Genomic DNA, 50,272 nt, shown 5'->3' with positions numbered 1-50,272 from the left:
CGCAGACGAGTCAGAACCCCGCGACACACCAAGGCAATCACCGATACGCCCGCTGCGCGGGCTACTCGATCAGCATGTGGTCGCCCGCCGCGCGGGCTACTCGATCAGCATGGGCATGCCCGTTCCGCGGACTGCCCGATCAGCATGGCGATCCCCGCTCCGCGGGCTGGGCGATCAGCGGGGGCGGCCGTTGCAGCGGGATCGCCGGCGGGTCGATACTGGGGCCCTCCTCGACAGGAAGGCGCCGTCATGTCCACGAGTCTCAGCCCCTACATCGGCTTCCGCGACAACGCTCGCGAGGCGATGGAGTTCTACCACTCGGTCTTCGGCGGGGAGCTGCAGTCCAGCACCTTCGCGGACTTCCACGCGAGCGAGGATCCGGCCGAGCAGGACCTGATCATGCACTCGCAGCTGGTCACGCCGAACGGGCTGATCCTGATGGCGTCCGACACTCCGGGCTCGATGACGTTCGAGGAGGGCGCGCGCATCACGGTCGCGCTCTTCGGCGACGACGACGCCGAGCTCGGCGGCTACTGGGACGGGCTCGCCGCCGGCGGCTCGGTCCAGGAGCCGCTGACCACGTCACCCTGGGGCGACCGCTTCGGGATGCTGACCGACCGCTTCGGCGTGCACTGGATGGTCAACATCTCGGGCGCGTCCGCCTGAGCGTCCCGATCGCCGCCCGCGCGGGCGCAGAATGGAGGGACCGCCCGGTGTCCGGAGCGGTCCCCTCCCTCTGACGAAGGCGGCACTATGACGATCACGCTCGGGTACAAGGCATCGGCGGAGCAGTTCGGGGCGCGCGAGCTCGTGGAGCTGGCCGTCGGCGCCGAGCGGCACGGCTTCGAGAGCGCGGTGGTCTCCGACCACTTCCAGCCCTGGCGCCACACCGGCGGCCACGCGCCGTTCTCGCTCGCCTGGCTCGCGGCGGCCGGCGAGCGCACCTCGACCATCCGGCTCGGCACCTCGGTGATGACGCCGCACTACCGCTACAACCCCGCCGTCATCGCGCAGGCGTTCGGCACGCTCGGCGTGCTCTACCCGGACCGCATCATGCTCGGCGTGGGCACCGGCGAAGCACTGAACGAGGTCGCGACCGGCTACCAGGGCGCCGGCGAGCAGACCTGGCCCGACTTCAAGGAGCGCTTCGCCCGGCTGCGCGAGGCCGTGCGCCTCATGCGCGCCCTCTGGGCCGGCGACCGCGTCTCCTTCGACGGCGAGTACTACTCGACCCACGAGGCGTCCATCTACGACAAGCCCGAGAACGGCGTCCCGGTCTACATCGCCGCGGGCGGGCCCGTCGTCGCGAAGTACGCCGGCCGCGCGGGCGACGGCTTCATCTGCACCTCGGGCAAGGGCATGGAGCTCTACACCGAGAAGCTGCTCCCCGCGGTCGAGGAGGGCATCGCCGCGGGCGGGCGCGACTCCGCGGTGCTCGACCGGATGATCGAGATCAAGCTCTCCTACGACCCCGACCCGGCTCTCGCGCTCGAGAACACGCGCTTCTGGGCGCCGCTCTCGCTCACTCCCGAGCAGAAGCACTCGCTGACCGACCCGGTCGACATGGAGCGCGCCGCCGACGAGCTGCCGATCGAGCAGGTCGCCAAGCGCTGGATCGTCGGCTCGGACCCGGACGAGACGGTCGCCCAGATCAAGCCCTACGTCGATGCGGGCTTCAACCACCTCGTGTTCCACGCGCCGGGCGACGACCAGCAGCGCTTCTTCGACGCGTTCGAGCGTGACCTCGCGCCGCGCCTGCGCGCCCTCTGATTCCGTCGCGGCGGGCCGGCGTCGTGCCGCCGGCCGTCCGACCCTCCCGTGCCCCGACCCGTCGGCGCCCGCCGACCGACCCCTCCGGAAGAGCCGCCTCCGCATGACCGTGCCCACCCTCCTCGCCCGCCTCGCCGAGGGCGAGCCGATCACGCGCGCGAGCGCCGAGGTGCTCCTCGAGGCGCGCGGGGACGACCTCGACGCGGTGCTGCTGGCCGCCGGGCGGCTGCGCGACGAGGGGCTCGCCCGCCGCGGCCGGCCGGGAGTGATCACGTACTCCCGCAAGGTCTTCGTGCCGCTGACCAAGCTCTGCCGCGACCGCTGCCACTACTGCGTGTTCGTCGAGACGCCCGGCGGCCTCGCCCTCAAGCGCGAGTCGACCTTCATGGAGCCGGAGGAGATCCTCGAGGTCGCCCGCGCCGGCGCCGCTCTCGGCTGCAAGGAGGCGCTGTTCACCCTCGGAGACCGCCCGGAGGACCGCTGGCCCGTCGCCCGCGCCTGGCTCGCCGAGCACGGCTACGCCTCGACGCTCGAGTACGTGCGCGCGATGGCGGTGCTGGTGATGACCGAGACCGGCATGGTGACGCACCTCAACCCCGGAGTGATGTCCTGGGCCGAGCTGCAGCGCCTGCGCCCGGTCGCGCCCTCGATGGGGATGATGCTCGAGACGACCGCCGAGCGGCTGTGGTCCGAGAAGGGCGGCGTGCACTACGGCTCGCCCGACAAGGACCCCGCTCTGCGGCTGCGCGTGCTCGACGACGCCGGGCGCAGCCGGATCCCGTTCACCACGGGCGTGCTTCTGGGCATCGGCGAGAACACGGCGGAGCGGGCGGACGCGCTGTTCGCGATCCGCGACTCGCACGCGCTCTGGGGCCACGTGCAGGAGTGCATCGTGCAGAACTTCCGCGCCAAGCCGCGGACCGCGATGCAGAACGAGGTCGACCTCGAGCTGCAGGAGTACGTCGCGAACGTCGCCGTCGCGCGCCTCGTCCTCGGCGCCGACATGACGATCCAGGTGCCGCCGAACCTCACCGACGAGCAGGAGCTCGGGCTGCTCCTCCGCGCCGGGATCGACGACTGGGGCGGGGTCAGTCCGCTGACCGCGGACCACGTGAATCCCGAGCGGCCCTGGCCGAACATCGACGACCTCGCGCGGCTGACCGCCGACTCCGGCTACCTGCTGCACGAGCGCCTCACCGCGCATCCGCGGTACCTGAGCGACGCGGAGACCTGGATCGACCCGCGGGTCGCGCCGTACGTGCTCGCGCTCGCCGACCGGGAGTCGTGGCTGGCCGACGAGGCCGCGCCGATCGTCCCCCGCCCGTACGAGGAGGAGCTCCCGCCCGCCCCGCGCCCGGCCGCGCCGACCCTCGCCGCCGTGCTGGGGCGTGCCGCCGCCGATCCGGCCGGTCTCGACGACGCCGACTACCGGGCCCTGCTCGCCGCCGACGGCGACGACCTCGACGCGCTGGCCGCCCTCGCCGACGACGTCCGCCGCGCCGCCGTGGGCGACACCGTCACCGTGGTCGCCAACCGCAACATCGACACCGCGCTCTGGGGCGCCGGCGGGCTCAGCGTCGAGACCCTGGAGCAGCTCGCCGACGAGGCCGTCGCGCTCGGCGCCACCGAGCTGTGCCTCCAGGGACCGCTCGCGGCGCCGGGCGAGGACCACCTGCTGATCGTGCGGACCCTGCACGCCCGGCACCCCTCGCTGCACCTGCACGCGTTCCGGCCGGGCGAGATCCTCGACGCCGCGACGAGCACCGGTCGGACCCCCGCCGAGATGCTGGCCGCGCTGCGCGAGGCGGGCGTCGACTCCGTGCCGGGAACCGCGGCGCGGATCCTCGACGACCGGGTGCGCGCGATCCTGAGCGAGGGCGCGGACCCGAGCGTCGCCGAATGGCGGGAGTCGGTGACGACCGCGCACCGCGGCGGCCTGAAGTCGACCGCGACCATGGTCTACGGGCACGTCGAGACGCCGCAGCAGCAGATCGACCACCTCCGCGCGCTGGCCGCGATCCAGGACGAGACGGGCGGCTTCACCGAGTTCATCGCGATGCCGTTCGTGCCGGCCGAGGCGCCGGCCGCGGTCGTCGCGCAGACCCGTGGCGGGCCGACCCGGCGCGAGACGCGCGCGGTGCATGCGGTGGCACGGCTGCTCCTGCACGGGCGGATCGAGCACGTGCAGACGGCCTGGACGAAGCTCGGGCTCCAGCTGTCGCAGGAGCTGCTGCGCGGCGGCGCGGACGACCTCGGCGGGCTGCTGCTCGACGGCGCGATGAGCCCGGAGGCGGGCGCCGAGGCGCACCGCTCCCTCGACATCGCGACCGTGGCGCGTCTCACCGGCGAGATCGGCCGGCCCTGGCGTCAGCGCACCACCGACTACGGACAGGTCGCCCCCGAGCGCGCGATGACGGTGCCGGCGCCCGGCAGCGCCCGGACACGACGACTGCGGCTGCCGGTGCGCGAGGCCGGCCGCGTCTCGTGACGCGGTCGTCGGCGTACCTCGAGCGGCAGGCGGCGCTGATCCGGGAGTCGACCCTCACGGTGGGTGACGACACGGTCCGCCTCCACTCCGGTGGTGAGCCGGCGACGGACGTCGTCCTGCTCGTGACCGGGCCGGGGCGCGGTGCCCAGGCCGACGGGGCGCTGCTGCTGCCGATGCTCGCTCGCCGGCACCGGGTGGCGGCGCTCGAGCTCGCCGACCTGCGGGATCCGCTGCGCGACGCGCCTCGCGCCGTGTCCGCCGCGCTCGACCGGCTCGGCGCCGAGCGGGCGGTCGTCGTCGGGGTCTCCCTCGGCGCCTGGGCCGCGATCACCGCCGCCGAGGCGGACCCGCGCGTGGTCGCCCTGGTGCTGGCCGCCGGCTGGCTGCGGCCCACCGAGCGCCTCCTCGCGGTCGCCCGGCTGTGGGAGTCGCTGGCCGGCCTCCCCGACGCCCGCGCGGACCTGGCGCGCGTGATCGGCGTCCGCACACTCTCCGACCTCGGACCCGGGCGCGCGACTCCGCTGGCCGCCGACGCCGCGACCGCCGCGCTCCTCGCCGCGGCCGCCCGCGCCGACGCGACCGAGGCCGCGGCCCGTCTGCGCGTCCCCGCGCTCGTCGTCGGCTGCACCGCCGACGCCGTCGTCGGTGTCGAGGGGTCGGAGGCGCTGCTCGGGGCGATCGACGACGCCCGCTACGCCGTGATCGACGCGGGCCACTGCGTGCTGGCCGAGCGGCCGGCCGAGCTGCTCGCACTCGTCGAGCGCTTCGTCGCCGACCCGCACCGGGACCCGGCCGGGTCGACACTCCCCCGGACGATCGTCTGATGGCGACCTCGGTCGACGTCGTCGTGGTCGGCGCGGGCTTCGCGGGCATCGGAGCGGCGGCGCGCCTCGCCCGCCGCGGCGGCGTCTCCTTCGCGGTGCTCGAGCGGGCCGAGCGCGTCGGCGGCACCTGGCGCGACAACCGCTATCCGAACGTCTCCTGCGACATCCCCTCGCACCTCTACTCGTACTCGTTCGCGCCCGAGACGGACTGGTCGGCGTTCTACGCGCCGGGCGCCGAGATCCAGGCCTACCTCGAGCGGGTCGTCGAGCGCGAGCGGCTCGCGCCGCAGCTGCACCTCGGGACCGACGTGCTCGAGATGACCTTCGACGAGGACACCGAGCGCTGGCAGGTGCGCACCTCGCGGGGGGACTTCGACGCCGCCGTCCTCGTGGTCTGCGCCGGGCGACTGTCGGAGCCGCGCCTGCCCGACGTGCCCGGACTGGAGGGCTTCACGGGGCCGGTCTTCCACTCCGCCCGCTGGCGCGACGACGTCGACCTGGACGGGGCGCGCGTCGGGATCGTCGGCTCCGGCGCCTCCGCCGTGCAGATCGTGCCGCACCTCGCGGAGCGCGCGGCCGAGGTCGTGCTGTTCCAGCGCTCGGCGCCGTACGTCGTGCCGCGTCGGAACCGCGCCTACCCGCCGGAGGAGCGCCGCACGCTCGCTCGCGTGCCGGGCGCCGTCGAGCGGCTGCGCTCCGAGCTGTTCTGGCGCGCGGAGCTCGGCTTCGCCGGCCGTGTCGGCGTGCCCGAGGCGATCGGCCGGCTACGGGCGGAGGCGCTCGGCCACCTCGCCGCGCAGGTCGCCGACCCGGAGCTGCGCGCTGTCCTCACGCCGGACTACGAGATCGGCTGCAAGCGGGTGCTGCTCTCGGACGACTACTACCCCGCGCTCGCGCAGCCGCACGTGCGCGTCGTTCCGAGCCCGCTGCGCCGGATCGAAGGCTCGGCGGCGATCGGGGGCGACGGTGTCGGCCACGAGGTCGACGCGCTGGTCTTCGCGACCGGCTTCCACGCGACCCGCCCGCCGTTCGCCCGCCGGATCCGCGGCCGCGGCGGCGAGCTGCTGGCCGACCGCTGGGGCGACGGGATGTCGGCGTACGAGTCGACCGCCGTGCACGGCTTCCCGAACCTCTTCGTGATCAACGGCCCGAACGCGAGCCTCGGCCACAACTCCGCGGTGCACATGATCGAGTCGCAGATCGACTACGTCCTCGCCGCGCTCGAGCACCGCGAGACCGCCGGCGTCGAGCTGCTGGAGGTGACCCCGGAGGCCGAGGCCGCCGCGCTCGCACGCCTCGACGCGCTCAGCGCCGACACCGTCTGGACGAACGGCGGCTGCGAGAGCTGGTACGTCGACTCCGCCTCCCGCCGCCTCACCCTGCTCTGGCCCGACTTCGCCTTCGCCTTCCGCGAGGAGCTCGGCCGCTTCGACCCGTCGGCCTACGCGCACTGACCACGCTGACACGAGGTAGATGCGGTAGATGCGGTGCGGACATCATGCTGATCGAGCAGCCCGCGCAGCGCGCGCATCGAGATCCACCAGCGCCAGACGCCGAGCCTGCAGACCCGCCCTGCTGACAACGTCGGGTCTCGATACGCCCCTGCGGGGCTACTCGACCAGCATGTACTCCGCCGAGACATGATCGACGGCACCGCATTCATGCTGATCGAGTAGCCCGCGAAGCGGGCGTATCGAGATCCACCAGCGTCAGCAGCCGAGCCTGCAGACCCGCCCTGCTGACAACGGCGGGTCTCGATACGCCCCTGCGGGGCTGCTCGACCGGCATACAGCAGCGGCGAGCCACTGGACGCGCGGCGGTGTCCGGCGGAGCTGCAGGGCCCGGTCCGGGTCCACTCGCGCGCCTCCTCACTTCCGACTGGACGCGAGCGGGGCCCTGCTCCGGGTGCGAGGCCCGCTGCGGGTCGGTTCGTGGAATCTTGCCGATCGAGCAGCCCGCGAAGCGGGCGCATCGAGATCCACCAGCGGCGACCGACGACGCGGGATCATGGACGCATCCGATCCCCGCTCGACAGGACCCCCGCCATGCCGTCCGACGCCGCTCCGCCGCCCCCGCCCGCGCTCGATCACGAGGTCGCGGCCGCCCTGCTGCGCGAGCGCTACGGGCTGCACGGCGCGCTGCGGGAGCTGGGCAGCAATCAGGACCGCAACGTCCTCGTGGACACCGGCGACGAGCGGCTGCTGCTCAAGATCGCGAATCCCGCGACGCCGAGAGGGCGGATCGAGGCGCAGACGGCGGCGGTCGCGCGCCTCGCCGAGCACCTCGAGGGCGTCCGGCTCCCGCGCGTGCGCCCCGACCGCGAGGGCCGCACCCTGCACGAGATCGACCTCGGCGGCACGACCGCCGTCGCCCGGGTCCTCGACTTCGTCCCCGGCCGCACGCTCTCCGGCTCCGGCTACCTCTCCCCCGCCGTCGTCCGGGCGATGGGCGACCTCGCCGCCCGGGTCGACGTCGCGCTCGCCGAGCAGCCGCTCGACGGCCTCGAGGAGACCGACCAGTGGGACCTGCGACGGGCGGGCGAGGTCGTCGACGCGCTGATCGGCCGAGTGCCCCGGCGCTCGGCGCGGGCGATTCGGGCGGCCGTCGACGCGGCGCTGGCGGTCCTCGATCCGCTCGCCGCCGCGCTCCCGGTGCAGCTCGTGCACGGCGACCTCACCGACGACAACGTCGTGGTCGACGCGGGCGTCCTCCCCGACGGCGTCATCGACTTCGGCGATCTCGGCGCGGGCTGGGCGGTCGGCGAGCTCGCGATCACGCTGTCCTCGCTCCTGCACCACGCGGACGCCGACGCGGCCACCGTGCTCCGTGCCGCCACCGCGTACGACGCCGTGCGCCCGCTCGCCGAGGCCGAGGTCGAGGCGCTCTGGCCGCTCGTGGTGCTCCGGGCGGCGGTGCTCGTCGTCAGCGCCCACGACGTCCTGGCCGGCGACCCCGCCAACGACTACGCCCGCGAGAACCTCGAGCACGAGCGGCTGATCCTCGACCGGGCGACCGCCGCGCCGCTGCCGGTGCTGCAGGCGCTGGTCCGGCGGGCCCTCGGCCGGCCGAGCGCACCGGTCGCGCTCGCCCCCGCGGTCCCCGTGCTCGGCGGCCTCGACGCCGTCGTCGTCGACCTCTCGCCCGAGAGCCCCGCGCTCGACGCCGGCCGCTGGCTGGACGACGACGCCGAGCCCGCCCTCGCCCGCGCCGCGCTCGCCGGCGGCGCCGGGGCCGCGGTGCTGCGCTACGGCGAGCGCCGTCTGACCCGCGGCCGCCCGCACACCGCGCAGGAGCCCGAGACGATCGCACTGGTCACCGAGGTCCACCTCGCCGCGGAGACGCCCCTGGTCGCGCCGTTCGACGCGGAGGTGGGCGGCGGCGTCCCCGGCGGAGTCACCCTCCTCGCCGACGGAGCTCGACTGCGGCTCGACGGGGTCGACGACGCTCCCGCGCCCGGCACCCGGGTGGGAGCGGGCGATCCGGTCGGAACGGCCCGCGGACTCCTGCGCGCCCAGGCCGCACCGCGCGCGCTCGACGCGGTCGACCTCCCGCCCTTCGCGAACGCGCGCTGGGCCGACGCCTGGCTCGACGTGCTCCTCGACCCGACCCCGCTGCTCCTGGGACGCACCCTGCCTGCCCCGCAGCCGGACCCCGAGGTGCTCGAGCGGCGGCTCGCGCACCTGGCCGAGGCGCAGGAGCACTACTTCGAGTCGCCGCCCACGATGCTGCGCGGCTGGCGCGAGCACCTCGTCGACGACTCCGGTCGCGTGCACCTCGACGTGCTGAACAACGTCACCTCGATCGGCCACGCCCACCCGCTGCTCGTCGAGCGGGTCGCGCGGCAGTGGCGGCTGCTCAACACCAACTCGCGCTTCTCCTACCCCGCGATCGGCGAGTTCTGCGAGCGGCTGGCGGCCCTGCTGCCGGACGGGCTCGACACCGTGCTGCTCGTCAACAGCGGCACGGAGGCGGCCGATCTCGCGCTGCGGATCGCCCGCGCCTGGTCGGGCCGCGACGACGTGCTGGCGGTGCGGGAGGCATACCACGGCTGGTCGGGCCTGTCCGATGCGGTCTCCACCTCCGTCGCCGACAACCCCGACGCGCTCGCGACCCGGCCGCACTGGGTGCACACTCTCGACGCGCCCAACAGCTACCGCGGCACGCACCGCGGGGCCGAGGCGCACCGCTACGCCCCGGAGGCGGTCGCCCGGATCGAGGAGCTGGCCGCGGCCGGCACTCCCCCGGGCGGCTTCATCGCCGAGACCTTCTACGGCAACGCCGGCGGCATCCCGCTGCCCGACGGCTACCTCGCCGCGGTCTACCCGGCCGTCCGCGCCCACGGCGGGCTCTGCATCGCCGACGAGGTGCAGGTCGGCTACGGCCGCCTCGGCGACTGGTTCTGGGGCTTCGAGCAGCAGGGCGTGGTGCCCGACGTCGTCGCCGTCGCGAAGGCGATGGGCAACGGCCACCCCCTGGGCGCGGTCGTGACGACCCGCGAGATCGCCGACCGCTACCGCTCGCAGGGCTCGTTCTTCTCCTCGGCGGGCGGCAGCCCGGTCAGCTCCGTCGTGGGGACGACGGTGCTGGACGTGCTCGCGGACGAGCGGCTGCAGGAGAACGCGCGGACCACCGGCGCGCACCTCCGCCGCCGGCTCGAGGAGCTCGCCGAGCGCCACCCGCTGATCGGCGCCGTGCACGGCAGCGGGCTGTACCTCGGCCTCGAGCTGGTCCGCGACCGGGAGACTCTCGAGCCGGCGACCGCGGAGACGCGCGCGATCTGCGAGCGCCTCCGCGAGCGCGGCGTGATCGTGCAGCCCACCTCCGACCGGCAGTGCGTGCTGAAGATCAAGCCGCCGCTCTGCTTCACCGTCGAGAGCGCCGACTTCTTCGCCGACCAGCTCGACGAGGTGCTGACGACGGGCTGGTGAGCGGGCCGGCGGGCGGGCGCCGCCTCACGCCCTCGCCCCGCCCGCCAGCACCCGCCGCACGATCACGCGCTCGCAGAGCGTCCACGTCGTCGTGACCGTCAGGTAGAGCGTCGCCGCGAGCGGCACGAACGCCGCGAACACCACCGTCAGGAACGGCATCCAGCTGAGCACCCCCGTCAGCTGCGCGACGGCCGCGGGCGTCCCCTCCGGCACCGGGGTGAGCGCCGCCTGGCGCAGCGCGACCCGACGCGCCAGCCACGAGACGAGCGCGATCACCCCGAGGAGCACCGCGAACACGCCGAGCTGCGCGGGCTCGCCGCCGCCGAGCGCCGTGACGAACGACCGGCCGAGCGGCACGTCCAGCAGTCGCGCGTCGAGCAGTGCGTTGCCGTGCCCCGCGATGTCCGGGTGCACGAACAGCCCGTAGAGCAGCGAGACGACGGGCGCCTGCAGCAGCACCGGGAGGCAGCCCGCGAGCGGCGAGGCCTTCTCGTCGGCGTAGAGCTTCATGGTGGCGCGCTGCAGCGCCTCCGGGTTCTTCGCGTGCTTGCGCTGCAGCTCGCGCAGCAGCGGGGCGAGGCGGCGGCGGGTGATCTCGGCCCGCCCCTGCGAGATGCCGACCGGGATCAGCAGCACGCGGACGAGGAGGGTCACCAGCACGATCGCGGCGGCGGCCGAGGCGCCGCCCGCGAGGGGCTCGAGGGCCGAGGCGAGGCCGGTGACGAGGTGGGAGGCGGCGTCGAGCGCCGCCGCGATGGGCGGGAAGTCGTAGAAGTTCAAGAGAGTCCTGTCGTCGGGAGGTGAGCGCGATCGCGAACGGTCGCGCCTCCCGAGGCAGAGCTCCGGGCTACGCGACCAGTCCCGGCAGGCCCGGCGCCCGCGAGCGCACGCGACCCGCGGTGCGCGGATGCTGCGGCGAGGGCTGCGCGGCGAGGCCGAGCCGGTGCTCCCGGGCACGCCGGCCGATCGACAGCACGGGCCGGCGAGCGCCGACGGCAAGGTAGCGCGCCCCGAGGACCAGGGCGGCGACCGCGGTCGTGGTGACGACCAGCACGACGGCGGCGTCGGGACTCGACACGAGCGCGAGCAGCAGGAACGTCCCGCTCAGCAGAGCGAGGAGCTGCTCGAGGTGCGCGCGCACGGGAGTCCTTCCGACTCGACCAGGCTAGCGGCAGGTGCGCCGCGGCGGGTGGGGTGTCAGGCTGTCGAACGGCGGAGGGAGCCGACGATGGCAGCTCGAGGAGACAGCACGAACGGGCGGGTGCTGCGGTTCCTCGCCGCCGCCGGCCGGATCCTGCTCGCCGGCGTCACCGCCGGGATCGCGACGCTCAGCCCGGGCGGCGAGACGCACCGTCCGGACCTGCCGCCCCCGCGCCGCGACGAGTACCGGCCCTGACGCCGGCGCCCGCGACGAGCACCGGCCGCGAGCGGGCAGGGTAGGCCCCCCGCTCCGCCGCGGCCAGCCGTCGCCGGGCCGCGCCCGAGCCGACGATAATCGGGGGATGCGTGAAGACGACGATGTCGATCTGGTGATCGACGCGTGGGCCGACGCCCTGCCCGATCTCGACTTCGCCCCGCTCGACGTCCTCTCCCGCCTGCGCCGGCTCAGCCCGCGGGTGCAGGAGGTCCGGCGCCTCTCCTTCGCGGCCGGCGAGCTCGCCCCGTGGGAGTTCGAGCTGCTCTCGCTGCTGCGCCAGAACCCGGCCGGCACGATGACCCCGTCCGTCCTCTCCACCCGCCTGGGCATCTCGAGCGGCAACCTCGCCAGCCGCGTCGACCGGCTCGGCGCGCGCGGGCTCGTCGTCCGCGAGCAGAACGCCGCCGACTCGCGCAGCAAGATCGTCTCGCTCACCCCACGCGGCACCAAGCGCGTCGACGACGCGATGCGGCACCTCGTCGCGGCCGAGGGCGAGGTCCTCGCCGACCTCGACTCCCGGCAGATCGGCGTCCTGATCGAATGCCTGCGGACCATCAGCGCGACCCTCGACCGCCTGGACTGACCGCCCGCTCCCCGTGCGCCGGTCGCGCTGCACCGGCGATACTCGACGGGATGCGGATTCTGGTGGTCGACGACGAGGCGGTCTTCGCCGACGGCGTCCGCCGCGGTCTCGAGGCCGAGGGCTTCTCGGTCGACGTCGCGCACGACGGCGTGGACGGACTGTGGCGCGCCCGCGAGACGGTCTACGACGCGATCGTCCTCGACCTGATGATGCCCGGGCTCAGCGGCTCCGCCCTCTGCCGCACCCTCCGCGAAGAGGGCGACTGGACCCCGGTCCTGATGCTGACCGCGAAGGACGGCGACCGCGACCAGATCGAGGGCCTCGACGCCGGCGCCGACGACTACGTGGTGAAGCCGCTGGAGTACACCGTGCTCGTCGCGCGGCTGCGGGCACTGGTGCGGCGCGGGCGGCCGGAGCGGCCGGTGGTCCACCGCGTCGGCGATCTGCTGATCGACCCGGCGCTGCGCGAGGTGCACCGGGGAGACGTCGCGATCCGGCTGACCTCGCGCGAGTTCGCCGTGGTCGACTTCCTCGCCCGCCACCGCGACCGGGTGGTCGCCAAGCGCGAGATCCTCGAGGGCGTCTGGGACGACGCGTTCGACGGCGACCTGAACATCGTCGAGGTCTACGTGGCGCGGCTGCGCGCCAAGCTCGACCGCCCGTTCGGCACGCAGTCGATCACCACGCTCCGCGGCGCCGGCTACCGGCTCGTCGAGGGCTGAGGACCGATGGCTCCCCGCCCGCCCTGGAGCATCCGCGTGCGGCTGACCGCCCTGGTCTCCGCCGTGATCCTCGCCGTGCTGGTCGCCGGCTCCGTCGCCTTCACCGCCCTGCTGGAGCAGTCCCTCGTCGACGCCGAGGCGTTCACCGCGAACCAGCAGGCCCGCCAGATCGCGACCGACACCGAGAGCGCCGGACGGCTGCCGCCGTTCAACACCGACGAGGTCGTCATCCAGCTGCAGCGGGAGGGATCCGTCGTCGCGGTCGCGGACGACGACTTCGTCTACGCCGTGCCGCTGCCGGTCTCCGACGAGCCGCAGATCACCTCGATCGACGGCACCCGATTCGTCGTCGGCTCCGAGAGCCTCCAGCTCGGCGGCGACCCGGGCGAGACCGTCGTCGTCGCGCGTACCCTCGCCGGGGCCGACGACGCCGCGGGCTCGGCCGTCCGGCTGCTCGCGGTCGCCGTCCCGCTCGTCACGGCGGTGGTCGGAGCGCTGGTCTGGTTCGTCGTCGGCCGCTCGCTCCGGCCGGTCGAGCGGATCCGCGCCGACGTCGAGGCGATCGAGGCCGCCGATCTCCAGCGCCGCGTCCAAGAGCCGCCCGGCCGCGACGAGCTCGCCCGCCTGGCCCGCACGATGAACGGCCTGCTCGACCGCCTCGAGCGCTCGCAGGCCGCCCAGCGCCGCTTCGTCTCGAACGCCTCGCACGAGCTGCGCTCCCCGGTCGCGGCCGTCCGGCAGCACGCCCAGGTCGCCCTGCGGCATCCGGAGGCGGTCCCGCTCGCCGACCTCGCCCGGGTCGTCGAGGACGAGGGCGAGCGGATGCAGCACCTCGTCGCGAGCCTCCTGCTGCTGGCCCGAGTGGACGAGCGCGACGAGGGAGCGGAGCAGGACGTCGACCTCGACGACCTCGTGCTCGCCGAGGCCGCGCGGCTCCGCGCGCTGGGCGTCGACGTGCGCACCGAGGACGTCGGACCGGCCCAGGTGCACGGGCACGAGCCGCTGCTGCACAGCGCCGTGCGCAACGCCGCCGAGAACGCCCGGCGGCACGCGGCGGGCGTCGTCGCCTTCACCGTGCGCGAGGAGGACGGCACCGCGGTGCTGCGCGTCGACGACGACGGCCCGGGCGTGCCGGCCGAGGACCGCGAGCGGGTCTTCCTCCGCTTCGAGCGCCGCGACGACGCCCGCGCCCGCGACACCGGCGGCTCAGGCCTCGGCCTCGCGATCGTCGCCGAGGCGGCGCGGGCGGGCGGCGGCACGGCGCGCCTGCTCGACTCCCCGCTCGGCGGCGCGCGGCTCGAGATCCGCCTGCCGGCTCCCGGCCGAACGCAGGACCCCGAGCCTGTTCAGGCTGGCGAAAGGTCCCGCCGGTCACCCTGAAGCAGTGGAAATGCCGACCTACCTCCTCGTCCTCTGGCGCTGCAAGCTCCTTGTCGTCGCGAGCGCCGTCCTCGCGGTGATCGTCGCGACCGCCGTGCACTTCACCGTCACCGACGAGGGGCTCACCCTCCGCGGCGACCGCGAGCACAGCGCCGCCGTGACCGTGCTGCTCGGCGGCGGCCCGAAGAACCCCTACGCGGCGCAGATCCCCGGGGTCGAGCGCATCCCGGGCGTCGAGGACGACCAGTTCAGCGACCTCAGCAACACCGCCGTGATCTACGCCTACCTCGCCAGCGGCGAGGAGGTGCGCGCCGCTGTCGCCGAGCAGGCCGGTCCGCTCGAGGAGGGCGACGGCGTCGGCGCCGTCCGCCGCACCACCCAGCCGCGCGGCGACGAGTCGAACGGCGGCCGCTTCACCCTGCCCTTCCTCTCGGTGATCGGCACCTCGTTCGATCCCGCTCGCGCCGTCGAGCTCTCCCGCACCGCTACCACGGCCCTCCTCGACCGGATCGCACGGGAGCAGGACGCCCAGGGCGTCCCGGAGTCGATCCGCGTCACCCTCACCGTCACCGACGAGGGCGACGCCGTCCCGGGCGCGCTCGGCACGGTCGCGATCCCGATCGCCGGGACCGGACTCGCCGTCTTCCTCCTGGCGCTCCTGGGGATCGTGCTCGGTCACCGGTTCCGCGTGCAGCGCGGTCTCACCGCCCCGCTCCCCCGTCGCGGCGAGCCGGACGAGGACTCCTCCCTCGACGCCGAGCTCGAGTCCGCCCTGGCCGCCGAGAGGCAGGACACGGTGTCCCGTCGGTGACTACCTCTGCGCACCTGGGAGGTCAACCCCGTTCGGGAAGGACACCCGCGGACCTAGCGTGAGGACGCACGGTCGAGGCGGAAGCCTTCCGAGCACGATGCACGCGAAAGAGCACCAATGACCCAGATCCCCATTCTTCAGCCCGCACGATGGAGTCGCAACGGAGTCCGGATCGTCGTCGTTCCCGGGGCGGAGCTGCCCCGCTTCCGACTCGAGATCGAACCCGGACGAGCCGTCCTGACCGGGGCCTTCACCGGCCCCTTCGCCACCGTCGAGGAGGCCGAGCGCGCCGCCGAGGCCATCACCTCGGCCGCCGACCGCAAGCTGTCCGCCTGACGCCTCAGCCGGCGAGCTCGTCCAGCCCGCAGGTCGGCAGGGCGATCCAGCCCTCGGCCTGCGCGGCCTCCCGGAGCGCGTCCGGCACCGGCACCGTCCGCCCGAGGGCGTGCGCCCGGGCGTTCAGCGCCGCGATCACCGCGTCGAAGGCGTCGTCGGAGCGCGCCATCAGCGCCGCCGCGTCCGCCGGCAGCACCAGCCACGGCGCCGCCCGGCGCAGCGCCTCGACGGCGAGCGCCACCGCCTCGGGCCGCGTCTTGTAGCCGGTGGTGTCGACTCCCCAGAGCCGGAGCGCCGCCGCGGGATACGCCTCGACGAGCCTGCCGCCCCCGGAGCGGTCGACGTCCTCCCCTGTCGCCGCGAAGGCGTCCAGCAGCTCGGCGCAGCGCATCGCCGTCATGCCGAGCCGATCGGTCGACACGCTCAGCGGCCAGCGGCCCGTCACCTCGCGCGCGGCGCGGTCGGTCTCCCGGTAGGCGAGCCGTCGCCGCCAGTCCCGCCCGGCGAGCGTCCGCGGCGAGACCTCCCGGCGGGTGTGCGCCGAGACGAACGCGGCGAACTCCAGCGGCCAGCCGAAGGCGCAGTCGATCCCGATCGTCGTCGCCTCCCGGGACGCGGCGACGACGTCGTCGTCGGAGGCGCCGAGCACCAGCGAGCGGACGACCGCCCGGCCGCCGCCCCACTCCAGCGCGGCCACCGCCGTCCGCACGGGCTCCGCGGCGAGGTCGACTCCGATCGTGAGCATCGGATCAGGCTACCCGCCGGGCGCGCCCCGGCCCCGCGCTCGCTACGCTCGTGCGATGACGCCGCCCTCCCCCGCCCTCGGGACGCGCGCGACCAGGATCCCGGTCGCCGTCCTGCGCCTCGTCGTCGCCCTGACGGTCCTCGCGGCCGTCGTCGGCACCGCCCTCGACACCGCCTCGCGGACGCCGATCGTGCCGGTCAACTTCTTCGGCTACTTCACGATCCAGGGCAACATCCTCCTGGCCGTCGTGCTCCTGATCACCGCGGCGGTCGCGCTTGGCGACCGACCGCAGGGACCGCTGCTGACGCTCGTCCGAGGAGCGGCGACGAGCTGGATCCTCGTCGTCGGCATCGTCTACAACACCCTGCTCATCGGCACGGCGGGCGGCGTGACGCTGCCCTGGGCCAACACGGTGCTGCACGTGGTCTTCCCGATCTACGGACTGCTCGACTGGCTGCTCGTCGCCGACCGGCCGGCCCTGCCCTGGCGCCGCCTCTGGGTCGTCACCGTCTATCCGATCGTCTGGCTGGTGGTCGTCCTCGTCCGCGGCGCGACCGACGGCTGGGTCCCGTACCCGTTCCTCGACCCCGCGAACGGCTACGGCGCGGTCGCGATCGCGGTGCTGATCGTCGCGGTCGCGTTCGTCCTCTCCGGTGCGCTCGTCTGGGCGCTCAGCCGGGTACGGCTGATCGGCGATCGGCCCGCCTGACAGGGCGGGGCTCGGCGGGCCCCGTTCTGGGGCCACAGGCGCAGGACCGCCGGTGACCCCGCAGGCCTAACGTCAGGATCGGCGGCCCCCACCGCCGTCCCCCGACCGAGAGCGGTTCCCCCTCATGCGCCTCCCCACCTCCCTCCGCCCGCGCCGCATCGGGAGCCGCCGCGTGCGCGCGCTCGCCGTCGGCGCGGTGCTCGCCCTGGCCGCGGCGGTGGTGCCCGCGGGCGCCGCCTCCGCCGCGACCCCGACCCTGTCCGTGCTCAGCCTCGGCGACTCCATCACCCAGGCCTACGGCACCTGCGGCCAGTTCGCGGACTGCCCGCGCAACAACTGGTCCACCGGCACGAACGCGACCGTCAACTCCTTCGCGAGCCGCCTGCGCACCGCGAACCCGGGCACCACCGTGACCACGGCGAACTTCGCGCAGACCGGCGACCTGATCGCCGGCGTCCCCGCGCGGATCGACGCCGCCGTCGCGGCCGGCGTCCGCCCCGACGTCGTCACCCTGCTGATCGGCGGCAACGACCTCTGCTCCGCGAAGAACCCGGTCGCCGCCGACGGCTACACGATGACCACGGCCGCCGCCTTCAGCACCGGAGCGAGCGCCGCGATCACGAAGATCCGCAGCACCTGGCCCGCCGCGAAGATCGTCCTGTCCTCGATGCCGAACGTGGCCGCCGAGTGGGCCGTCGTCAAGGGCGGCTTCGGCTCGGTGATCTGGTCCTCCGGCAACCTCTGCCGCACCACCCGCGGCGTCAGCGCGACCGGCGGTCGCCTCAGCACCACCGCCGCCTCGGCCTCCGCCACCGCCGCGAAGACCCGGACGACGCAGTACAACACCGCCCTGCAGCAGGCGTGCACCGCCGCCGGAAACCTCTGCGACTACGACGGCGGCGCGCTCACCGCGACTCCCGTCACCAAGGCGCTGATCGGCACCACCGACTACTTCCACCCCAGCATCGCGGGCCAGGCGAAGATCGCCTCGGTGCAGTGGTCGGCGTCGAACTTCGGAGCCGCGGGCTAGCGCGGGACGCGGCCGCTCGACGCCTCAGGCGTCCTGCGGCCGCTCGCCCTCGCGGAGCCGGCGCTGCTCCTCGGCGAGCCGCGCATAGTGCGCCTCCTCGCGCTCGAGGTCGGCGAGCTGCTCCTCGGTGCTCTTCGTCGGCGGCCGCACCACCATGGTCGGCGGCGGCGGCGTCTTCGAGCGACGGGGCCGGCGGGTGCGCCCGCCCGGCACGAAGGACGCGCCCTCGCCCTTCTTCCAGTCGTGCCCGAGCAGGAACCAGATCGTCACGCCGATCAGCGGGATGAAGACGATCAGCAGGATCCACACGATCTTGGGCAGATTGCGGACCACGTTGTCCGGCTGACGCACGACATCCACGAGCGCCAGCACCATCAGCACGACGGTCAGCAGCGAGAACAGAAACCCCATGCGTCCGAGGGTACGTCGCCGAACCCCTGAGGATCCTCGCAGTCGCCGTTCCGCCGCGCCCGGCGCCGCGGCGGTGCACCTCGAGGCACGCGGCGACCGCGTGCTGCGCGCCAGCGGCCTCCGAGCAGGGCGCGGTCGCGGCTAGCGTCTCCTCCCGAGCCGAGGGTCGGCACCCGCCGCCCGGAGGATCCCCGATCACGGCTGCGGACCCCGGTCCCGCCGCGTCGAGGGGATCCGGGCGCGCCCGGAGGAGTGCGAGTGACGAGCGACGCCCTGCCGACGACGGCGGCCGCAGCGCCCCGGCTCCCCCGGCCCCTCGCAGGCGCACTGCTCAGCAACGCGGTGTTCGGCGGCATCACCGCGGTCGGCGTGCCCGTCGCGCTGAACGCCGCCGGACTCGCCAAGGTGCAGATCGCGGTCTTCTTCGTCGTGAACGCCGCGATCGCGATCGGCTACAACACCCTCCTCGTGCCGCGGATCCGCCGGGCCGGCTACCCGCGGTCCGCCCTGCTCGCGACCTCGCTCGCGGTCCCGGCCGGGCTCCTGCTCGTGCGCGCCAGCGGCGGCCACGTCGTCGTGCTCTACCTGGGCGGCGCGCTGATGCTGTTCGTCAGCACCCTCGTGCCCCAGCTCTTCGGCCGCGTCGCCGCGCAGGGTCGCGGTGACACTCAGGAGTCGTCGATCGCCCGGATGCGCGCGGTACTGATCTCCGGGTACATCCTCGGCCTGATCCTCTACGCCCTGCTCGCGCAGGCGGGTCTCGATCCGCTGCTCGCCGCGGTCGCCGCGGCCGTGCTGACGACCGTCTGCGCGACCGGCTGCCCGTCGACCCCCGCGGTGGAGCCGGACGCCCGCGTCGCCTCCGCCTCGGGCCGCCCGCGCCTCGTCCTCGTCTTCGTCGCGGCCCTCGCGCTGGTCGCGCTGCTGAAGTCGGTCGACACGCTCCGCGCGATCTATCTGCCGCTCTTCGCCGTCTCCTCCGGCGTCCCCGCCGCCCACGTCCCGCCGGTGCTGCTCGCCTCCGCGGTCCTCGAGCTCGCCGCGCTGCCCGCGCTGAGCCGGCTCAGCAGTGCCCGCGGCAGTGTGCTCACGCTCGCTGTCGTCGCCCTCGCAGGGGTGCTGGCGTTCTCGATCCTCGCGGGCACCCAGTCCTATCTCGCGCTGCTCCTCTCGCAGGCGGTCTACGCGGTCGCGGCCGCCGGCTACCAGAGCATCGGCCTGCTCCTGCTCGAGCGGACCAGCGGCGGCGGACCCGGCGCCGGGGCGAGCGCCTACATGGCGGTGGTGCAGATCGGCACCGTCCTCGGCGCCCTGCTGCCCCTCGCGGTCACCGGCTACGACCCGGGGATCTTCCTCCTCGCGGTCGGCCTGGCGGCGACCGCCCTGCTGCTCGCTCTCACCCTCCGGCTCGCAGGCCACCGGTTCTGAGCCCCCTCCTCCCTCGCCGCCCGCCGCCACCACCTCCGCCCGGTCACCGCCGGTCCGATCTGCAGGCGATCGGAGCGTTCCGGAGCCCTCCAGGCGGCGGGACGCGCTCCCGCCCCGGGATCACCTGCAGAACGCGCGGCCGGCACCTCTCAGCCGCCGCGTGACACCATCGACGGATGAGCGCGCCGACCCCCGCCCCCGCGAGACGCCGCTTCCTCACCCCGCGCCGCGTCGCTCTGCTGGCCGCACTCAGCGCCCTCGTCGTCGGCCTCGCCCTCCTCGGCCTCGTCACCCTGCAGTACTCGACCCTCGCCGCGCAGGGCTTCGACGACGTCTGCCTCAACGGCGTCGGCCGCGTCCCCGCCGAGGAGGGCTCGCTCGTCGCCGGCTCCTGGTCGTGGTGGCCGCTCGGCGGCACCTGCCGCTGGGAGCTGCTCGACGGCACCGTCGTCGACTCCGCGCCGGACTGGTCGACCACCGCCGTCGCGATCACCGGCGCCGCACTCGCGCTGCTGGGAGTGGTGGGCACGGCGCTCGCACTCCTCGTGCGGCGCCGCGCCCGCTGACTCAGCGGTCGAAGAGGTTCCCGAGCCCGCCGAGATCGGGCATCTCGAAGTTCGAGCCGAAGTCCGAGACCTGCTCGCCGAGACCCGACACGTGCTCGCCGGCGCCGGAGACGAACTCGCCCGCGCCGCCGGTGATGTCGCCGAACTCGCCCAGATCACCGAACTCGCCGAGCCCGCCGGCCAGGTTCTCGAAGTCCACGCCCATGCCGGCCGCCTGCGCGAGCAGCGGACCGGCGACGCTGCTGAGCACCGCGCCGCCCGCGACCGCCGCGAGCAGTCCGCCCGCGGCTCCCAGGCCGACGCCGGCGACCGCGCCGACTCCGGCACCGGCCAGCGCGCCCTTCGTCCCCGGCTTGGAGAACATCTTCTTCAGGAACCCGGGGTTGTGCGCCTCGCCGCGGGTCGCCGCCCGGGCGAGGTCGTCCGGGGCGGAGGAGCGCGGCTGCTCGTTCGCGGGCAGCTCGTCGCGCAGGCGCCCCTCGACCTGGGCGCGCTGCGCCGGGGTCAGCTTGGCGAACGCGTCGCGGTGAACCTGCTCCAGCTGCTCGGGGTCGGCGGTGCGGAGGAGGTAGTCGTAGCGCGCGATCGCCGCGCGGTCCTCCGGCGCGACGGCGGCGGGCCGGGCGTCCTGCGGGCGGGCCGAGGGGTGCGGCGAGCCGTAGGCCGGGGTGGGGGTCGCCGAGGGGTTCGAGGTGGCCGTGCTCGAGGAACCGGCGCGGGAGTCGCCCGTCACCGCGTTCGCGGCCGAGCGGACCATGTCGCGCCAGTCCGTCCCGCCGCCGGTGGAGGACGAGGGGCGCGAGGAGGAGCTCGACGAGCTCTTCGAGTCGAGCGCCTTCGACGCCATGCTGAGGATGCGCTTGAGAGTACTCACAGGGGACCTTCCGTCGGGTAACAGGTTCGATAGTGGCGGGCCCTCCTGAGCGAAGCCCGGTGGAACACCCTCCGGAAGCCGAGAGCGCCCGCTCCGACCAGGGGTCGCCCCCGCGCTCCGCTGTCAGCGGACTCGGGTCCTCCGGGGAGGCGCCGCCGGAGGATCGCGGGCAGACTCCTGCCATGGAACTGCTCTTCGTGCACGGCGCCCTGGTCCGCGACGGCGACTGGTGGTGGCACCGCACCGCCGAGCTCCTCCTCGAGCGCACCGGTGTCGCGAGCCGCGCCGTCGCCCTGCCCTCCTGCGGCGAGTCGGCGGCGAACCGCGCGGGTGCAGGCCTGGTCGAGGACGCCGCCGCCCTGCGCGCCGCACTCGACGACATCGAGGACGACGAGGCGATCGTCGTCGGCCACTCCTACGGCGGCACCGTCATCGCCGAGGCCGGCGCGCACGCCGCCGTCGCCCACCTCGTCTACATCTCCTCCTACCTCCCCGACATCGGCTCGGCGCAGGGCGACATCATGGCCGGAGAGACGGACCCCGTCTCGATCGCCCCCGGCGACGACGGCACGCTCGGCGTCACCGGCTACGACGCCGCCTCGTTCGGCCGCCGCTTCCTCCAGGACGCCGACGAGAGCACCCAGCGCGCCGCCTGGGAACGGGTCACCACCCAGTCGATCGCCGCCTTCACCACCCCGACCACCGTGGCCGGCTGGCAGGGCGTCGACTCCTCCTACCTGGTCTGCACCGAGGACCGCAGCACCTCGGTCGGCCTCCAGCGCCTCCACGCCGAGCGCGCCACCCGCTCGATCGACCTGCCGACCGGCCACCACCCCTTCCTCTCCCGGCCAGACCTCGTCGTTGCCGAGCTCGAGGCGATCCTGCGTCGGCGATGAGCGGCGTCGATCCCCTGCGAGCCGAGGGCACTCTCCCTCCGCGCCTCCGCCGTCGGCCCGCGCCGGCGAGCCGCTGAGCCGGTCGACCCGTGCCGGACATCGAGCTCGTCAGCGCCGACGGGTCCGTCCGCGCCTCGATCAACCCCGTCGCCGCGAGCATCCGGACCCTCGCGGTGCGCGGCCGCGCCCTCGTCGAGCCCTACGACGGCGACCAGCCGCCCGGCGCCGCGGGCGCGGTGCTCGCCCCCTGGCCGAACCGGGTCCGCGACGGCCGCTGGCTCCTCGACGGCGCCGTCCAGCAGCTGGCGATCACCGACCCGGCGACGCACTCGGCCAACCACGGCCTCCTCGCGACGACCCGCTACCGCGTCGGCGAGAGCACCGCCGACAGCCTCGTCCTGCACGCCCGCCTCGACTCCCCGCCCGGCTACCCCTTCACCCTCGTCACCAGCGTCCGCTACCGGCTGCGCCCCGCCGGGATCGACGCCCGCCACGTCCTCGTCAACGAGTCGAGCAGGAGCGCCCCGGTCGCGCTCGGCGTCCACCCCTATCTCCGCGCCGGCGAGGCGCCGGAGCCGACGATCCGCCTCCCCGCCCGCGAGCGCCTCGTCCTCGACGAGCGCCACCTGCCCACCGGCGAGCGCCGCCCGGTCGCGGGCACGCCCTTCGATCTCCGCGCCGGCGTCCCGGAGCGCGACGCACCCTGGCACGCGAGCTTCACCGCTCTCGATCGCGACCCCGACGGCACGGTCCGCGCCGAGCTCAGCGCCCCGGGCCACGGCCGCACCGCGCTCTGGGCCGACGCGTCCTTCACCGGCCTGCAGCTCTACATCGACCGCGACCGGCGCCCGCCCGCGATCGCGATCGAGCCGATGACCGCCCCGCCCGACGCCCTGAACTCGGGCGAGGGTCTCCGCTGGCTGGAGCCGGGCGAGCGCGCCGAGTTCCGATGGGGAATCGATGCGGACTGAGCAGGTTCGTTCAGGCCGCCGCATGGAATACCTGGTGGAGCAGTCAGAAAGAGGATCGATCGCCCGCGAATCGTCCAGGTGACGCGGCAGATCGCCCATTCCTCCACGCGCGCCGCGCTCTCTACCCTCGACCCATGGCAGTCATCGCAGAAGCCTCGCAGCTCATCGCGCCCCCGCCGGCGGCGGCCGACCTCCTCGCGCAGGGCGCGGCAGCCGTCTGGGAGACGACGATCACCCTCCCGACCTACACCCCCGAGGAGCCGGTGCAGCTGCCGATGTTCCTCGACCGCCGCGTCTACCAGGGCTCGAGCGGGCGGGTGTACCCGCTGCCCTTCATCGACCGGATCGCCTCCGAGGCCGTCGACCAGGAGTGGCGCGTCGTCGTCCTCGAGAACGAGTTCGTCCAGGTCGTCGTCCTGCCCGAACTCGGCGGCCGGATCTACTCCGGCTACGACAAGACCACCGGCTACGACTTCTTCTACCGCAACACCGTCATCAAGCCGGCGCTGGTCGGCCTCGCGGGTCCGTGGATCAGCGGCGGCGTCGAGTTCAACTGGCCGCAGCACCACCGCCCCGGCACCTACCTGCCCACCGCCTGGAGCCTCGAGCGCGCCGACGACGGCTCGGTCGTCGTCTGGTGCAGCGACCACGACCCGTTCAGCCGGATGAAGGGCCTGCACGGCGTGCGCCTGCGCCCCGGGTCCAGCCTCGTCGAGCTCGACGTGCGCCTGCACAACCGCACCAGCGAGCGGCACACCTTCCTCTGGTGGGCGAACGTCGCGGCACAGGTGCACGACGACTACCAGTCCTTCTTCCCGCGCGACGTCCGCTACGTCGCCGACCACGCCCGCCGCGCGATCACCGCCTTCCCGGCGGCCGACCGCCCCTACTACGGCGTCGACTACCCCGCCCTCGCGGCCGAGCGCGGCGACGGACCGACGCCGGACGGCCCGCCCGCCGACCGGATCGACTGGTACCGCAACATCCCGGTCCCCACCTCCTACATGGTCGTCCGCACCGACGACTCCTTCTTCGGCGGCTACGACCACCGCGCCGGAGCGGGCTTCGTGCACTGGGCCGACCGCCGCTTCGCCCCCGGCAAGAAGCAGTGGACCTGGGGCGACGCCCCGTTCGGCCACGCCTGGGACGCGCAGCTCACCGACGCGGACGGCCCCTACGTCGAGCTGATGGCCGGCGTCTACACCGACAACCAGCCCGACTTCTCCTGGCTGATGCCCGGCGAGACCAAGACCTTCTCGCAGTACTGGTATCCGATCAGCGGCATCGGAGTGGCGCACCAGGCGACCCGCGACGCGGCGGTGCACCTCGACGTCGAGGCCGGGATCCTCCGCGTGGGCGTCGCGACGACGCGCCGCATCCCCGCCGTGACCGTGACCCTGCGGGCCGACGGCGCCGTCCTGCACGAGTGGACCGTCGACCTCGAGCCCTGGCAGCCGCTGCTCGCCGACCTGCCGACCACCCGCACCGGCCCGGAGGGACTCGGCGTCACCGTCGTCGCCCAGGGCTCGACCATCCTCGCCTACGAGGTGCCGACGGAGTTCGACGACACCGAGCCCGAGGTCGCGACGGAGCCGCTGCCGCCCGCCGAGACCGCGTCGGTCGACGAGCTGTACCTCGTCGGCGTCCACCTCGCGCAGTACCGGCACCCCACCCGCTCGCCGCTGCCCTACTGGGAGGAGGCGCTGCGCCGCGATCCCGGCGACGCCCGCGTGCACCTCGCTCTCGCCGACCACGCCTACCGCCGCGGCGAGTACGCCGACGCCCTCGCGCACGCCGACGCCGCGATCCGGCGGCTCACCGCCCGCAACGGCAACCCCGCCGACACCGAGGCCTTCTATCTGCGCGGGCTGATCCTGTGCCGCCTCGGCCGCACGACCGAGGCCGCCGCCGCGTTCGGCAAGGCCGCCTGGGACGGGAAGTGGGCGCACGCCGCCCTGTTCGAGAGCGCGAGACTCTCCGCTGCCGCCGGCGACCACGCCGCGGCGCTGGAGGACCTCGCCACCTCCCTCCGCCTCGACACCGACGACCTCCGCGCCCGTGCCCTGCGCGCGGTCTGCCTCCGCGCGCTCGGCCGCGTCGGCGAAGCCGAGCGGTCCCTCCACGAGACCCTGCGCCTGGATCCGCTCGACCAGCTCGCCCGCACCCTCACCGGCACCGACCCCGCCGACGCGCACGAGAGCATCGACGTCGCGCTCGACCTCGCCTCGTTCGGTGAGACCGGCGAGGCCCGCCGACTGCTCCGCGCCGTCGCCGGCGGGAACGCCGGCACCTCGGGAGCGGGCAACGCCGCGCCGATCGCCGCGTACCTCCTGGCCCGGCTCGGCGAGACCGTCGACACCCGCGCGCTCGATCTCACCCGCGCCTTCCCCGCCGGCCTCGACGCGCACGACGCGCTGACCGCCGCGGTCGCGGCGGATCCCGCCGACAGCACCGCGCGGTCGCTGCTCGGGATGCTCCTCTACGACGCCGGCCGCCGAGCCGAGGCCGCCGAGCACTGGCGCCGCGCGATCGCGGACGGCGGCGCCGACGCCGTGACCCACCGCAACGCGGGCCTCGCCGCCTACAACGACGAGGCCGACGACGCCGCCGCCTGGGCGCACTACCTCCGCGCCCGCGAGCTCGCCCCGCGCGACGCCCGCCTGCTCTACGAGCTCGACCAGCTCGCCGACCGCCTGGGCCACTCCGCCGCCGACCGCCTGGAGCGCCTCGAGGACGAACACGACCTCACGCTCTCCCGCGACGACCTGACCGTCGAGTACGCCGGTCTGCTGATCGCCGCGGGCCGCGCGCAGGAGGCGCTGTCGCTCCTCGAGTCGCGCCGCTTCCAGCCGTGGGAGGGCGGCGAGGGACGCACCCTCGCGGCCTGGGACGCCGCCCGCGCCGCGCTCAGCCTCGAGCCGGCGACGCCGCCGTCGACGCTCGGCGAGGCACGTCCCCGCTTCGACGCCCCGCAGGCGACGCTCGAGGACGGCTCCACCGACTACTTCGCCACGAGCCTGCCCGCACTGCTGCTCTTCCACCGCGACTGAGCGGAGCGGGGGCGTCACGCGCCGCGCACACCGCGCACATGAGGAGAGGGCCGGCTGCGAACAGCCGGCCCTCTCCTCGTGCCCTGCGTCTACTTGCTCGAGCCCACCATCAGCCCCGAGACGAACTGCTTCTGGAACGCGAAGAACACGATCGCGGTCGGGATCGCCGCGACCACCGCCCCCGAGGCGACCACGTTCCACTGGCTCACGTAGCCGCCCTGGATGTTGAGCAGTGCCGCCGTGATCGGGAAGTTCGTCTCCGTCCGCAGCACGGTGACCGCCCAGATCAAGTCGTTCCAGATCCAGGTCGTCGCGAGGGCGCCGAGCGCCGCGAGCGACGGCCGGCACAGCGGCAGCAGGATCCGCCAGTAGGTGCGGAGGACCCCCGCGCCGTCGACCTGCGCCGCCTCGAAGATCTCGGCCGGGATCGACCGCATGAAGCCGTGCAGCACGAAGGTGTAGAAGCCGAGCCCGAAGCCGACCTGCACCACGATCAGCGCGAAGAGCGTGTCGTAGATGCCGAGGCTCTCGGTGATCCGCGAGACCGGGATCAGCAGGATCTGCGGGGGCAGCAGGTTGCCGGCCAGCATCAGCAGCAGGATCCCCCGGCGGAACGGGATGTGGAACCGGCTGAGCGCGAACGCCGCCCAGGAGGCGAGCAGCAGCGACAGGAACACGGTGAAGACCGTGACGATCAGGCTGTTCACCAGCGCCTCGCCGACCAGCCCGGCCGTGAACACCGTGACGAAGCCGTCGAAGCTGAAGCTCGCCGGCAGGGCGCCGAGCCCGTTGCCGGTGATGTCGTCGAAGCTGCGGACGGCCACGAAGAGCACGAACAGCATCGGCAGCACCCAGAGCAGCGCGACCGGCGCCATGATCGCGTGGAAGATCCACGAGCCCTTCACCCGGCGGCGCGGGAGAGTCGGTGCGGCGAGACCGGGCGCGACCGGAGCGATGACGGCCATCTCAGTCCTCCTCCTTGGTGGCGCGCACGAGATAGCTGATGATGAAGACGATCGCGAGCAGGAAGATGACGACCGCGATCGCCGAGCCGTAGCCGAGGTTCAGCACGGTGAAGCTCTCCTGGAACATGTAGGTCGAGAGCAGCTGCGTCGAGTTGTACGGCCCGCCGCGGGTCATCGCCCAGACGATGTCGAAGGTGCGCAGCGAGTCGATCACGGTGACCGCGAAGACCACGCCGTTCACGCCCTTCAGCTGCGGCATCACGATCCGCCAGAAGCGCTGCGTCCGCGAGGCGCCGTCGACCTGGGCGGCCTCCTCGAGACTCGGGTCCACGCCCTTCAGCCCGGCCAGGTAGAGCACCATGATGTAGCCGCACTGCCGCCAGACCGCGGCGACCAGCACCGCGTAGAGCGCGAGGGTCGGGTCCGCGAGCCACTGCCGCTCGAGGTCGCCCAGGCCGATCCCGCCGAGGAAGCTGTTGACGACACCGTCCGGCTGGTAGATCACCCGCCAGAACAGGCCGGTCACCGCGAGCGAGAAGACCATCGGCAGGTAGATCGCGCTGCGGTAGATCCCGACCCCGCGCCGCGGCTTGTTCAGCGCGACGGCGAGCGCCAGCCCGATCGCCACGGAGAGACCGCCGAAGCCGACCACCCAGATGACGTTGTTGACCAGCGCGGTCGCGAAGATCGGATCCGAGCCGAGGTCGACGAAATTGTCGAGGCCGATGAACTCCGGCTCGCCGATCCCGTTCCACCGGGTGAGCGAGAGGTAGAAGGAGTTGATCGCCGGCCAGAAGACCCAGGCCAGCTCGACCGCGAGCGGGATGAGCAGGAAGAGCCAGACCACCGCGGGCACCCGGGTGATCCGGCGCCCCTTCCCCGAGCGGACCAGCGGGCGGGCCGTCGGCTCCGGCGGCGTCCCCGGCGAAGGGGCGGGCGGCCGCTCCACGGCGGCCGCCCGGGTCGTCCCGGTCACGGGTTGAAGACCTTGTCGGCCGCCGTCTGCCACTCCTTCAGAATGCTGTCGACCTCGCCGGGCTGGGCGATGAACTTGGTGAGCGCCGCGTCGGCCGTGGTCTGCAGGTCGTCGGAGGAGTCGCGGTTGAAGAACTGGGTGATCTGCTCGGTGCCGGCCAGCAGCGCGACGCCCTTCTGCACCAGCGGCGAGAACACCGAGGTGTCGACGTCGGGCGAGGTCGGCAGGTTCGACGACTGCGAGGCCGCGATGTAGGCGGACTGGCTCTCGGCCCCGGCGAGGTAGGAGAGGAACGCCTTGGTGGCGTCCGCGTCCTTGGTCTTCGCGCTGGCGAAGTAGCCGTCGGTCGGCGCCTCCTCCGCGGTCGGGATGCTCGCGTCGATCAGCGGGACGGAGAAGAAGTCGAGGTCGTCGCCCTCGCCCTCCGGCATGTTCTGGCTGATGAACGCCCCGACGAGGTACATCGCGTTCTTCTTCTGCACCAGCGGCGTGACCGCGTCCTGCCAGGCGTACGAGGGGGCGTTCGGATCCATGAACGGCACGATGTCGGCGTAGTACTTCATGACGTTCTTGACCTCGGTGGAGTCGAACGACGACTTCCCGGCCAGGAGCTCCTTGTGGTAATCCGCGCCGTTCACGCGGAGGTTGAGGATGTCGAACCAGCCGGACGCCATCCACGGCGTGGAGCCGATGCCGTTGGAGAGCGGCACGATCCCCTGGCCCTGCAGCGTCTCGCAGAGGGCCATGAACTCGTCCCAGGTGGTGGACACCTCCACGCCCCACTCCTCGAAGGCCGACTTGCGGTAGAAGACGCCCCACCAGTAGTAGTTCGTCGGCAGGAAGATCTGCTTCCCGCTCGCGTCGGTCGAGAGGTCCTTGAGCGCGGCGGAGTAGCCGGCCGCGGCCCCGTCGCCGGTCCAGAGGTCGGAGAGGTCGAGCAGCAGGTCCTGCGCGGCGTAGTCGCGGGCGACGGAGCCGGCGTACCAGGTGAGCACGTCCGGCGGGTTGCCCGAGGTCAGGTAGGTGGAGAGCTGGGCGCGGAACTGCTCGATCGCCACGGTGTTCAGGGTGACGGAGCCGCTCGAGTAGCTCTTCACGAGCGCCTCGAGGGCCGCCTTCGGGGCCGGGTCGGAGAGGGAGGACTGCAGGACGATCCCGCCGCCGCCCGCGCCGCCGCCACCCCCGCCGCCGCCCATGCAGCCGGTGAGGAGCGCGGTGCTGCCGAGCGCGGTCGCGCCGTACAGGAAGCCTCGTCGGGTGAGGTTCGGGAATCGCTGTTCGTTGGTCATGGTGTCCTCCTTGACTCCGTGATGCCGGGGGGCCGTGCTGTGCTGTGGTGCCGGTCCTTCTGTCGTGCCGTCGTACGGTCGTGCCGTCGTGCTGGTCGTGCGGTCGTGCTGGTCGTGCCGTCGCCGGTCCGCCTACGCGGGCGCGGCGAAGATCTCGTTGCACTCGCGCTGCAGGGCGACGTCGTCCCACATCGGGTGCTGGGGAGCGCCGTTCGAGCAGACGATCGATCCCCGGGCGCCGACCCGCCGCGACTCGCGCATCGCGAGCCGGCAGTACTCGGCGCCGATCGTCCCCTCCTCGAAGCGGCCCTCGAGCGGTGTGTAGCCGACCCAGCCCTCGCCGAAGACGAGCGGCACCCCGCGCAGGGCGGCGTGGTCGGCGGCGACGGCGATCCACATCCTCAGCGTCGAGCGCATCTCGAGGTGGTGCGCGCCGTAGCGCTCGTACAGCCAGCGGTCGATCCGCTCGGCGTCGCCCCAGTCGTGCGCGTAGATCTCGCCCTTGCCGACGATCGTCGCGGTCAGCTTCCACTGGTCCTCGGCCGGGAGCGTCCACTCGGCGATGGGCGGGGCGCCCTCGAGCAGGAAGGCCTCGGCGGCGAGATCCTGCTCGAACTCCTCGATCGGGCTGCGCAGCGCGAAGGCGGCGATGAACTCGTTCAGCACGCCGTAGATGTAGGGGTGCAGGACGAGTACGTCGGAGTTCCACGGGATCCCGCGCATCCCGCCGACCGGCACGTGCGCGTAGTTGACGGAGCACGGGACGCCGTCGGTCAGCTCGTGGAACCGGTCGATGCCGCGGGTGAGGCGCGGGGTGAGGGCGAGCGTCGCCGCGTCGAGGTCCGCGCGGTCGTAGTCGAGCCCCTCGGTGAGGTGCCCCGCCTGCACCTCGTTGTGCAGCTCGACGAAGGCGATCCGATCGTCGAGGTCGTGCTCCGCGAGGAAGCCGACGAGCGCCGCCTGCGCCTCCGCGAGCCGCTCGGCGCGGTCCTCCGGCGGCACCGCCATCAGCGCGTCGAACCAGTCGCGCTCGAGCGCGAAGGAGGAGGACTGCTGGTACTCCCAGGACGAGACGATGACGAACACCCCGTGCCGCTTCGCCGCCGCGAACAGCGCGAGGAGGTGGGCGCGGCCATCGATCACGGTCGGTTCGGCGACGTCGTACCAGCGCACCCGCTGCGCGTAGGAGCCGCCGAGCGGTCCGAGCCGGAGCTCCCGGGTGTCGAGACCGGACTCGAACAGCAGGAACGGCATCGCGCAGATCCGGATCGTGTTGTACCCCCGCTCGACCGCGCCGGCGAACGCGGCGTCGAGGTCCTCGAACGGCTCGCCCGGTCCGGTGCGCACGTACCAGGAGAAGTCCCAGAGGGTGATGGTGAGGCGCTCGGGGAGGTGGTCCGCGAGCGGCACCGGCTGGTAGGGGGACGAGGGGTACTCCGCTGTGAGCATGGCGCCAGCCTAGGCACGCGCCCAGCGCCGACCAATGAAGCGTTGGACGCCATTAGCTGGACGATTCTCTGCCCTGACCTACACTCGTCGGCATGCTGATCCCCGACGGCTTCCTCGGCCAGCGCCTGCATGTCCTGCCGAAACCGCGGGTCGCCGAGGCGCTCGCGGCCCCGATCACCGAGCGCCTGCTGGTGACCGATGCTGGACACTTCCCGCACGCCGCCGCTCACGGCCGCAGCCGCCCCGAGGGCACGCGGGCGGCCGTGGTGATCCTCTGCACCGCCGGCCGGGGCTGGGTCTCGATCGCGGACTCGACCGTCCGCGTCGACCCCGGCGAGGTCGCCGTCATCGCCGCGGGCACCCCGCACCGGTACTGGGCCGACTTCGCCGACCCGTGGACGATCTGGTGGCTGCACGTCGCCGGCGCCGATGCCGCCGCCCTCATCTCGGCGGTCGTCCACGAGCGGACGTCCCCCGTCGTCACCGCGCGCGACGCCTTCTCGGCGAAGACCCTCATCGAGCACGCCGTCGCCGCCCTCGAGCGCGACGAGACCGATTCGAGCCTCTACGCCGCGAGCGGCGCCGCCTGGAACCTCCTGGCCCAGCTCGCCTCCGACCGCACTCGCGGCACCCTCGAGTCGGGCGACCGGATCCGCATGGCCCAGGACCACCTGCGCGAGCACCTCGACTCCCCCACCAGCATCACCGAGCTCGCGACCCTTGCCGGAATGAGCACCTCGCACTTCTCCGCCCTCTTCAAGAAGGCCGCCGGCATGAGCGCCGTCGAGTACGTCAAGCGCCTGCGCAGCGCTCGCGCCCGCGAGCTCCTGATCACCACCGACGCCTCGATCGCCGACATCGCCCGCGCCGTCGGCTACTCCGACGCCTTCTACTTCTCCCGCCAGTTCCGCGCCATCAACGGCACCAGCCCCTCGGAGTACCGCGCCGAGTTCCACGGCGAGGCGCTGCGCTGAATTACGTGCACTGAGCGCACTCGATGAGGCTTTCGAACAGCGCCTCGAGACAGCCCGTACCTTCGGCAGCATCACGGCGCGTTCGAGCCGCGAGATCAAGGAAGATCTCGCCATCGGAGCGCCTCCGCGAGCAGCGATCACGGGGGTGGCGCGGACCTCTGACCACCGCCGACGCCGCCGTTGGAAGACCTGGTGGCGTACCTCGAGGAGCGGCTGACACGAGTCACCGCGGGGAGTACACGCCAGCGCCAGCGATGTCTCCCGCCACGAGACAGGGCGCCGGACCGTCGAACCCGAGAACCAAGGGTCAATTTCCGCGCTAATTGGCGCATCTCATTCCTCTTTGGCGGCTCTGCGCCCGAATGGCGCAATTACTTCATTGACCCCAATCGCGCCCTTTGCCACCCTGATCAGACCGCCGCAATCCGAGTCATCTGATGACTGAACCGGGAGAGGCGCATGACTTCGACAGATCAGGCTGTTTTCGGCATTCCGAGCCTGAGCAAAACGGCGCCGCGATTCTTGTGCTTTGTGTTCCGAAACCCGGCCGCTCTCCTCGTCGACGGTGATCGGCGTCGAGCAAGGTCACCGCCTGACTTGCACAACGCCGGCATACAACCCTGCCTTGGCATTGGTCACTACAAGCCGGCACAGGCGATGACCCGTTGCGAGGAGAGCACGACCACCGGTTGACGCCCCAGTGCAACAAACGGAGCCACGGAAGAAGAGAGTTACGTCCGCCGACGACCGAGCTCTCACTCGAGAGAAGACACGGAGCCAATCATGAATAAAGTCTCAAAGACGATACTCGCGATCGATTGCATCTGCGCATGCGCCATCGGGTGCGCCCCTGCCGCAGAGGCGGGGTCGCCGGGATATCCGACGACAGCAAAAGACAATCTCGTATTCGTGAATACCGACCCGCGGGGGTATCAAGCGAAATACATCAAGAATTCCGGGCCTTCGGAGGTGATGGATTTCAACCTCGCCTGCAGCAACGGGAAATGGTTCGGCAGCGAAGGTGCGTTCACCGCAACGGCGACGAACACCTACACCTACGTCTTCGCCGTCGGCGGACAGGGGCCGTGCGAGGTCCAGATCAAGAAACTCGCGACCGGTCAGGTCTGGACAACCGGCTACGTCGGATAGGAGGGCCCGAAGATGCAACGCTTGAGAATGCAACCGTCTCTCGTCTGCGCAGTTCTTGCCGCTACCGCGGGATCACTGCTCTTGGCACCGATCGCGTCGGCCGCTACGTCGTCCTGCGTGACGGCGGCCGGAGGCACGTTGTGTGCCACAGTGTCAAACGGAGGCTATCGTGCCGCGTTCACACCGGGAAACGCCGGCCGCTATGACTTCCAGCTCTGGTGCGCTGACGGCAACTGGTTCGGAGACGGCGGCGAATTCAACGCGTCGTCGGCACGAACGAACTCCTACGTGTTCGCCATCGGCAACAGAGGTGAATGCTCAGTCAGACTGATTCATAAGGATCAGCCGAATGGAAACTCGACTCAGACCTGGAACACCGGTCTCATTCGTCCCTGAGCGCAGCAACGACTGAGTGGGCCCCTCGGACTCACCCGCGGGGCCCACTCAAGCAACGGCATTAACGCGCGCAATCTTTCGACGGACCGGTGTAGTCCGGCGACTCAAGGACCTCAACAGTGCCAAAGCTCGCTATGATGCGGTAGCCATCCGCAATCGCGTCGTCACGGATGACCGACGTCTCCATCTTCAGGCCGCGAACCGACCCGGCTTCCTCCTGACCGAGATCCAGGACATAGAAATCCGGGGGTCGCTGAAGCACACCCGGAAGCGACACCCGATTCGTTCGCGTGAGAAGCGGGACCAGACGATCATCGGCCGCTACGCATGTCGACGGAGGTACATGGGCGACCGCCGAAGCCTGGTCGATCATGTGCTGACTTATCGACCAAACCTCTCCGGCGGCGATTCGACCCAGCGGGTAGGCCTGCCGGTCGCCGACGACAAAGGTACCTATTACAGGCAGGACACAGACAATTATTCCCGCGATTAGCGCCACCCTTCCGCTATGCGGCGAGGAACGAGCGGTTCGGGCGAGAAGACGCCCTCCGCCGTCGAGAGCGGCCAGGAACAGCACGACCCAGACGGGGGCGTTGTAGTGAAATTCACTCGTCCAGAGCGAGGACCTATCAGAAAGAAAACGCTCGGCCAGAAGCGGAAGACCGAGCAGGGTTATCGGGGACAGGAGAGGAAGAAAGAGAAGCGGCGAGAAGAGATTCAGCAGAGTGAACGTCTTCACGACCGGGGTGAAGAAGAGCGTGATCGCGACCCAGGGCCGAACAAGGAGAGTGTGCACGACGCTCGCCGAGTCGGGCCCGAGGTCTCCGTAGTCCCAGTACGCGTATCCGCGTCCGCTGAATGCCGGGATCACAACCAGCACCACGACCGCGAACACCGCTGCCCCGAGAGCGGCGAGGAGCACGCCAAGTGCCCTAGACCTCCTCGCAACCCGCAGAAGACCGAGAATCATCGTCACAGCCCCCATGTCCTCCCGGACCAGGAGAAGAATCACCGCTGCCGCTGCGAGCTGTCTGTCCCTCTGGCCGTCGATCGCATCGACCGCCCACGCGAGGACCGGCACCGCGAACGCGACCTCGTGGAAATCGAAGTCGGCGAGGCATTGCAGCGGCCAGCCGAGGAGATACCCGACCACCAGCAGGCAGCTCGCCCCCGTGCCCGCCCTGCGACGTGCGAAGCGCCAGACGAACACGGAGGAGATTGCGACGAGTGCCGCCTGCGCCACGAGAAGCACGCGACCGTCGTCCCAGATCCAGTACAGGGGAGCGAGAACGACGAGGATCGGATGGAAGTGGTCGCCGAGCAGGTTGAAGTCGTCGCCCTTCAGCGGCGAGAGCGGCGGACGGAACTGCGAGTAAGCCCGCACCGCCTGGTCGAAGATGCCGAGGTCGTACCCCGCCGTGAGCATCTGGTCGGCTCGGGAGATCGAGTAGATCGAGTAGACCGCGAACGCCAGAACCGCGAGCGGGACGATCGGCGAGCGCAGCCACGAGAGGCGCCCACCGCACGCCGGCTGGCTCCGGCCGTGCCTCATCCAGCGCATCCGCACCTCCGCCGACGGCGGACGGCGCACCGCTGACCGAGGAACCCGCTGTCTCTGCAGACGACAGTAGGCGAGCTTCCCTCAGTGACGCCGGACTGGCGCATAGCGTCGCCCCACCGTGCCGGATCAACCGTGGCTGCCGAAGCGCCGCGGACGCGGCCGACGTCGGCCTGCTCAGCGACCGAGCCACTAGCCACCTCGACCTCGGCGAAGGTCGTTACGATCCGCAGAGATAGCGCCTGCGAGACCACGCGAGGAACGATTCAGCGGCGTCGCGCAACGCGTCCCCGCCAGCGACGTTTCGCTCGGTGCGAGTGAGGCAGACCTAGGTGTGGCAGTCCTGGTAAGTGACGACTACTTTCCAGCCGAGATCCTCGCTGCTGCTAGCACGAGCAATCATCAAGTTCGAGATCTCGGACGGTCGCATCGCTAGCTTTCTCTTCTTTCTGAGCCTGTGCACCGGAGGCGGATCGTCTGCGGCAAAGAGCAACGCCGCCACCTTGGCCACATCGGTACTGTGAGCTTGTGACCGACAACCCTCTGCCGCAGCCCGTACCGAGAACCGAACCGAAGACGCGCTTGAGCATGTCGTCCCTGCTCATAGGCGCCGCAGGCGGGTTTGTACTCGGCGGGTTGTTCGTAGGCGGCATCGTCGCCGCCGTCTCGCTCGTTGGCGGTGCCACTGGATCGCAGTCCGCCTCTGCCCTGACGAATGCTGTTGAGGAGTGCGTGACCAACACCGAGGGGGCAGCACTGTCTGACGGGGACCGTACGCTCACCATCGATAGCGAAGGCGAAGAGGATTTCGCGGGTCTGGATTACTCCGAGTTGGAGTGTTTACTGACGGAGACGGACGCTCCCCAATCGGTCGTCTCGCACGTCAATCAGACGACGTCACTCGACGGCCGTCAGACGGAAGAGTGGGGCGATGTCTCGTTCTCCTGGTCCTACCACCCCGACCGTGGCGCCGATGGCGTCTTCACCATCGCCCAGTAGGCGGAGGAGTCAGTTCGGAGAGGCCCGAGTCGCGCCTTGGGTAGGATACGGGGCCGGTATCGGGTCAAGCGCGTCCTGTGATTGGCCAGGGTAGGACTACTGGCTTCCGCTGTGGGTAGGCTCGCGACCATGAGAGCGTCAGGTGCTGAAGGCCAGCTGAGCCACGGCCGGCTGGCTCTAGCGAAAGCGCCGTTGTCCGCCCGCCTCCTAGCTGCGGCTCTGCTACTGCTGGCCGTCGGATTTGCGATTGGCTTCGCTGCAAAGCCGACAGGCGTGTCCGAGTCCGACTACCGAGCCGTCGTTGCAGAACGAGACGAACTCTCGAGTAACGCGGAGGAGATCCGGTTGCGCAATGAGGGTCTGACGGAGGCGATCGCAACCGCCCGAGACGAGGCAGCTGACGCGCAGGCAGACGCCGTCACAGCCAGCGAGAGAGCCACGGCAGCGGAAGCTGAGTCGGATGCCCGCACGAAGACGCTCGATGAGCGGGAGGTCGCCCTCGCTGCGCGAGAGTCCAAGGTGTCGGGAGCCGAGCAGACCGCCGCCGCGAATAGCTTCGGGAACGGAACTCGCGTCATCGGGCAGGGTATTGCTGCCGGCACTTACACAACAACGGGTCCGACCGGGGCGAACCCTGTCGGCTGCTACTACGCGTGGAAGAGCGGCACGGGGAGCGACGCCGAGATCGTGAACAACAACATCGTTCAGGGGCCAGCGACGGTGACCCTAGTGGACGGCGAGATCTTCGAGTCGACTTCCTGCGCCAACTGGACGAAGGCAGGCTAGCCTCACCGCGAGCGACAAACCGGCTGGCGGTACGAAGTCAACTCGGGTCTGCCATCACCCCCTCCTGATCTACCCGCTCATCACAATGGTCGTCGTAGCTCTGGCCGCCGCTGGTGCCATGCCGCGTGGTCTCGTCGCGTTCGCTGTTCTGCCAGCGCCCCACGACGGGGTCTGGAACGATCAGGCGTAGAGCCACGAGCCGACGCTCCACTAGTCTCCGAACACCAATAGGAGGATTCTCATGGGTTTTCGCGTGCGCAAGTCGTTCAAGATCGCGCCTGGTGTGCGGATGTCGGTATCGCCGAAGTCCATCGGGTTGAGCGCGGGGGTCAAGGGCGCTCGAGTGAGCGTCAACAGCCGGAGGGGTGTCACTAGCACTGTTGGCATCCCGGGTAGCGGCATCTCGTACAGTGCGACGGCAGGGAGGCCGAAAGTGGCGAAGGGCACGCCGCAAGGAGCTAGCGCCCCGGCGACGCCTGTTCCACTGACGAAGCCGAAGCCCGGCATGTTCGCGCCGGCGTGGGAGAAAGCGCTGCACAAGACCGTGACGGGTACCGGGGACGCGGCGTCGCTGCAGCGCCTCGCCGCTGAGACTCCGACTGCAGCTGGGGTTCTCAGCCTCGCTGAAGTGATGTTCTACTCCACCAAGAACGGCGACCTAGCGCGCACTAGGGCGCTGCTCGACTGGCTGGTTACGTCCGGCTACCGTCCGGAGTCGGACGAGCCGGCGAAGAAGTACCTGATCGACCAGACCATCACCCTCCCCATCGCGACTGGGATCGCGGCTGTGATGCCCGTGGATAGCAGCGCGATCGGGCTCCTCCTGGCCGAGATCGAGCAGGACGCCGGGAATCTTGGGCGAGCGACGGAAGTTGTCGAAGGTCTGGAACCCACGACACTTGCGGCTGTATCTCTTGCCGAGCTCTACGCCGAGCAAGGGCGGTGGAGAGATGTCGTTGAATTGACGGACGGGCTCACGAACGAGGATGAGCCCTCGACCTACCTTCTAATGCAGCGCGGAGCGGCGTTACGAGAGCTGTCTTACTACGACGCTGCAATTGAGGCCCTGAAGGAGGCGCTCCGCGTGCGGTCGCGGCCGTCGGAGCTGAAGAACCTGGCGCTGATCGAACGGGGGAAGACGTACCTGGCGTCAGGGAAGAAGGGCATGGCGCGCAAGGACTTCGAACGAGTCATGGCTGACGACTCTCGCTTCGAGGGGCTCTCCGACCTAATTGCTGCAGCAGCCTAAGTCTGACCAATGTCGAGGAAGCCCACTCGCCTGCTCCGCACGCTTCCACTTCTGCACGGTGTTGGTGGAGATCTCGGCGGCGGCTGCGACTTCGCGGATGGATTCGCCTTCGTTGAGGAGGTCGCCGACGACCTCGCGGAGTTCGGCTTGCGCATCGTCGAGGGAGCGCTGTGCGGTTCTGGGGCGAATTGTCTGCTCGTCGGCGAGCTTCTGCTTACCGCGGGGCATTCTGCAACGTCAGCGAGGGAATCGCGTGCTCATCGCGAGTCGGATGTATATCGAGCCCTCGCCCCCGGGACCGCAGGTTCAGCAGCGGTTGATGGTTGCTGGAGCTGCTCACCGTCGCTACGGTGCGGAGCATGGAAAGCGAGCACGCGGAGAAGCGTTGATTGGCCGGAGATGACGTCGTGAGTGGGATCTTGAATCGCGTGACGCTAGCAATAGGAGCCCTCGTGATCGCCTACAGTCTGCTCGAGAACGCGGTCTTGCTTGCCTCTCAAATGTTCGTGGTTTATTTGCCCGCCTCAACCGCCAGCGCGTTCTTCGACAACGCCAAGTTTTTACGCTGACTGCTCGAAGTCACACGGGCACTAGCAGGCAGGGCCTACAGCAATCATGCGCCGGAACTGGCAGCTGAGTGAGCTGCGATCAAGAGGACACTCAAGCCTATTCTTGACGAACGGAACAGGCTCGTGTTCCACACCATCGCTCAAAACGTCAATCCCGGAACCTGCGCGGCCATCTCCCTGCACCGGTTCGAGGCCACCTGCACCGCCGCAAGTCTCTGCAGATTCGGTCCGTGACTTAGCTCGATCTTGCCCCGCCTTGAGGAGACCATTGCGAGCCATCAATCACGTTATCGTCGCCGCGCAGCTGCACGCCAGTCTTTTCTCACTACAGGACGACGACGCCGATCAAAAGATGGTGCCTTATTTTTCTCATAGTAAAAGTGAGAGAGTCTGCGTGCAAAAAGTGAGGTTGTCGCCGTCTGCCCTCTACGTGCCGAATACTGAATTACAGGGCAACAGGCGCACGCGTTCCGACGTTCTTCCACCACGAGGAGGGGAAACCTGCCAACGGACTGTTGCCTTCGTCCGGCCTCTGGCTCCGTAAGTGAGCGTCGGTCACGGCTCGCAGGTGAGCGTCGGTCTCGATTGCCCACGAAATTTCATGATGCTTTAGATCGGAATCGACATGGGAGCGAACTCCCGAAAGGGCATCCTCTGGCCATGCCCAAGAAACGAAAGGCGCTCCCTTACCAGGAAAATGCTCGAAGGAGTTTTTTCCAAGAGCCTCCACGGACGAAAAGACCGGATCGAAATGAGCTACGTAAAGACTTTCAACAGAGGGAAGGCTTGCGGTAAGACTGACGTCGAGGATCGTCGTGTTCTCATGCCGCTCAAAATCCGCTACGGACGCAGCTTCCTGCGCCAGCGCCTTCAACTCACGAGCGCCCGCCGCAATTCCCTGCAGCGCCGTCATTAGGTCACGTCGCTTTCGACGAGCGATTACCTCTGTCCTAATGGGAATGAAAATGCTAACGAGAAAGACGACAAAAGTGAGGAAGGGGAGGCTTGCCCCAACAGCTTCCATAAGCTACCTGCCCTTTTTCCTGTTGAGATCATTCAAAATGACTAGCGATTGATTTACGCTCGTTTCAAGACTCTCAACCCGTGCCGACAATTTTACTACACCGGCCACCGACTCGTGAAGCTGCTTGAACGCATCCGTTGCAATCGTATTCACAGTGTCGGCTGCGCCATCTTTTGTCGGAAAGAACTTCCGGATGATTGGCCCCCCGATTGCAGTTACTATTGCCGTACCAAAAGAAAAGAGAGCCGCCCAGAACGTAGTGTCGGCGTTGAACACCACAGTTGTGGCCGCATCGCCAGATGATCCCATAATCACCTCGCAGCCTCACTCCCGGCATGTATTACCCGTACCCCGTCTCCCGGGATTTGCAGATTTTGTAACGCCGACTGGACATTGGAAAGTTGGGCGATCAATATTTCCAACTCTCGTTCGTTCAGTTGAAAAACAAAGGCACGCCCGCCGCCCGATACCGGCTCGTCAAATTCGAAGCGCGTAGTTACCACAGGCAATGCGACCGGCGCTTCGATCCCCTGTATGACCCGCAGATCAATCGCAAACCGCGATGAGGTAAGAATCGGAAGAAATGAATTCCGCATGCGGTTTGCCAATAATTGCTCACGAGCGCTCTCCGCACGAGAAAGTGCTGGCCTCAGCCGCTCCAACGTAGCGTCGCGCAAATCTGCAGCGCCGCGGAGATCCTCCATCACGTCGTCAGCGTCGTCGGTCGCCGCGGCCTGCAGGAGGAGCAACATGGCCCTCTGTTCGAGCTCCTCGGATGTTTCCGGTGCCGCCATCTCTGGCGAATCGTCTCGAAGCTCGACTAGAGCAGTTTCGACTAGAGCGTCGAACCTCTTCGGTTCCACGGTAAGGAGGTCTCGAACTGTGGTGCGAAACGACTCGATTCGGAGAAAGCCTGAAATCGAACTCACAGTTGACCTTTCGTTAGCGTCGACCAGCACCAGCCGACCCAGATGGAGCTTGATCCTCGATGGCACCAGCCCCCTCACGGTAGCAAGGTTGTCTAGCGCGCCGGGACCCCTGTTGAGGCTCCCAGGTTCAGCGCCGCCGGTCGACCCGTGTTCGTACCCGACTTGGGCCGTGTCGTCGGCAGGCACTCGTTCGTCGGAGCGTCGCGCCGACACCGCACGAAATTCGGTCTGTGAGCGCTCCGAGCAAGAGGGTGGCCGCAGGTCGACGCCGCTTGGGCGGCGAGGCGCTTCCGGTCATGGCGCTTCACGTGCTGCGGCACACTGACGCAACGCTGCTCCTCAGCGCGGGTATTCACCCGAAGGTGTTGCAGGAGCGCCTACGCCACAGCGACATCTCGGTCGCGATGGCCGTCTACTCCCACGTCGCCGAAACGATGCAGAGAGACGCCGTCGACCGGCTTGCAGCCATCAGGGCGGGCGCCTGGGCACCCGGTTCGGCACACCGCCTGGATTGGGAGACGCGTGCATCAGTGATTTCTCCTGATCAGAGCGCATTTAGCAGTGGTGCCCCTGGAGGGACTCGAACCCCCAACCTGCTCCTTAGGACGGAGTCGCTCTTCCATTGAGCTACAGAGGCCGGTGCCGTCCAGTGTACCGATCGCCCGGAGCCGTCGCTCTTGACACAGCACGAGCTGCGTGGTTGGTTAATTACTGCACCAACGAACCAACACACCACGAAGCACCGATATCGAGGGAAGGAGCCCCATGGACGACTCCCGCCCGATCTTCCTGCAGATCGCCGAGCAGATCGAGAACGACATCATCGCGGGCGCGCTGCCCGAGGAGGACCAGGTCCCGTCGACGAACGAGTTCGCCGCATTCCACCGCATCAACCCGGCCACGGCCGGCAAGGGCGTGAACCTGCTCGTCGACGAGGGCGTCCTGTACAAGAAGAGGGGGATCGGCATGTTCGTCGCCGAGGGAGCGCGCGACCGCCTGGTCGAGAAGCGCCGCACGCAGTTCCGCGACCAGTTCGTCGCACCGCTCCTCGCGGAGGCCGCCAAGCTCGGCCTCACCCGCGAGCAGCTCACCGCCATGATCACCGACATCGAAGGAGGATCGCGATGAGCGCGGTCATCGAGGTCGCCGGCCTCAGCAAGCACTACGGCAGCATGCACGCCGTCTCCGACGTCAGCTTCACCCTCGAGGAGAACCGGATCCACGGCCTCCTCGGCCGCAACGGCGCCGGCAAGACCACCCTGATGTCGCTGCTCACCGGCCAGGAGTTCGCGAGCGCCGGCAGCATCCGCGTCTTCGGCGAGGCCCCCGTCGAGAACGCCGCCGTCCTCTCCCGCACCTGCTTCATCAAGGAGAGCCAGAAGTACCCGGAGGACTTCAAGGTCACGCACGTCCTCCGCAGCGCCCGCTGGTTCTTCGAGGGCTGGGACGAGGAGTTCGCGCAGCAGCTCGTCGTCGACTTCCGCCTCCCGCTCGACCGCCGCGTCAAGAAGCTCAGCCGCGGCCAGCTCTCCGCGATCGGCGTCATCGTCGGCCTCGCCTCCCGCGCCCCGCTGACCTTCTTCGACGAGCCGTACCTCGGCCTCGACGCGGTCGCCCGGCAGCTCTTCTACGACCGCCTGCTCGCCGACTTCGGCGAGCACCCGCGCACCGTCGTCCTCTCCACCCACCTGATCGACGAGGTCAGCAGCCTCCTCGAGCACGTCCTCGTCATCGACGACGGCCGCCTCCTCGTCGACAGCGACACGGAGGAGCTGCGCGGTGCCGCCGCGACCGTCACCGGCAGCCGCGCCGCGGTCGACTCCTTCACCGAGGGCCGCGAGGTCCTCTCCCGCAGCGGAGTCGGCGGCCTCGCCACCGCGACGCTCCCCCACCTCGGCACCGCCGACCGCGACGAGGCCCGCCACCGCGGCCTCGAGCTCGAGCCCGTCTCGCTCCAGCAGCTCGTCGTCCAGCTGACCACCGGAAAGGCCGCCTCATGACCGCCCTCGCCCCGCAGCGCTCCGTCGCGCGCCACCGCCTGCTCAGCATCGTCCGCCTGCACCTCGCCAACCCGGCGACGCTGCTCGTCACTCCGCTCGCGATCCTCGGCGCGATCTTCATCGGCAGCCTGATCATCTGGCTGCTCGTGCTGCGGATGGTCGGCGTCCCGGCCGCCGGCGGCGACTCCGGCGTGCAGATCACCGGTGGCACGACGTTCATCTTCATCTACATGCTGGTCGTCGCCATCCAGGCCACGAACGTCACCTTCGCCCTCGCGCTGGGCTACGGGTCGACCCGCCGCGACTACTCGCTCGGCACGGGGCTGACCTTCGTCGGCCTGTCCGCCGCCTGGACCGTCCTCTACTCCACGATGTCCGCGCTCGAGCAGGCGACGAACGGCTGGGGGCTCGGCGGCTACATGTTCCGCGCCGCCGCCTACAGCGACGTCTCCTGGCTCGCTCAGACCTTCGCGGTCTTCAGCCTCTTCCTCTTCTTCTTCTTCGCCGGCTCGGCGGTCGCCGCGGTCTTCGTCCGCTGGCGGGCCACGGGGATGACCGTCTTCTTCCTCGCCCTCGGTGCGCTGATCGTCGGCCTGGTCGCCCTGTTCACCCTCACCGACAGCTGGGACTCCGTCTGGCTCGCCTTCGAGGCGATCGGCTTCACGGGCGCCTTCGCCCTGCTGCTCGTCCCCACGGTCCTGTCCGCGGTCCTCGGCGCCCTGATCCTCCGCCGAGCCACCCCGCGCGGCTGACCCGGCCGCAGAACATCAGCTGAGAGAGGGGGGCATCCGCTGAGGAGCGATGCCCTCCCTTCTCAGCTGATGTTCTGCGGCGAGCAGCCCCGTCCGGACGGCGCCCCGCCGCCCGCAAGGCCCTTCCGTCCCGCGCGCTCGCCTGGGAGCGTTGCAGCATGGCCGCATCCCTCACCTCCCCCGCCGCTCAGCACGTCTGGGCCGCCAGGGACGACAGTCCGCTCGACCCCGCCACCCTCGACACCATCGACGCCTGGTGGCGCGCCGCGAACTACCTCGCGGTCGGCCAGATCTACCTCCTCGCCAATCCGCTGCTGCGCGAGCCCCTCGCGAGGGAGCACATCAAGCCGCGCCTGCTCGGACACTGGGGCACGACCCCCGGCCTCAACCTGATCTACGCGCACCTCAACCGCGCGATCACCGAGCGCGCGCAGCCCACCCTCTACATCACCGGCCCCGGCCACGGCGGACCGGGCATGGTCGCCAACGCCTACCTCGACGGCACCTACAGCGAGATCTACTCGCACATCGACGAGACCGAGGACGGCCTGCGCCGCCTCTTCCGCCAGTTCAGCTTCCCCGGCGGCATCCCGAGCCACGCCGCCCCCGAGACGCCCGGCAGCATCCACGAGGGCGGCGAGCTCGGCTACTCGCTCAGCCACGCCTACGGCGCCGCCTTCGACAACCCGGACCTGCTGGTCGCCGCCGTGGTCGGCGACGGCGAGGCCGAGACCGGCCCGCTCGCCACCAGCTGGCACTCGAACAAGTTCGTGAACCCCGCGACCGACGGCGTCGTGCTGCCGATCCTGCACCTCAACGGCTTCAAGATCGCCAACCCGACGGTCCTCGCCCGCATCCCCCACGAGGAGCTCGAGAGCCTCATGCGCGGCTACGGTCACGAGCCGTTCACCGTCGAGGGCGGCTTCGACGGCGAGGACCCGATGCGCGTGCACGAGCGCTTCGCCGCGGTCCTGGACACCGTGCTCGACCGCATCGCCGCGATCAAGGCGCGCGCCGCCGAGGGCGACCTCTCCCGCCCCGCCTGGCCGATGATCATCCTGAAGACCCCGAAGGGCTGGACCTGCCCCGCGGAGATCGACGGCGTGCAGGTAGAGGGCACCTACCGCGCGCACCAGGTCCCGCTCGCGAACGCCCGCGATACCGAGGCGCACACCCGCCTGCTCGAGACCTGGATGCGCTCCTACCGTCCCGAGGAGCTCTTCACCGAGGAGGGCGGGATCGCCGACCGCGTCCGCTCACTCGCCCCCGAGGGCGAGCTGCGGATGAGCGCGACGCCGCACGCCAACGGCGGCCTGCTCCGCCAGACCCTCCGGCTGCCGGACTTCCGGCGCTACGAGGTCGTCGTGCACGAGCCGGGCGGCACCGTCGCGGAGGCGACGAAGGTGCTCGGCGAGTGGCTCGCCGACGTCATCCGCGAGAACCCGACGAACTTCCGGATCTTCGGACCCGACGAGGTCGCCAGCAACCGGCTGCAGAGCGTCTACGCCGCGACCGACAAGCAGTGGAACGCCGAGCTCAGCCCGCTCGACGACCACCTCGCCCGCGCCGGCCGCGTGATGGAGGTGCTCTCGGAGCACCAGTGCCAGGGCTGGCTCGAGGGCTACCTGCTCACCGGCCGGCACGGGCTCTTCACCTGCTACGAGGCCTTCATCCATATCATCGACTCGATGTTCAACCAGCACGCGAAGTGGCTGGACGGCACCCGCGACATCGAGTGGCGCCGTCCGATCGCGAGCCTCAACTACCTGCTCTCCAGCCACGTCTGGCGCCAGGACCACAACGGCTTCAGCCACCAGGACCCTGGCTTCATCGACCACGTGGTCAACAAGAAGCCGGAGGTGGTGCGCGTCTACCTGCCGTTCGACGCGAACACGCTGCTCTCGGTCTACGACCACTGCCTGCGCAGCGTCGACTACGTCAACGTCGTCGTCGCCGGCAAGCAGCCCGCTCCCGCCTGGCTCACCATGGCGGAGGCGGTGGCGCACTGCACCCGCGGCCTCGGCATCCTGGAGTGGGCGAGCAGCGAGCGCCGCGGCGAGTCGCCCGACGTGGTGATGGCCTGCGCCGGCGACGTCCCGACCCTGGAGACCCTCGCGGCCGTCAGCATCCTCCGCGAGGCGCTGCCCGACCTCGCGATCCGCACCGTCAACGTCGTGGACCTGATGCGGCTGATGTCCGAGTCGGAGCACCCGCACGGCCTCTCCGACCGCGAGTTCGACGCGGTCTTCACGCCCGACCGACCGGTGATCTTCGCGTACCACGGCTACCCGTGGCTGATCCACCGCCTGACCTACAAGCGCACCGGCCACGGCAACCTGCACGTCCACGGCTACAAGGAGAACGGCACGACCACCACGCCGTTCGACATGGTGATGCTCAACGACCTCGACCGCTACTCGCTGGTGATGGACGTCATCGACCGCACCCCCGGCCTCGGCGCGAAGGCGGCGGGCCTCCGCCAGGAGATGCAGGACGCCCGGATCCGCGCCCGCGCGTACACCCGCGAGCACGGCGAGGACATCCCCGAGGTCGCGAACTGGACCTGGTCCGGCTCCCGCTCCGGCAACGCCTCCGAGGCCACCGGCGGCGACAACGAGTAGCCCCGCCCCCACCTCCGCCCCCGCTCCCCGCGAGATGCCACTTGTGCACGCGACACGCCGTGTCGAGCGCGCACAAGTGGCATCTCGCGGGAGGGGTCAGGCCGCCGCAGCCGTGAGGTAGTCGTCCCACTCGGGCTGGGTGCGCTCGGCACCGCGCACGAGCCAGGAGCCGGCGCGCGGCATCCGCGGCACGGAGCGCAGCTGCCAGCCCATCTCGAGCGGCGTGCGGTCGCTCTTGACGTTGTTGCAGCGGTGGCAGCAGGCGACGAGGTTCTCCCAGGTGTCCCGACCGCCGCGCGACTTCGGCTGGATGTGGTCGATCGTGTTGGCGTGCTGGCCGCAGTAGCCGCAGCGGTGGTTGTCGCGCCGCAGCACCCCGCGGCGCGAGACCGGCACGCTCCGCGAGCTCGGGATGCGGACGTAGCGCGTGAGCACGATCACCGAGGGCCGGACGTAGTCGCCGGTCGCTCCGTGCACCGGGTGCTCCTCGTCGGCGACGATGATCATCGCCTTCTCGGTCATCAGCAGCACCAGCGCCCGCTTGAACGACACCACCGCGAGCGGCTCGTAGCCGGCGTTGAGGACGAGTGTGCGCATCAGTGACCTCCGTGCTGTCGCACGCCGGCGCACGGAGACGCCGCGACCACGCGAAAGGGCGCCGTCGTGATGACGGCGCCCTTCGAGGCCGCGGCGCAGAGCCGCACGGTGACGTGGTGCCGTATCCGAGTGTCGGCGGAGTGGAGTGCGGCGAGGAGGATCCCCGCCCGGATCGCGTCGGTCCGCCGCACGCGCGAACGCAGCCCCACGCAGTGGTGCCCGTTCCGCTCGGCCATCCCGGCACTCCGTCCCTCGACGAATCGCTCCGCTCGCCACGCGAGCGGACTGAGGTTCAGATTAACCCTTCGCGCCCGGAACACCAGAGGAACCGGGGTTTTCGTCATCCGCAGTTCACACGGCGGGCGGCGGGCCTGCACTCATGGGAACGCGGAAGAGCCCGCCCCGGTGAGGGGACGGGCTCTCGGCCGGTGCTCGCGGTCGTCGTCAGCCGGAGATGCGGACGATCGTGTAGTCGGTCGTCCAGATCGGCTGCACGCGGACGCTCGCGCCCTCGTACGGCGCGTGCAGGATGTTGCCGTTGCCCGCGTAGAAGCCGTCGTGACCGGGCATGATCACCAGGTCGCCGGGCTGCGCCTCGGACACCGGGATCTGCGTGCCCATCGCCGCCTGGCCGGCCGCCGAGTGCGGCATCGAGATGCCGTACTGCGCGAAGACGTACATGACGAGGCCGGAGCAGTCGAAGCCGCTGGGGTCCGCGCCGCCGAAGACGTAGGGCACGCCCTGGTACTGCAGCGCCGTGTCGAACACGGCGGAGAGGCTGTAGCTCGTGCTCGGCGCACTCGCCGCGAGCTCGCTGGCCGAGGCGCCCTCGTAGGAGTTGAAGCTCTCGGCTGTCTCGGCGCGGGCCTCGGCGACGTCGCTGGTGTCGACGACGGGCTCGACGACCGGCTCCGGCTCGGGCGGCGGCGGCGCGGCCTCGGCGGTGAAGCCGTCGCGGGCGATCGCGGCCTGGACCACTCCCCCGGCGACGGCGACGGTCTGCGCGTCGCCCTGGCGCAGAAGGTCGGCCTGCGAGGCGGCGAACAGCCCGTCGCTCTCGGTGCCGGGCGAGAAGGCGTAGGCCGGCAGTGCCATCGTCGCGACGAGCGCTCCGGCGAATCCGACGATGGCGACCTTGCCGATCGTGCGGCCGCGGCTGCGCTTGCGCGGCGAGCCGGCGGGCGTCGGGACGAAGTCGGTGACGTCGGCCCGGCGGGACGGCGCCGACGGCACGGCCCGGCGGGCGACGGGCGCCTCGTCGGTGTAGCGGGCGCGGATCACCGGCGGCCGGTTCTCGAAGGAGGACGCGTTGCGGGGGCTGTCCGGGTGGGTGGAGCGGAACCGGTCGGGGGAACCGGAAGGAATGGTGGGGTTCTGGGGCAAGGGGGAGGACCTCCGACGTCCCGCCAGCCCAGGCAGCTGTCCCGTCTCACGTGCGCGAAGCATCGGCGTTCACGGAGTCCGAGACGGGAAGGGACGTCGGACCCCGCGCCTCACGACCGGGGTTCGGGCGCGGGGCTCCACAGAGCGTAAGCGACCGTTACCGATTTGTCACCAACCGGAGACGAGATCGTGTCCCGCCCCGAGCCTCGATGCGCTAGTGCGCGTGGAGCGGGCGTTCAGCTGACGAGGAAGATGTGCGCAGCGACCTCGTTGGGCAGCTCGATGCCCGCCTCCGCGCCGTCGATGCGCACGAGCACGTAGCCGTTGAGCGCCGAGAACTCGCCCTCGGCCCCGGGGACGACACCGGCCTGCTTGAGCTGCAGCAGCAGCTCCGGGTCGACCTGCGCGGGCTCGCCGAGCCGGCGCACGGTGCCGCGCTGCGGCTCGGCCGAGCCGGCGACGAAGCGGGGGATGCTGATGACGCCGTCCGCGAACCGCGACGCCGGAGTGTCCCCCAGCTCGTCGAGCCCCGGGATCGGGTTGCCGTAGGGCGACTCGGTGGGGTGGTCGAGCATCTCGAGGAGGCGGCGCTCCACCTGCTCGCTCATCACGTGCTCCCAGCGGCAGGCCTCCTCGTGCACGAACTCCCAGTCGAGCTTGATGACGTCGTGGAGGAGGCGCTCGGCGAGGCGGTGCTTGCGCATGACGTGGATCGCCTTGCGGCGTCCGTCGCCGGTCAGCTCGAGGTGGCGGTCGCCGGAGACGACGACGAGGCCGTCGCGCTCCATCCGGCCGACGGTCTGCGAGACGGTGGGACCCGAGTGGCTGAGCCGCTCGGAGATGCGGGCCCGCAGGGGGATGATGTTCTCCTCCTCCAGCTCCAGGATGGTGCGCAGGTACATCTCGGTCGTGTCGATCAGATCCGTCATCTCAGCCTTCCGGTCTCAGCGCGCACAACCTTACTGGGCACCGTGTCCCGTCTCCGTCGACGGGGCAGGGCGCAGGGCCTCCGATGGTCGAAGGCGGGGCGGGCCGGGAACCCTAGTATTAACGCATGCCGGACGTCACCATTCCTCGCGAGCTCCTCCCCCACGACGGGCGGTTCGGCTGCGGCCCGTCCAAGGTGCGGCACGACCAGCTCGCGCACCTCGCGACGCAGGGCGCGCACCTCCTCGGCACCTCGCACCGGCAGGCCCCGGTCAAGAACCTGGTCGGGTCCGTGCGCGAGCACCTCGCGACGCTCTTCCGCATCCCCGAGGGCTACGAGGTCCTGCTCGGCAACGGCGGCTCCACCGCCTTCTGGGACGCGGCCGCCTTCTCGCTGATCGACCGCCGCGCCGAGAACCTCACCTTCGGCGAGTTCGGCCAGAAGTTCGCGAAGGCGGCCTCCGCGCCGTTCCTCGAGCCCGCGCACGTCGTCTCGGCCCCGGCCGGCTCGCGCAGCGAGGTCGAGATCCTCGAGGGCGTCGACGTCTACGCCTGGCCGCACAACGAGACCTCCACCGGCGTCATGGCGCCGGTCCGCCGCGTGCACGGCGATGAGGGCGCCCTCACGGTGATCGACGCGACCAGCGCCGCCGGCGGCATCGACTTCGATGCGGCCGAGGCCGACGTCTACTACTTCGCTCCGCAGAAGAACTTCGCCTCGGACGGCGGCCTGTGGTTCGGCCTCTTCTCGCCGGCCGCAATCGAGCGGATCGAGCGGATCGCCGCGAGCGGCCGCTACATCCCCGAGTTCCTGAGCCTGCAGAACGCCGTCGACAATTCGCGCCTGAACCAGACGCTGAACACCCCCGCCCTCTCCACGCTGCTGCTGATGGAGTCGCAGCTCCAGTGGATGAACGAGAGCGGCGGACTGGCCTGGGCGTCGGCGCGCACCCTCGAGTCCTCGTCGGCGATCTACGACTGGGCCGAGGCCTCGCCGGTCGCGACCCCGTTCGTCGAGGTGCCCGAGCACCGCTCGCAGGTCGTCGCCACCGTCGACTTCGACGCCTCGGTCGACGCCGCGCTGATCGCGAAGGTCCTGCGCGCGAACGGCATCGTCGACACGGAGCCGTACCGCAAGCTCGGCCGCAACCAGCTGCGCGTGGCGACCTTCGTCGCCATCGAGCCGGACGACGTCCGCTCGCTGCTCGGCTGCATCGACCACGTCATCGAGCGCCTGGCCGACTGAGCGACCGGGGAACGGGGAGGCGAGGGATGAGGCTCTGGCTCCGTCCGGACGAGCGCCGCCCCGCTCCCCCGCCCTACGCGTCCGACGACGCGACGGCGCTCCTCGTGGGCTGCATCGTCTGGGTGCTCGCCCTCGTCGGCGTGCTGATCGCCGCGGCGGCCGGCGCGACCGTGCCGCCGCTCGTCCTGTCGACCGTCGTGATCGGCGTCGTGCTCGGCACGATCGGCCTGTTCTACAGCCGCAACCGACGCTGATCCACCCACGTCCGCGCGCGGTGCGCGCGGCCGGCGCCGTGGCCGAGCGAGGGCGACCCCGCTCGGCCGGGTCCTCACCGGCGGCGGCGCCGTCGTCCGCGACCGCTGCCGCCGCGTCGTCCGGCGGCCGAGGCCACCGACCCGTCCTCGGTGCCGGAGTCCTGGCCGTCCGAGTCGTCCTCATCGGAGTCGTCGTCGTCGGAGTCGTCGTCGTCGGAGTCGTCCTCGTCGGAGTCGTCCT

General features: G+C 71.1%; 48 protein-coding genes, 1 tRNA gene and 1 pseudogene (1 of these 50 only partly in view). 31 read left to right on the top strand and 19 right to left on the bottom strand.

Features of this window, described 5'->3' with window-relative positions; all coding sequences use genetic code 11:
- Positions 1-249: 249 nt before the first annotated feature.
- From MT351_RS17970 to MT351_RS17945, 6 genes are all read left to right on the top strand, one after another.
- The gene (locus MT351_RS17970) at positions 250-666 is read left to right on the top strand and encodes a VOC family protein (protein WP_123702446.1); all 417 of its coding nucleotides are present in this window, start codon (positions 250-252) and stop codon (positions 664-666) included.
- Between the two features lie 87 nt (positions 667-753).
- On the top strand, positions 754-1,770 hold the full coding sequence (gene fgd, locus MT351_RS17965) for a glucose-6-phosphate dehydrogenase (coenzyme-F420) (protein WP_243582870.1): 1,017 nt from the start codon (positions 754-756) through the stop codon (positions 1,768-1,770).
- A 103-nt stretch (positions 1,771-1,873) separates the two neighbouring features.
- Positions 1,874-4,258: a 7,8-didemethyl-8-hydroxy-5-deazariboflavin synthase CofG gene (cofG, locus tag MT351_RS17960; protein WP_243582869.1), complete on the top strand. Its 2,385-nt coding sequence runs from the start codon at positions 1,874-1,876 to the stop codon at positions 4,256-4,258.
- Complete coding sequence (locus MT351_RS17955; protein ID WP_243582868.1) at positions 4,255-5,082, top strand: alpha/beta fold hydrolase; 828 nt, start codon at positions 4,255-4,257, stop codon at positions 5,080-5,082. Before cofG ends, MT351_RS17955 begins: the two co-directional genes overlap by 4 nt.
- Positions 5,082-6,536 (top strand): NAD(P)/FAD-dependent oxidoreductase, encoded by a 1,455-nt coding sequence (locus MT351_RS17950; RefSeq protein ID WP_243582867.1) that lies wholly within the window; start codon positions 5,082-5,084, stop codon positions 6,534-6,536. The genes MT351_RS17955 and MT351_RS17950 overlap by 1 nt, the downstream gene beginning before the upstream one ends.
- A 591-nt stretch (positions 6,537-7,127) precedes the next feature.
- Positions 7,128-10,010, top strand: coding sequence for an aminotransferase (locus tag MT351_RS17945; protein WP_243582866.1), 2,883 nt, complete (start codon positions 7,128-7,130; stop codon positions 10,008-10,010).
- A gap of 24 nt (positions 10,011-10,034) precedes the next feature.
- Here MT351_RS17945 and MT351_RS17940 read toward each other — a convergent pair whose 3' ends face one another.
- Together MT351_RS17940 and MT351_RS17935 are read right to left on the bottom strand one after the other, a co-directional pair.
- On the bottom strand, positions 10,035-10,790 hold the full coding sequence (locus MT351_RS17940) for a membrane protein insertase YidC (protein WP_123735140.1): 756 nt from the start codon (positions 10,788-10,790) through the stop codon (positions 10,035-10,037).
- Between the two features lie 67 nt (positions 10,791-10,857).
- Entirely contained in the window at positions 10,858-11,151 is a 294-nt protein-coding gene (locus MT351_RS17935) for a hypothetical protein (protein ID WP_123733838.1), read from the bottom strand.
- Positions 11,152-11,238: 87 nt separating this feature from the next.
- On the opposite strand from MT351_RS17935, the gene MT351_RS17930 reads away from it, so the two are divergent.
- From MT351_RS17930 to MT351_RS17905, 6 genes are all read left to right on the top strand, one after another.
- A complete protein-coding gene (locus MT351_RS17930; protein ID WP_165909025.1) occupies positions 11,239-11,406 on the top strand; it encodes a hypothetical protein in 168 nt (55 codons plus the stop codon).
- 106 nt (positions 11,407-11,512) lie between these two features.
- The gene (locus MT351_RS17925; RefSeq protein WP_123445211.1) at positions 11,513-12,010 is read left to right on the top strand and encodes a MarR family winged helix-turn-helix transcriptional regulator; all 498 of its coding nucleotides are present in this window, start codon (positions 11,513-11,515) and stop codon (positions 12,008-12,010) included.
- Between the two features lie 50 nt (positions 12,011-12,060).
- A complete protein-coding gene (locus MT351_RS17920; protein ID WP_243582865.1) occupies positions 12,061-12,732 on the top strand; it encodes a response regulator transcription factor in 672 nt (223 codons plus the stop codon).
- Positions 12,733-12,738: 6 nt separating this feature from the next.
- Positions 12,739-14,112 (top strand): HAMP domain-containing sensor histidine kinase, encoded by a 1,374-nt coding sequence (locus MT351_RS17915; RefSeq protein WP_243582864.1) that lies wholly within the window; start codon positions 12,739-12,741, stop codon positions 14,110-14,112.
- A gap of 10 nt (positions 14,113-14,122) precedes the next feature.
- Positions 14,123-14,923, top strand: coding sequence for a hypothetical protein (locus MT351_RS17910; protein WP_243582863.1), 801 nt, complete (start codon positions 14,123-14,125; stop codon positions 14,921-14,923).
- Positions 14,924-15,040: 117 nt separating this feature from the next.
- Positions 15,041-15,259 carry a hypothetical protein gene (locus MT351_RS17905; RefSeq protein WP_123445207.1) on the top strand — a complete coding sequence of 73 codons (219 nt, stop codon included), beginning with the start codon at positions 15,041-15,043 and terminating at the stop codon, positions 15,257-15,259.
- A 4-nt stretch (positions 15,260-15,263) separates the two neighbouring features.
- On the opposite strand, the gene MT351_RS17900 is transcribed toward MT351_RS17905, so the two are convergent.
- The gene (locus MT351_RS17900; protein WP_243582862.1) at positions 15,264-16,004 is read right to left on the bottom strand and encodes a DUF429 domain-containing protein; all 741 of its coding nucleotides are present in this window, start codon (positions 16,002-16,004) and stop codon (positions 15,264-15,266) included.
- A 55-nt stretch (positions 16,005-16,059) separates the two neighbouring features.
- Between MT351_RS17900 and MT351_RS17895 the strand changes: the two genes are divergently transcribed.
- Both MT351_RS17895 and MT351_RS17890 read left to right on the top strand, forming a co-directional pair.
- Positions 16,060-16,713: a Pr6Pr family membrane protein gene (locus MT351_RS17895; protein ID WP_243582861.1), complete on the top strand. Its 654-nt coding sequence runs from the start codon at positions 16,060-16,062 to the stop codon at positions 16,711-16,713.
- Positions 16,714-16,837: 124 nt separating this feature from the next.
- Positions 16,838-17,743: a GDSL-type esterase/lipase family protein gene (locus MT351_RS17890; protein ID WP_243582860.1), complete on the top strand. Its 906-nt coding sequence runs from the start codon at positions 16,838-16,840 to the stop codon at positions 17,741-17,743.
- A 24-nt stretch (positions 17,744-17,767) separates the two neighbouring features.
- On the opposite strand, the gene MT351_RS17885 is transcribed toward MT351_RS17890, so the two are convergent.
- Positions 17,768-18,154 carry a PLD nuclease N-terminal domain-containing protein gene (locus tag MT351_RS17885; protein ID WP_123445203.1) on the bottom strand — a complete coding sequence of 129 codons (387 nt, stop codon included), beginning with the start codon at positions 18,152-18,154 and terminating at the stop codon, positions 17,768-17,770.
- Between the two features lie 258 nt (positions 18,155-18,412).
- Between MT351_RS17885 and MT351_RS17880 the strand changes: the two genes are divergently transcribed.
- Both MT351_RS17880 and MT351_RS17875 read left to right on the top strand, forming a co-directional pair.
- Entirely contained in the window at positions 18,413-19,582 is a 1,170-nt protein-coding gene (locus tag MT351_RS17880) for a hypothetical protein (RefSeq protein WP_132435936.1), read from the top strand.
- A gap of 176 nt (positions 19,583-19,758) precedes the next feature.
- Complete coding sequence (locus MT351_RS17875) at positions 19,759-20,148, top strand: hypothetical protein (RefSeq protein ID WP_132435937.1); 390 nt, start codon at positions 19,759-19,761, stop codon at positions 20,146-20,148.
- 1 nt (position 20,149) lies between these two features.
- On the opposite strand, the gene MT351_RS17870 is transcribed toward MT351_RS17875, so the two are convergent.
- On the bottom strand, positions 20,150-21,022 hold the full coding sequence (locus MT351_RS17870; RefSeq protein WP_243582859.1) for a cation-transporting ATPase: 873 nt from the start codon (positions 21,020-21,022) through the stop codon (positions 20,150-20,152).
- Positions 21,023-21,204: 182 nt separating this feature from the next.
- Between MT351_RS17870 and MT351_RS17865 the strand changes: the two genes are divergently transcribed.
- From MT351_RS17865 to MT351_RS17855, 3 genes are all read left to right on the top strand, one after another.
- Complete coding sequence (locus MT351_RS17865) at positions 21,205-21,918, top strand: alpha/beta hydrolase (RefSeq protein ID WP_132435939.1); 714 nt, start codon at positions 21,205-21,207, stop codon at positions 21,916-21,918.
- Positions 21,919-22,007: 89 nt separating this feature from the next.
- On the top strand, positions 22,008-22,889 hold the full coding sequence (locus MT351_RS17860; protein ID WP_243582858.1) for a galactose mutarotase: 882 nt from the start codon (positions 22,008-22,010) through the stop codon (positions 22,887-22,889).
- A gap of 134 nt (positions 22,890-23,023) precedes the next feature.
- The gene (locus tag MT351_RS17855) at positions 23,024-25,939 is read left to right on the top strand and encodes a DUF5107 domain-containing protein (protein WP_243582857.1); all 2,916 of its coding nucleotides are present in this window, start codon (positions 23,024-23,026) and stop codon (positions 25,937-25,939) included.
- A gap of 89 nt (positions 25,940-26,028) precedes the next feature.
- On the opposite strand, the gene MT351_RS17850 is transcribed toward MT351_RS17855, so the two are convergent.
- From MT351_RS17850 to MT351_RS17835, 4 genes are all read right to left on the bottom strand, one after another.
- Positions 26,029-26,904, bottom strand: a complete 876-nt coding sequence (locus tag MT351_RS17850) for a carbohydrate ABC transporter permease (RefSeq protein WP_185019943.1) — start codon at positions 26,902-26,904, stop codon at positions 26,029-26,031.
- A gap of 1 nt (position 26,905) precedes the next feature.
- Complete coding sequence (locus MT351_RS17845; protein WP_243582856.1) at positions 26,906-27,880, bottom strand: carbohydrate ABC transporter permease; 975 nt, start codon at positions 27,878-27,880, stop codon at positions 26,906-26,908.
- Complete coding sequence (locus MT351_RS17840) at positions 27,877-29,169, bottom strand: ABC transporter substrate-binding protein (protein WP_243582855.1); 1,293 nt, start codon at positions 29,167-29,169, stop codon at positions 27,877-27,879. Before MT351_RS17840 ends, MT351_RS17845 begins: the two co-directional genes overlap by 4 nt.
- Before the next feature lie 132 nt (positions 29,170-29,301).
- Complete coding sequence (locus MT351_RS17835; protein WP_243582854.1) at positions 29,302-30,618, bottom strand: cellulase-like family protein; 1,317 nt, start codon at positions 30,616-30,618, stop codon at positions 29,302-29,304.
- 92 nt (positions 30,619-30,710) lie between these two features.
- Between MT351_RS17835 and MT351_RS17830 the strand changes: the two genes are divergently transcribed.
- Positions 30,711-31,592, top strand: coding sequence for an AraC family transcriptional regulator (locus tag MT351_RS17830; protein WP_243582853.1), 882 nt, complete (start codon positions 30,711-30,713; stop codon positions 31,590-31,592).
- A gap of 783 nt (positions 31,593-32,375) precedes the next feature.
- Positions 32,376-32,741 (top strand): hypothetical protein, encoded by a 366-nt coding sequence (locus MT351_RS17825; protein WP_132435944.1) that lies wholly within the window; start codon positions 32,376-32,378, stop codon positions 32,739-32,741.
- A gap of 457 nt (positions 32,742-33,198) precedes the next feature.
- Here MT351_RS17825 and MT351_RS17820 read toward each other — a convergent pair whose 3' ends face one another.
- Positions 33,199-34,689: a DUF2079 domain-containing protein gene (locus tag MT351_RS17820; protein ID WP_165909026.1), complete on the bottom strand. Its 1,491-nt coding sequence runs from the start codon at positions 34,687-34,689 to the stop codon at positions 33,199-33,201.
- A 534-nt stretch (positions 34,690-35,223) separates the two neighbouring features.
- On the opposite strand from MT351_RS17820, the gene MT351_RS17815 reads away from it, so the two are divergent.
- The 3 genes from MT351_RS17815 to MT351_RS17805 all read left to right on the top strand — a co-directional run bounded on the left by MT351_RS17815 (position 35,224) and on the right by MT351_RS17805 (position 37,729).
- Entirely contained in the window at positions 35,224-35,694 is a 471-nt protein-coding gene (locus MT351_RS17815) for a hypothetical protein (protein WP_132435945.1), read from the top strand.
- Positions 35,695-35,823: 129 nt separating this feature from the next.
- Positions 35,824-36,480: a hypothetical protein gene (locus MT351_RS17810; protein WP_132435946.1), complete on the top strand. Its 657-nt coding sequence runs from the start codon at positions 35,824-35,826 to the stop codon at positions 36,478-36,480.
- A 253-nt stretch (positions 36,481-36,733) separates the two neighbouring features.
- The gene (locus MT351_RS17805; RefSeq protein WP_207901636.1) at positions 36,734-37,729 is read left to right on the top strand and encodes a DUF4236 domain-containing protein; all 996 of its coding nucleotides are present in this window, start codon (positions 36,734-36,736) and stop codon (positions 37,727-37,729) included.
- Here MT351_RS17805 and MT351_RS17800 read toward each other — a convergent pair.
- The 4 genes from MT351_RS17800 to MT351_RS17785 all read right to left on the bottom strand — a co-directional run bounded on the left by MT351_RS17800 (position 37,709) and on the right by MT351_RS17785 (position 40,074).
- A complete protein-coding gene (locus tag MT351_RS17800; protein WP_123735115.1) occupies positions 37,709-37,957 on the bottom strand; it encodes a helix-turn-helix domain-containing protein in 249 nt (82 codons plus the stop codon). The genes MT351_RS17805 and MT351_RS17800 overlap by 21 nt on opposite strands.
- A gap of 786 nt (positions 37,958-38,743) precedes the next feature.
- Positions 38,744-39,211, bottom strand: coding sequence for a hypothetical protein (locus MT351_RS17795; RefSeq protein WP_132435947.1), 468 nt, complete (start codon positions 39,209-39,211; stop codon positions 38,744-38,746).
- Positions 39,212-39,325: 114 nt separating this feature from the next.
- Entirely contained in the window at positions 39,326-39,637 is a 312-nt protein-coding gene (locus MT351_RS17790; RefSeq protein WP_132435948.1) for a hypothetical protein, read from the bottom strand.
- Positions 39,634-40,074, bottom strand: a complete 441-nt coding sequence (locus MT351_RS17785; RefSeq protein ID WP_132435949.1) for a hypothetical protein — start codon at positions 40,072-40,074, stop codon at positions 39,634-39,636. The genes MT351_RS17790 and MT351_RS17785 overlap by 4 nt, the downstream gene beginning before the upstream one ends.
- A 407-nt stretch (positions 40,075-40,481) precedes the next feature.
- Between MT351_RS17785 and MT351_RS20145 the strand changes: the two are divergent.
- Positions 40,482-40,670: pseudogene (locus MT351_RS20145) on the top strand (tyrosine-type recombinase/integrase); the annotation flags it as partial.
- A gap of 143 nt (positions 40,671-40,813) precedes the next feature.
- Here MT351_RS20145 and MT351_RS17775 read toward each other — a convergent pair.
- Positions 40,814-40,888: transfer RNA gene (locus MT351_RS17775), tRNA-Arg, on the bottom strand.
- 128 nt (positions 40,889-41,016) lie between these two features.
- Between MT351_RS17775 and MT351_RS17770 the strand changes: the two genes are divergently transcribed.
- The 4 genes from MT351_RS17770 to MT351_RS17755 all read left to right on the top strand — a co-directional run bounded on the left by MT351_RS17770 (position 41,017) and on the right by MT351_RS17755 (position 45,624).
- Positions 41,017-41,379, top strand: a complete 363-nt coding sequence (locus tag MT351_RS17770) for a GntR family transcriptional regulator (RefSeq protein WP_123445182.1) — start codon at positions 41,017-41,019, stop codon at positions 41,377-41,379.
- Entirely contained in the window at positions 41,376-42,251 is an 876-nt protein-coding gene (locus MT351_RS17765) for an ABC transporter ATP-binding protein (protein WP_132435950.1), read from the top strand. The genes MT351_RS17770 and MT351_RS17765 overlap by 4 nt, the downstream gene beginning before the upstream one ends.
- Positions 42,248-43,003, top strand: a complete 756-nt coding sequence (locus MT351_RS17760; RefSeq protein WP_132435951.1) for an ABC transporter permease — start codon at positions 42,248-42,250, stop codon at positions 43,001-43,003. Before MT351_RS17765 ends, MT351_RS17760 begins: the two co-directional genes overlap by 4 nt.
- Positions 43,004-43,161: 158 nt before the next feature.
- Entirely contained in the window at positions 43,162-45,624 is a 2,463-nt protein-coding gene (locus MT351_RS17755) for a phosphoketolase (protein ID WP_243582852.1), read from the top strand.
- Positions 45,625-45,720: 96 nt separating this feature from the next.
- Here MT351_RS17755 and MT351_RS17750 read toward each other — a convergent pair whose 3' ends face one another.
- From MT351_RS17750 to MT351_RS17740, 3 genes are all read right to left on the bottom strand, one after another.
- Positions 45,721-46,221: an HNH endonuclease gene (locus MT351_RS17750; protein ID WP_123445178.1), complete on the bottom strand. Its 501-nt coding sequence runs from the start codon at positions 46,219-46,221 to the stop codon at positions 45,721-45,723.
- A gap of 444 nt (positions 46,222-46,665) precedes the next feature.
- Positions 46,666-47,604 carry a C40 family peptidase gene (locus tag MT351_RS17745; RefSeq protein ID WP_243582851.1) on the bottom strand — a complete coding sequence of 313 codons (939 nt, stop codon included), beginning with the start codon at positions 47,602-47,604 and terminating at the stop codon, positions 46,666-46,668.
- A 236-nt stretch (positions 47,605-47,840) separates the two neighbouring features.
- Positions 47,841-48,533 (bottom strand): metal-dependent transcriptional regulator, encoded by a 693-nt coding sequence (locus tag MT351_RS17740; protein ID WP_123445176.1) that lies wholly within the window; start codon positions 48,531-48,533, stop codon positions 47,841-47,843.
- A 125-nt stretch (positions 48,534-48,658) separates the two neighbouring features.
- Between MT351_RS17740 and serC the strand changes: the two genes are divergently transcribed.
- Positions 48,659-49,777, top strand: coding sequence for a phosphoserine transaminase (gene serC / locus MT351_RS17735; RefSeq protein WP_132435953.1), 1,119 nt, complete (start codon positions 48,659-48,661; stop codon positions 49,775-49,777).
- Positions 49,778-49,803: 26 nt separating this feature from the next.
- Positions 49,804-50,031 carry a DUF2530 domain-containing protein gene (locus MT351_RS17730; protein WP_123702378.1) on the top strand — a complete coding sequence of 76 codons (228 nt, stop codon included), beginning with the start codon at positions 49,804-49,806 and terminating at the stop codon, positions 50,029-50,031.
- A gap of 74 nt (positions 50,032-50,105) precedes the next feature.
- Here MT351_RS17730 and MT351_RS17725 read toward each other — a convergent pair whose 3' ends face one another.
- A protein-coding gene (locus MT351_RS17725; RefSeq protein ID WP_243582850.1) for a DUF3027 domain-containing protein crosses the window boundary here: on the bottom strand, positions 50,106-50,272 show its end. Its footprint extends 754 nt past the window's final position; 167 of the gene's 921 nt are visible here — the last part of the coding sequence; its start codon lies off the right edge, out of view — the gene reads right to left on this strand; the stop codon is at positions 50,106-50,108.

Origin of the sequence: Rathayibacter sp. VKM Ac-2926 (assembly GCF_022815565.1) — a bacterium.
Classification (GTDB): Bacteria; Actinomycetota; Actinomycetes; order Actinomycetales; family Microbacteriaceae; genus Rathayibacter; species Rathayibacter festucae.
The sequence above is the reverse complement of the archived record's forward strand: the minus strand, read 5'-3'. Positions and strand labels throughout refer to the sequence as shown.

Coding starts and splice junctions, on each gene's coding strand:
- MT351_RS17945 (WP_243582866.1), top strand. CDS start 7,128: ATGCCGTCCGACGCCGCTCCGCCGCCCCCGCCCGCGCTCGATCACGAG.
- MT351_RS17925 (WP_123445211.1), top strand. CDS start 11,513: ATGCGTGAAGACGACGATGTCGATCTGGTGATCGACGCGTGGGCCGAC.
- MT351_RS17895 (WP_243582861.1), top strand. CDS start 16,060: ATGACGCCGCCCTCCCCCGCCCTCGGGACGCGCGCGACCAGGATCCCG.
- MT351_RS17785 (WP_132435949.1), bottom strand. CDS start 40,074: ATGTTGCTCCTCCTGCAGGCCGCGGCGACCGACGACGCTGACGACGTG.
- MT351_RS17950 (WP_243582867.1), top strand. CDS start 5,082: ATGGCGACCTCGGTCGACGTCGTCGTGGTCGGCGCGGGCTTCGCGGGC.
- MT351_RS17750 (WP_123445178.1), bottom strand. CDS start 46,221: ATGCGCACACTCGTCCTCAACGCCGGCTACGAGCCGCTCGCGGTGGTG.
- MT351_RS17730 (WP_123702378.1), top strand. CDS start 49,804: ATGAGGCTCTGGCTCCGTCCGGACGAGCGCCGCCCCGCTCCCCCGCCC.
- MT351_RS17830 (WP_243582853.1), top strand. CDS start 30,711: ATGCTGATCCCCGACGGCTTCCTCGGCCAGCGCCTGCATGTCCTGCCG.
- MT351_RS17885 (WP_123445203.1), bottom strand. CDS start 18,154: ATGGGGTTTCTGTTCTCGCTGCTGACCGTCGTGCTGATGGTGCTGGCG.
- MT351_RS17920 (WP_243582865.1), top strand. CDS start 12,061: ATGCGGATTCTGGTGGTCGACGACGAGGCGGTCTTCGCCGACGGCGTC.
- MT351_RS17825 (WP_132435944.1), top strand. CDS start 32,376: ATGAATAAAGTCTCAAAGACGATACTCGCGATCGATTGCATCTGCGCA.
- MT351_RS17755 (WP_243582852.1), top strand. CDS start 43,162: ATGGCCGCATCCCTCACCTCCCCCGCCGCTCAGCACGTCTGGGCCGCC.
- MT351_RS17740 (WP_123445176.1), bottom strand. CDS start 48,533: ATGACGGATCTGATCGACACGACCGAGATGTACCTGCGCACCATCCTG.
- cofG (WP_243582869.1), top strand. CDS start 1,874: ATGACCGTGCCCACCCTCCTCGCCCGCCTCGCCGAGGGCGAGCCGATC.
- serC (WP_132435953.1), top strand. CDS start 48,659: ATGCCGGACGTCACCATTCCTCGCGAGCTCCTCCCCCACGACGGGCGG.
- MT351_RS17875 (WP_132435937.1), top strand. CDS start 19,759: ATGAGCGCGCCGACCCCCGCCCCCGCGAGACGCCGCTTCCTCACCCCG.
- MT351_RS17770 (WP_123445182.1), top strand. CDS start 41,017: ATGGACGACTCCCGCCCGATCTTCCTGCAGATCGCCGAGCAGATCGAG.
- MT351_RS17820 (WP_165909026.1), bottom strand. CDS start 34,689: ATGAGGCACGGCCGGAGCCAGCCGGCGTGCGGTGGGCGCCTCTCGTGG.
- MT351_RS17810 (WP_132435946.1), top strand. CDS start 35,824: ATGAGAGCGTCAGGTGCTGAAGGCCAGCTGAGCCACGGCCGGCTGGCT.
- fgd (WP_243582870.1), top strand. CDS start 754: ATGACGATCACGCTCGGGTACAAGGCATCGGCGGAGCAGTTCGGGGCG.
- MT351_RS17800 (WP_123735115.1), bottom strand. CDS start 37,957: ATGCCCCGCGGTAAGCAGAAGCTCGCCGACGAGCAGACAATTCGCCCC.
- MT351_RS17855 (WP_243582857.1), top strand. CDS start 23,024: ATGGCAGTCATCGCAGAAGCCTCGCAGCTCATCGCGCCCCCGCCGGCG.
- MT351_RS17915 (WP_243582864.1), top strand. CDS start 12,739: ATGGCTCCCCGCCCGCCCTGGAGCATCCGCGTGCGGCTGACCGCCCTG.
- MT351_RS17900 (WP_243582862.1), bottom strand. CDS start 16,004: ATGCTCACGATCGGAGTCGACCTCGCCGCGGAGCCCGTGCGGACGGCG.
- MT351_RS17795 (WP_132435947.1), bottom strand. CDS start 39,211: ATGACGGCGCTGCAGGGAATTGCGGCGGGCGCTCGTGAGTTGAAGGCG.
- MT351_RS17850 (WP_185019943.1), bottom strand. CDS start 26,904: ATGGCCGTCATCGCTCCGGTCGCGCCCGGTCTCGCCGCACCGACTCTC.
- MT351_RS17890 (WP_243582860.1), top strand. CDS start 16,838: ATGCGCCTCCCCACCTCCCTCCGCCCGCGCCGCATCGGGAGCCGCCGC.
- MT351_RS17765 (WP_132435950.1), top strand. CDS start 41,376: ATGAGCGCGGTCATCGAGGTCGCCGGCCTCAGCAAGCACTACGGCAGC.
- MT351_RS17835 (WP_243582854.1), bottom strand. CDS start 30,618: ATGCTCACAGCGGAGTACCCCTCGTCCCCCTACCAGCCGGTGCCGCTC.
- MT351_RS17865 (WP_132435939.1), top strand. CDS start 21,205: ATGGAACTGCTCTTCGTGCACGGCGCCCTGGTCCGCGACGGCGACTGG.
- MT351_RS17970 (WP_123702446.1), top strand. CDS start 250: ATGTCCACGAGTCTCAGCCCCTACATCGGCTTCCGCGACAACGCTCGC.
- MT351_RS17910 (WP_243582863.1), top strand. CDS start 14,123: ATGCCGACCTACCTCCTCGTCCTCTGGCGCTGCAAGCTCCTTGTCGTC.
- MT351_RS17840 (WP_243582855.1), bottom strand. CDS start 29,169: ATGACCAACGAACAGCGATTCCCGAACCTCACCCGACGAGGCTTCCTG.
- MT351_RS17930 (WP_165909025.1), top strand. CDS start 11,239: ATGGCAGCTCGAGGAGACAGCACGAACGGGCGGGTGCTGCGGTTCCTC.
- MT351_RS17760 (WP_132435951.1), top strand. CDS start 42,248: ATGACCGCCCTCGCCCCGCAGCGCTCCGTCGCGCGCCACCGCCTGCTC.
- MT351_RS17905 (WP_123445207.1), top strand. CDS start 15,041: ATGACCCAGATCCCCATTCTTCAGCCCGCACGATGGAGTCGCAACGGA.